General features: G+C 53.8%; 60 protein-coding genes, 1 other RNA gene and 1 pseudogene (2 of these 62 only partly in view). 37 read left to right on the forward strand and 25 right to left on the reverse strand.

Annotation, left to right across the window (positions count from 1 at the left end):
- The 6 genes from U9O48_RS09725 to U9O48_RS09750 all read left to right on the forward strand — a co-directional run.
- Positions 1-194, forward strand: partial view of a polymorphic toxin type 33 domain-containing protein gene (locus U9O48_RS09725; protein WP_285144734.1) — the 3' portion only. Its footprint begins 40 nt before the window's first position; only the last 194 of its 234 coding nucleotides appear in the window; its start codon lies beyond the left edge, outside the window; its stop codon occupies positions 192-194.
- Positions 195-203: 9 nt separating this feature from the next.
- A complete protein-coding gene (locus U9O48_RS09730; RefSeq protein ID WP_285144733.1) occupies positions 204-608 on the forward strand; it encodes a DUF4279 domain-containing protein in 405 nt (134 codons plus the stop codon).
- A gap of 480 nt (positions 609-1,088) precedes the next feature.
- Positions 1,089-1,475 carry a hypothetical protein gene (locus U9O48_RS09735; protein ID WP_285144732.1) on the forward strand — a complete coding sequence of 129 codons (387 nt, stop codon included), beginning with the start codon at positions 1,089-1,091 and terminating at the stop codon, positions 1,473-1,475.
- A 300-nt stretch (positions 1,476-1,775) separates the two neighbouring features.
- Positions 1,776-2,072: a contact-dependent growth inhibition system immunity protein gene (locus U9O48_RS09740; RefSeq protein WP_285144731.1), complete on the forward strand. Its 297-nt coding sequence runs from the start codon at positions 1,776-1,778 to the stop codon at positions 2,070-2,072.
- Positions 2,073-3,159: 1,087 nt separating this feature from the next.
- The gene (locus U9O48_RS09745; RefSeq protein ID WP_285144730.1) at positions 3,160-3,603 is read left to right on the forward strand and encodes a hypothetical protein; all 444 of its coding nucleotides are present in this window, start codon (positions 3,160-3,162) and stop codon (positions 3,601-3,603) included.
- 103 nt (positions 3,604-3,706) lie between these two features.
- Positions 3,707-4,081, forward strand: a complete 375-nt coding sequence (locus tag U9O48_RS09750) for a hypothetical protein (RefSeq protein ID WP_285144729.1) — start codon at positions 3,707-3,709, stop codon at positions 4,079-4,081.
- Positions 4,082-4,249: 168 nt separating this feature from the next.
- On the opposite strand, the gene U9O48_RS23350 is transcribed toward U9O48_RS09750, so the two are convergent.
- The gene (locus U9O48_RS23350) at positions 4,250-4,453 is read right to left on the reverse strand and encodes a SymE family type I addiction module toxin (protein WP_390888433.1); all 204 of its coding nucleotides are present in this window, start codon (positions 4,451-4,453) and stop codon (positions 4,250-4,252) included.
- Between the two features lie 565 nt (positions 4,454-5,018).
- On the opposite strand from U9O48_RS23350, the gene U9O48_RS09760 reads away from it, so the two are divergent.
- The 3 genes from U9O48_RS09760 (at position 5,019) to U9O48_RS09770 (ending at position 7,162) form a co-directional block, all read left to right on the forward strand.
- Positions 5,019-5,225, forward strand: coding sequence for a hypothetical protein (locus tag U9O48_RS09760; protein WP_285144727.1), 207 nt, complete (start codon positions 5,019-5,021; stop codon positions 5,223-5,225).
- A gap of 279 nt (positions 5,226-5,504) precedes the next feature.
- Positions 5,505-6,655, forward strand: a protein-coding gene (locus U9O48_RS09765) for an IS3 family transposase (protein ID WP_285144726.1) whose coding sequence is annotated in 2 segments (ribosomal slippage) — positions 5,505-5,763 and positions 5,763-6,655 — 1,152 coding nt in all. Because the reading frame shifts where the segments join, the coding sequence is not laid out codon by codon here.
- Between the two features lie 129 nt (positions 6,656-6,784).
- Positions 6,785-7,162: a hypothetical protein gene (locus U9O48_RS09770; protein ID WP_285144725.1), complete on the forward strand. Its 378-nt coding sequence runs from the start codon at positions 6,785-6,787 to the stop codon at positions 7,160-7,162.
- Positions 7,163-7,191: 29 nt separating this feature from the next.
- Here U9O48_RS09770 and U9O48_RS09775 read toward each other — a convergent pair whose 3' ends face one another.
- From U9O48_RS09775 to ydiK, 6 genes are all read right to left on the reverse strand, one after another.
- Positions 7,192-7,452, reverse strand: a complete 261-nt coding sequence (locus U9O48_RS09775) for a hypothetical protein (RefSeq protein WP_285144724.1) — start codon at positions 7,450-7,452, stop codon at positions 7,192-7,194.
- Between the two features lie 34 nt (positions 7,453-7,486).
- A complete protein-coding gene (locus tag U9O48_RS09780) occupies positions 7,487-7,975 on the reverse strand; it encodes an Hcp family type VI secretion system effector (protein WP_285144723.1) in 489 nt (162 codons plus the stop codon).
- A 1-nt stretch (position 7,976) separates the two neighbouring features.
- Positions 7,977-8,324 (reverse strand): putative T6SS immunity periplasmic lipoprotein, encoded by a 348-nt coding sequence (locus tag U9O48_RS09785; RefSeq protein WP_285144722.1) that lies wholly within the window; start codon positions 8,322-8,324, stop codon positions 7,977-7,979.
- Positions 8,321-8,875: a type IV secretion protein Rhs gene (locus tag U9O48_RS09790; RefSeq protein ID WP_285144721.1), complete on the reverse strand. Its 555-nt coding sequence runs from the start codon at positions 8,873-8,875 to the stop codon at positions 8,321-8,323. The genes U9O48_RS09785 and U9O48_RS09790 overlap by 4 nt, the downstream gene beginning before the upstream one ends.
- A 350-nt stretch (positions 8,876-9,225) precedes the next feature.
- Positions 9,226-9,333: antisense sRNA RprA (gene rprA / locus U9O48_RS09795), an RNA gene on the reverse strand.
- 176 nt (positions 9,334-9,509) lie between these two features.
- Positions 9,510-10,616 carry an AI-2E family transporter YdiK gene (gene ydiK / locus U9O48_RS09800; protein WP_282491972.1) on the reverse strand — a complete coding sequence of 369 codons (1,107 nt, stop codon included), beginning with the start codon at positions 10,614-10,616 and terminating at the stop codon, positions 9,510-9,512.
- Between the two features lie 202 nt (positions 10,617-10,818).
- On the opposite strand from ydiK, the gene U9O48_RS09805 reads away from it, so the two are divergent.
- The 6 genes from U9O48_RS09805 (at position 10,819) to fdnI (ending at position 19,304) form a co-directional block, all read left to right on the forward strand.
- A complete protein-coding gene (locus U9O48_RS09805) occupies positions 10,819-13,875 on the forward strand; it encodes an FAD-binding and (Fe-S)-binding domain-containing protein (protein ID WP_285150189.1) in 3,057 nt (1,018 codons plus the stop codon).
- On the forward strand, positions 13,872-14,282 hold the full coding sequence (gene menI, locus U9O48_RS09810; RefSeq protein WP_285150190.1) for a 1,4-dihydroxy-2-naphthoyl-CoA hydrolase: 411 nt from the start codon (positions 13,872-13,874) through the stop codon (positions 14,280-14,282). The genes U9O48_RS09805 and menI overlap by 4 nt, the downstream gene beginning before the upstream one ends.
- Positions 14,283-14,376: 94 nt before the next feature.
- A complete protein-coding gene (locus U9O48_RS09815) occupies positions 14,377-14,571 on the forward strand; it encodes a YdiH family protein (protein ID WP_100780454.1) in 195 nt (64 codons plus the stop codon).
- A 157-nt stretch (positions 14,572-14,728) separates the two neighbouring features.
- Positions 14,729-17,779, forward strand: coding sequence for a formate dehydrogenase-N subunit alpha (gene fdnG / locus U9O48_RS09820; protein WP_285150191.1), 3,051 nt, complete (start codon positions 14,729-14,731; stop codon positions 17,777-17,779).
- Between the two features lie 12 nt (positions 17,780-17,791).
- The gene (gene fdxH / locus U9O48_RS09825; protein WP_285144717.1) at positions 17,792-18,679 is read left to right on the forward strand and encodes a formate dehydrogenase subunit beta; all 888 of its coding nucleotides are present in this window, start codon (positions 17,792-17,794) and stop codon (positions 18,677-18,679) included.
- A complete protein-coding gene (fdnI, locus tag U9O48_RS09830) occupies positions 18,672-19,304 on the forward strand; it encodes a formate dehydrogenase-N subunit gamma (RefSeq protein WP_285144716.1) in 633 nt (210 codons plus the stop codon). The genes fdxH and fdnI overlap by 8 nt, the downstream gene beginning before the upstream one ends.
- Positions 19,305-19,395: 91 nt before the next feature.
- On the opposite strand, the gene fdhF is transcribed toward fdnI, so the two are convergent.
- The 4 genes from fdhF to ycgZ form a co-directional block, all read right to left on the reverse strand.
- Positions 19,396-21,546 carry a formate dehydrogenase subunit alpha gene (gene fdhF / locus U9O48_RS09835; RefSeq protein WP_324724206.1) on the reverse strand — a complete coding sequence of 717 codons (2,151 nt, stop codon included), beginning with the start codon at positions 21,544-21,546 and terminating at the stop codon, positions 19,396-19,398.
- Positions 21,547-21,770: 224 nt separating this feature from the next.
- Positions 21,771-22,049, reverse strand: a complete 279-nt coding sequence (locus U9O48_RS09840; RefSeq protein WP_282491965.1) for a biofilm development regulator YmgB/AriR family protein — start codon at positions 22,047-22,049, stop codon at positions 21,771-21,773.
- Between the two features lie 35 nt (positions 22,050-22,084).
- Positions 22,085-22,402 carry a hypothetical protein gene (locus U9O48_RS09845; protein ID WP_285144713.1) on the reverse strand — a complete coding sequence of 106 codons (318 nt, stop codon included), beginning with the start codon at positions 22,400-22,402 and terminating at the stop codon, positions 22,085-22,087.
- Between the two features lie 170 nt (positions 22,403-22,572).
- Entirely contained in the window at positions 22,573-22,812 is a 240-nt protein-coding gene (gene ycgZ / locus U9O48_RS09850) for a regulatory protein YcgZ (RefSeq protein ID WP_282491963.1), read from the reverse strand.
- A 344-nt stretch (positions 22,813-23,156) separates the two neighbouring features.
- Here ycgZ and U9O48_RS09855 point away from each other — a divergent pair, with 344 nt between their 5' ends.
- On the forward strand, positions 23,157-24,377 hold the full coding sequence (locus U9O48_RS09855; RefSeq protein ID WP_324724208.1) for a diguanylate phosphodiesterase: 1,221 nt from the start codon (positions 23,157-23,159) through the stop codon (positions 24,375-24,377).
- A 167-nt stretch (positions 24,378-24,544) separates the two neighbouring features.
- Positions 24,545-25,276: a MerR family transcriptional regulator gene (locus U9O48_RS09860; protein ID WP_285144711.1), complete on the forward strand. Its 732-nt coding sequence runs from the start codon at positions 24,545-24,547 to the stop codon at positions 25,274-25,276.
- A gap of 55 nt (positions 25,277-25,331) precedes the next feature.
- On the opposite strand, the gene U9O48_RS09865 is transcribed toward U9O48_RS09860, so the two are convergent.
- From U9O48_RS09865 to U9O48_RS09875, 3 genes are all read right to left on the reverse strand, one after another.
- Positions 25,332-25,604, reverse strand: a complete 273-nt coding sequence (locus tag U9O48_RS09865) for a DUF883 family protein (protein WP_100780447.1) — start codon at positions 25,602-25,604, stop codon at positions 25,332-25,334.
- 89 nt (positions 25,605-25,693) lie between these two features.
- Entirely contained in the window at positions 25,694-26,194 is a 501-nt protein-coding gene (locus U9O48_RS09870; protein ID WP_324724210.1) for a YbjP/YqhG family protein, read from the reverse strand.
- Positions 26,195-26,563 (reverse strand): NlpC/P60 family protein, encoded by a 369-nt coding sequence (locus U9O48_RS09875; RefSeq protein WP_285150195.1) that lies wholly within the window; start codon positions 26,561-26,563, stop codon positions 26,195-26,197. It lies immediately after the preceding gene.
- A gap of 520 nt (positions 26,564-27,083) precedes the next feature.
- On the opposite strand from U9O48_RS09875, the gene sufA reads away from it, so the two are divergent.
- The 7 genes from sufA (at position 27,084) to ldtE (ending at position 33,715) form a co-directional block, all read left to right on the forward strand.
- Positions 27,084-27,452: a Fe-S cluster assembly scaffold SufA gene (gene sufA, locus U9O48_RS09880; protein ID WP_282491960.1), complete on the forward strand. Its 369-nt coding sequence runs from the start codon at positions 27,084-27,086 to the stop codon at positions 27,450-27,452.
- 8 nt (positions 27,453-27,460) lie between these two features.
- Positions 27,461-28,948: a Fe-S cluster assembly protein SufB gene (sufB, locus tag U9O48_RS09885; protein ID WP_285150196.1), complete on the forward strand. Its 1,488-nt coding sequence runs from the start codon at positions 27,461-27,463 to the stop codon at positions 28,946-28,948.
- A gap of 9 nt (positions 28,949-28,957) precedes the next feature.
- Entirely contained in the window at positions 28,958-29,704 is a 747-nt protein-coding gene (sufC, locus tag U9O48_RS09890; protein WP_282491959.1) for a Fe-S cluster assembly ATPase SufC, read from the forward strand.
- Positions 29,679-30,950, forward strand: coding sequence for a Fe-S cluster assembly protein SufD (sufD, locus tag U9O48_RS09895; RefSeq protein ID WP_285150197.1), 1,272 nt, complete (start codon positions 29,679-29,681; stop codon positions 30,948-30,950). Before sufC ends, sufD begins: the two co-directional genes overlap by 26 nt.
- Positions 30,947-32,167 (forward strand): cysteine desulfurase SufS, encoded by a 1,221-nt coding sequence (gene sufS / locus U9O48_RS09900; protein WP_324724212.1) that lies wholly within the window; start codon positions 30,947-30,949, stop codon positions 32,165-32,167. Before sufD ends, sufS begins: the two co-directional genes overlap by 4 nt.
- Before the next feature lie 14 nt (positions 32,168-32,181).
- Complete coding sequence (sufE, locus tag U9O48_RS09905; protein ID WP_282491956.1) at positions 32,182-32,598, forward strand: cysteine desulfuration protein SufE; 417 nt, start codon at positions 32,182-32,184, stop codon at positions 32,596-32,598.
- A gap of 97 nt (positions 32,599-32,695) precedes the next feature.
- Positions 32,696-33,715, forward strand: a complete 1,020-nt coding sequence (gene ldtE / locus U9O48_RS09910) for a L,D-transpeptidase LdtE (protein ID WP_324724214.1) — start codon at positions 32,696-32,698, stop codon at positions 33,713-33,715.
- 59 nt (positions 33,716-33,774) lie between these two features.
- Here the strand turns inward: ldtE and U9O48_RS09915 are convergent, their stop codons facing one another.
- From U9O48_RS09915 to U9O48_RS09930, 4 genes are all read right to left on the reverse strand, one after another.
- Positions 33,775-34,011 (reverse strand): major outer membrane lipoprotein, encoded by a 237-nt coding sequence (locus tag U9O48_RS09915; protein ID WP_095281761.1) that lies wholly within the window; start codon positions 34,009-34,011, stop codon positions 33,775-33,777.
- A gap of 308 nt (positions 34,012-34,319) precedes the next feature.
- Positions 34,320-35,741, reverse strand: a complete 1,422-nt coding sequence (pykF, locus tag U9O48_RS09920) for a pyruvate kinase PykF (protein WP_154125223.1) — start codon at positions 35,739-35,741, stop codon at positions 34,320-34,322.
- Between the two features lie 377 nt (positions 35,742-36,118).
- Positions 36,119-37,264 carry a trans-sulfuration enzyme family protein gene (locus U9O48_RS09925; RefSeq protein WP_285158483.1) on the reverse strand — a complete coding sequence of 382 codons (1,146 nt, stop codon included), beginning with the start codon at positions 37,262-37,264 and terminating at the stop codon, positions 36,119-36,121.
- A 12-nt stretch (positions 37,265-37,276) separates the two neighbouring features.
- Positions 37,277-38,647, reverse strand: coding sequence for a cystathionine beta-synthase (locus U9O48_RS09930; protein ID WP_285155019.1), 1,371 nt, complete (start codon positions 38,645-38,647; stop codon positions 37,277-37,279).
- Positions 38,648-39,045: 398 nt separating this feature from the next.
- On the opposite strand from U9O48_RS09930, the gene U9O48_RS09935 reads away from it, so the two are divergent.
- From U9O48_RS09935 to fumD, 4 genes are all read left to right on the forward strand, one after another.
- Positions 39,046-40,068, forward strand: coding sequence for a methionine ABC transporter ATP-binding protein (locus tag U9O48_RS09935; RefSeq protein WP_324724216.1), 1,023 nt, complete (start codon positions 39,046-39,048; stop codon positions 40,066-40,068).
- Positions 40,061-40,729 (forward strand): methionine ABC transporter permease, encoded by a 669-nt coding sequence (locus U9O48_RS09940; protein WP_324724217.1) that lies wholly within the window; start codon positions 40,061-40,063, stop codon positions 40,727-40,729. The genes U9O48_RS09935 and U9O48_RS09940 overlap by 8 nt, the downstream gene beginning before the upstream one ends.
- Before the next feature lie 28 nt (positions 40,730-40,757).
- On the forward strand, positions 40,758-41,570 hold the full coding sequence (locus U9O48_RS09945) for a MetQ/NlpA family ABC transporter substrate-binding protein (RefSeq protein WP_006174916.1): 813 nt from the start codon (positions 40,758-40,760) through the stop codon (positions 41,568-41,570).
- A gap of 129 nt (positions 41,571-41,699) precedes the next feature.
- Positions 41,700-41,909 carry a fumarate hydratase FumD gene (fumD, locus tag U9O48_RS09950; RefSeq protein ID WP_045401410.1) on the forward strand — a complete coding sequence of 70 codons (210 nt, stop codon included), beginning with the start codon at positions 41,700-41,702 and terminating at the stop codon, positions 41,907-41,909.
- Here fumD and U9O48_RS09955 read toward each other — a convergent pair.
- The 4 genes from U9O48_RS09955 to U9O48_RS09970 are packed head-to-tail and all read right to left on the reverse strand — an operon-like array spanning position 41,890 to position 44,990.
- Complete coding sequence (locus U9O48_RS09955; protein WP_324724219.1) at positions 41,890-42,576, reverse strand: ABC transporter permease subunit; 687 nt, start codon at positions 42,574-42,576, stop codon at positions 41,890-41,892. The genes fumD and U9O48_RS09955 overlap by 20 nt on opposite strands.
- On the reverse strand, positions 42,573-43,343 hold the full coding sequence (locus U9O48_RS09960; RefSeq protein WP_324724394.1) for an amino acid ABC transporter permease: 771 nt from the start codon (positions 43,341-43,343) through the stop codon (positions 42,573-42,575). Before U9O48_RS09960 ends, U9O48_RS09955 begins: the two co-directional genes overlap by 4 nt.
- Positions 43,343-44,158 carry an amino acid ABC transporter ATP-binding protein gene (locus U9O48_RS09965; RefSeq protein WP_324724221.1) on the reverse strand — a complete coding sequence of 272 codons (816 nt, stop codon included), beginning with the start codon at positions 44,156-44,158 and terminating at the stop codon, positions 43,343-43,345. The genes U9O48_RS09960 and U9O48_RS09965 overlap by 1 nt, the downstream gene beginning before the upstream one ends.
- Before the next feature lies 1 nt (position 44,159).
- Positions 44,160-44,990, reverse strand: a complete 831-nt coding sequence (locus U9O48_RS09970) for an ABC transporter substrate-binding protein (protein WP_285150204.1) — start codon at positions 44,988-44,990, stop codon at positions 44,160-44,162.
- A gap of 244 nt (positions 44,991-45,234) precedes the next feature.
- On the opposite strand from U9O48_RS09970, the gene U9O48_RS09975 reads away from it, so the two are divergent.
- The 4 genes from U9O48_RS09975 (at position 45,235) to U9O48_RS09990 (ending at position 48,030) form a co-directional block, all read left to right on the forward strand.
- A complete protein-coding gene (locus U9O48_RS09975; RefSeq protein WP_165790602.1) occupies positions 45,235-45,402 on the forward strand; it encodes a hypothetical protein in 168 nt (55 codons plus the stop codon).
- Positions 45,403-45,532: 130 nt separating this feature from the next.
- The gene (locus U9O48_RS09980; RefSeq protein WP_324724223.1) at positions 45,533-46,858 is read left to right on the forward strand and encodes a sensor histidine kinase; all 1,326 of its coding nucleotides are present in this window, start codon (positions 45,533-45,535) and stop codon (positions 46,856-46,858) included.
- On the forward strand, positions 46,851-47,462 hold the full coding sequence (locus tag U9O48_RS09985) for a response regulator transcription factor (RefSeq protein ID WP_324724224.1): 612 nt from the start codon (positions 46,851-46,853) through the stop codon (positions 47,460-47,462). The genes U9O48_RS09980 and U9O48_RS09985 overlap by 8 nt, the downstream gene beginning before the upstream one ends.
- 88 nt (positions 47,463-47,550) lie before the next feature.
- Positions 47,551-48,030: a GlcG/HbpS family heme-binding protein gene (locus tag U9O48_RS09990; RefSeq protein ID WP_282491946.1), complete on the forward strand. Its 480-nt coding sequence runs from the start codon at positions 47,551-47,553 to the stop codon at positions 48,028-48,030.
- Between the two features lie 112 nt (positions 48,031-48,142).
- On the opposite strand, the gene U9O48_RS09995 is transcribed toward U9O48_RS09990, so the two are convergent.
- Positions 48,143-48,283, reverse strand: a complete 141-nt coding sequence (locus U9O48_RS09995) for a hypothetical protein (RefSeq protein WP_095281773.1) — start codon at positions 48,281-48,283, stop codon at positions 48,143-48,145.
- 127 nt (positions 48,284-48,410) lie between these two features.
- Here U9O48_RS09995 and U9O48_RS10000 point away from each other — a divergent pair, with 127 nt between their 5' ends.
- Complete coding sequence (locus U9O48_RS10000; protein WP_324724226.1) at positions 48,411-49,193, forward strand: MBL fold metallo-hydrolase; 783 nt, start codon at positions 48,411-48,413, stop codon at positions 49,191-49,193.
- 71 nt (positions 49,194-49,264) lie between these two features.
- Positions 49,265-49,900 (forward strand): carbonic anhydrase, encoded by a 636-nt coding sequence (locus tag U9O48_RS10005; protein WP_324724227.1) that lies wholly within the window; start codon positions 49,265-49,267, stop codon positions 49,898-49,900.
- A 49-nt stretch (positions 49,901-49,949) separates the two neighbouring features.
- Here U9O48_RS10005 and U9O48_RS10010 read toward each other — a convergent pair whose 3' ends face one another.
- Together U9O48_RS10010 and U9O48_RS10015 are read right to left on the reverse strand one after the other, a co-directional pair.
- Complete coding sequence (locus U9O48_RS10010) at positions 49,950-51,560, reverse strand: FAD-NAD(P)-binding protein (protein ID WP_285150208.1); 1,611 nt, start codon at positions 51,558-51,560, stop codon at positions 49,950-49,952.
- Between the two features lie 43 nt (positions 51,561-51,603).
- Positions 51,604-51,810: pseudogene (locus tag U9O48_RS10015) on the reverse strand (helix-turn-helix domain-containing protein); the annotation flags it as partial.
- Between the two features lie 348 nt (positions 51,811-52,158).
- Here U9O48_RS10015 and U9O48_RS10020 point away from each other — a divergent pair.
- The 3 genes from U9O48_RS10020 to U9O48_RS10030 form a co-directional block, all read left to right on the forward strand.
- The gene (locus tag U9O48_RS10020) at positions 52,159-52,290 is read left to right on the forward strand and encodes a hypothetical protein (protein WP_282491924.1); all 132 of its coding nucleotides are present in this window, start codon (positions 52,159-52,161) and stop codon (positions 52,288-52,290) included.
- Positions 52,291-53,048: 758 nt separating this feature from the next.
- Entirely contained in the window at positions 53,049-54,371 is a 1,323-nt protein-coding gene (locus U9O48_RS10025; RefSeq protein ID WP_282491923.1) for a TolC family outer membrane protein, read from the forward strand.
- Positions 54,372-54,490: 119 nt separating this feature from the next.
- On the forward strand, positions 54,491-55,682 hold the beginning of the coding sequence (locus tag U9O48_RS10030; protein ID WP_324724230.1) for an Ig-like domain-containing protein. It continues 18,608 nt past the right edge of the window; the window shows 1,192 of its 19,800 coding nt (coding positions 1-1,192); the start codon lies at positions 54,491-54,493; the stop codon falls past the right edge of the window.

The raw sequence follows: 55,682 nt of genomic DNA on the forward strand, positions 1-55,682 counted from the left end.
CTAATATCAAAATGGCAGATGATAATTTTTTGAAAAATAATGGTGTAGATGCTCATGCTTTGAAAGATGATTTTTTAGGCAATGGTAAAAATTCTAATTATGATATCTATGTAGATAGAGACTCTGGACAACTTTGGATCTTTAAGAAAGGTAGAAAGGGGGATGGTATACCAACAGGTGAGTACATTAAGTAGGGTTTAATTATGAATAAAACAACAGTAATGGCATATTTTTCTATTTATGGTGACTGCTTTGATACTGATTATGTTACGCAAGAAATGTCCCTGACGCCCACAGAAGTAAGGCTGAAAGGGAACATTCCGAATGGAAAAAAAAGGCCAAGTGTTGAGACTAGTTGGAAATTGTCTACGTTTGATGAAGAATCAAATGATGTTAATATACAGTTAGATAAAATAATAAATCTGCTTGAGGGTAAAGAGAGTCAATTAAAATGTATAAAGAATAAATATGAAGTTAGTTTCACTTTTACGTTAGTGATTAAGATAGAGAATGGTGAAAAACAAGGCATGCATTTTAATGCAAAAAAAATAGATTTTATAAATGAAGTTGGCGCCGAAATAGATATTGATTTATATATCTATAGTTAAGATTTATTTAAAGTGACTAAGAAACAACTCCAGCCTTTTTGTTGTGGTTGTTTTTTTGCCACTTGACCAATATTAGCATCACCAGTGGTTTTTCAGGTGTCGAATGGGCATGAGAGAGCAGATCACCTCTTACGGCAGTGCGAGCTCAGGTACACGCAGGTGACTGGGCACCGGAGGATGAGGAAAAGGCACGAGGCGAGCAAAGTCAACTGTTGATGATTTAATGTCTTCATCATCAAAGGGTCAAGAAACAAAGTGACAAATCAAAGCTTTTGAAAGAACAGTCGGGAATAATGCTGCTAACAAAGTGTTTGATTCATTAGCATTTCGAGATATTAAAGAGATTCCAGGTGGTCAGGCGGGAAAATTCCTGATAGTCGAGCTGTTATTGTTCGCTAACTCAGCACTGACGGAAGATCAACATTAGAAATCCCGTCGGGCAATAACAGGAGCAAATTTGAATATAATGAGTGATGGTATATGACTGAGACATTGGTACATATTTCCTACGGCATAAATCATTCCCAGATAAATCAATTAGTTGATTTTAGGTATTTATCTGGAATCCTGGAGCTGTTTTTAGCTTCTGGCAGTGCTGATGAAATGAACGAAATCCGTGTTGTATTTGATTGGGTGCATTCTTTCCGCGTTACTGACGAAGGTGATCTGTTAAAAATGCAAGATGACTTGAATGGTCAGATGGTTACAGGAATCTACAAAGTGGAAGGATCTCACTATTTAGCATGGTTTAACGAACAAAGTGCTAATACCCATGACGGAGATAACATAACTCATTATTTAATAGTGACAGATGATGATGTGATTGATGTTCTGTCTTCCGTTAGTCCAACAATATCATGTTACTGAAAATAATTTGACCTGCGATCCCCCACTTACCGTAATGACAAAGGGCGCGAAGGTATATGGATTTTATCCATCGTCAACTGGTGTTGGGATCTCTGGTGCTGAATCTGGTGTACCGTCTACCTCTGTGTCAGTAAATGGTAAAATCATTTCTAAGCTTGATTGTCAATCCTCTGCTGCTATCGGCATTAGCGTTACTCGCGGCTCAACAAGTGCTGTACTTGCAACATATGCCAGAATCATCATTTGAAGAGATGCTTCAATGCCTGGCGGCTATAAAATTATTACAGGATGCCCAACACAATGAATATTCGCGAAAAATACCCATATCTAACATATTTCTTAAGATGTTATTTTAACCAAGATTTTGAGGTGCTCTTTGGGAATGCAGATGAAACATTGACTGCTTACAAAACTACTGAAACTGTTGAAGAGCAGTTGCAGTTGAAAGTTGAAATAGATTATTTGCTGGATCTTTCTCTATCAGATAATGAATTACAGGACTTGCTGCTTAACGAAATTGATTGTGGCTATTACTACCCTAACGAATGGCCTTCGTCTGAAGAATGGCTGAAACATATAAGTAAGCAAATAAAATGATCAATCCCGGCCATCGCGCCGGGATTTTCTTGTCTGCAGAATAAGCCAAATGTACGCATCCAATATTCTTGTATCGGCTGCACATTTAGATTGGGATTTGTTGTAGTTGCTCTTTAATATTATCTGGAAAATATCATAACGATCTGAAAATAAATGAATTTATTGATGCCCTAATTAGTTATGATAAAGATGGTATGAAAATATCAGAATGGAATGCTGACACTGAAAAGTGTTATTTATTTTTTACAAGAGAATCAAATAAATAGAAGAATCCCAACCCTTATGGCGTAGTCGAGATTCTTTACCCCATTCAACTAACAATCTCGAGCCTAATACTGTTTATGGTGTTTATGATGGAGTCGCTCAGAAAATCGGTGGTTATTGTACGACGAAAAAACCATCAGATTCTGTCCAATCAATTATTGATAGCGCTCTTAACCCTCAATGGGGAAATACAGCGACAAAAGTAATAAAAATTGAGGTGCCTGCAGGGCCTAAATATTATGAAAGCATTTCACCACCTCCAGAGGATTAGTTGGTAGGGGAATTCAAGTTCTCTTCCCGAAAGATGGTAAAATTGAATTTTCTTGGATAAAAAAATGAATGAGTGTGGTTGGGAAGTCATCGACGCATTTTCATCTCCATATGAATATGAACGCTTTGAAATATGGATTGATGATCAAGGTAAAAATGGAAGGGTAATCCAGGTCCCCGTTCAGGAAAAATATGCCGGCTGGGGTTTTGAAGAGAAGTGGTTCATCTGTTTGAAGTCATGTGATACCTGGAGACTGGTTGCCCCTCAAACTCCCTTTCTCCGCTACTGGGGGCCGATATAGGGTTTCAATTTCCTGAAATCGATTCTTGACGGGGCGTAGGTCAATGGCGGATAAAGGCAGCCTCGATACCGGGACGCCGGGCTTTAGCAACCTGCACAACGAAGCCGATCTCAAAACCCAGCACTAGGGCATCAGCCTGAGCGGCAGTGGCAACACGGAAAGTACTACTGCTAGTGGCGGGAACACAACCTCAACACCGAAAGGTGAGCAGAATAAACTGAGTACAATAAAATGATTAAAGGAAAATAGTAATGAATAAGCTACGTATATCTTTAATCGAAGGTTCGTTACTAGATGATTTTCAGCTGATTGATATTTCAGTTATAAGTAATAGGGGAAGGGAGGCTATTTTTCAAGGGGAAATAGATCTGTCTGAACTAATCAGCTGGCTCATAGAAAATGAACATGAAATTAAGTCGATGGATATACCAATCAACAGAAAAGGTAGTGGGTCATTAGCTAGAAAAATACGACATTTTTATGAAAATATGGATAAGACACATGATGTCGTTGTTGATGCAATGTTTGAATATCGTTCTAATCATTGTCTCCGATTTGCAAGTCGTGGCACTAATTTTCCTGAGATCTATATTGGGAAGTCAAAACATAATTATGAAATATCCCTTTCGGATAATGATAGCGAATGGATGTACTTTATTGATATAGAAGATTTTTTTAATCATCTAAATAACTAGATTCGGCCCCTCCTTAAGAGGTTAGGATTATTTCCTCGGTCATTCGGCAAGTTGTCGGAATTTGATGGAGGAAAGATATGCAAAATGCTGTGAAAGGAAAGTAATGACAAGGTTACTAAATGATTATATAGGCGTTTTTACTCAGCGATCAGAGCATATAAAAAATGCAGTAAATCGGTGTGTCGAATATTGGGCCCCTGAACAAGTGCCGCTAATTTTACTGTTATCAACTGTAGGTAAGGCACTTATAAAACAGTTAGATGTACTTAGCGAGAATGAGAAAACTGTACTATTCCAGCATATAGAAGATGGCATGCGATCTGATGAAGATGAGTTAGCCACCGCCGTAGCAACTGGTTTAGTTGAGTCTCTAGTAACTGCATCAGATGGAAATGATGAGCTATGGAGAGCTATCGAGAGGTATCTTGGTAGGGAATCGAATAAACATGCCGTTGCCTGGAAAAATTTCGGACAATAAATCAAGATCCCGGCCAATTCGTCGGGATCTTTTTATCTGTCCTGATTTGCCGTTACATACAGCGCCCGTCCCTGCGCTTATACACCGGCACATCGGCAGTGTCATTCAGCGCTCCCAGAAACGTCTCCAGCCACTGCACCATTTTCTTGCGGTTGACGGAGGCGACGCTTAATCCCTCGGCGCAGCCCAGAGTTCGCGGATGTTCTGGGCGGTGATAACGATGCAGTCTGGCATCACCCGGATCTTAACGGGCATTCCGTCAGTAAACCCCGCCAGAGCCAGCCACTCACCAAGTAAAAACAGCGCGTAATGGACGGCCCGGCGATAGAATTCACGGTGTGTTGCTGGAACGAATCCTGGAGATGCAGTCAACGACGCGAACCAGACAATGGCTTCGGCCTAGGACAAGAAGCTGAAGGAAATAGGCGGATCTTTAGGCGTAGCCACCCAATGCTCCTTCGGTCGTGCATGTACGTCAGAGGACGATGAGAAACAAAACCAGGCGAATATTGGCAAGGATATGTCTGATGCCGATAAAGCTGAGCTGGGTGGTACGGGTTCAGGAACTCCGGGAGGCTGGGGCCGGAAGATGAGGAAAATGCGAGGAATAATGATCCTCATAGTTCTACTAGTGCAAGAGATCTAAATTCCGAGTTGGTCGGTGAGGAAATAGCCAATGGGCACGCATTCGATAAACATGTTATCGAGCAAAGCGAGTTCAAAGAGTTAGGGATCTCAACTAAAGAGCAGTTTGCTGCTCATATAGAAAAAGTAGTAAAAAATCCAACCTCAAGTAAAAACTTCAGTGGCGGTCGTACAGCATATTGGGATGAACCATCAGGCACTGTTGTCATCCGCAATCCTAAATCGGCAGATGGTGGGACTGCGTTCAGGCCCACTAATGGCAGAGCTTACTATGATAATTTAAGGTGATTTTATGGAATTAGTGAATCTGGAAGGGCGTAGTGCTCTCGTGGCATTAAATGAATCTGAATTGTTGATATTAAATTCGGCTCTTAACGAAATCTGTAATGGCATCGATGTTCAGGAATTTGATACCCGAATAGGTTCTTCTAAAGAGACTGTTGCAGAGCTATTAGGGAAAATCGGCAATGTGTTAGACCAAATAGAATCATCTAACTAAATTATGATCCCGGCCAAGTCACCGGGATCTTTTTATCTGTCACGATCCGTCGCTACTTACAGCGCCCGTCCCCGCGCTTATACACTGGCACATCGGCGGTATCGTTCAGCGTCCCCGGAAACGTCTCTAGCCACTGCACCATCTTATTGCGGTTGTCCGGGCGACGCTTAATTCCTCGGTGCAGCCCCACAGTTCGCGGGTGGAGGTTGAGAATAATGATCTTACCCAGTATTAGTGGACACACGACTAAGTGAGTAAACTCTCAACCAGAGGTGACTCATGACAAAACCAGTATCAACCAGCAAAAAGCCCCGTAAGCAACACACACCTGAATTCCGCCAGGAAGCCCTGAAACTCGCGGAACGTATTGGCGTTGCCGCCGCAGCCCGTGAGCTCAGCCTGTATGAATCTCAACTGTATGCCTGGCGTAGCAAACAGAAACAGCAGCTGACTTCCACCGAACGCGAGAGCGAACTTGCCGCAGAAAATGCCCGCCTTAAACGCCAGCTGGCTGAACGTGACGAGGAGCTGGCCATTCTCCAAAAGGCCGCGACATACTTCGCGAAGCGCCTGAAATGAAGTATGTCTTCATCGAAAAGTATCAGGCTGAATTCAGCATTAAAGCCATGTGTCGTGTGCTTCGGGTTGCCCGCAGCGGCTGGTATGCCTGGCGTCTGCGCCGCCATCAGCCCGGTCCGCGCCAGCAGTTCCGGCTCATCTGTGATGCTGCTGTCCGTCAGGCATTCACTGAGGCAAAACAGCGTTATGGTGCGCCTCGTCTCGCTGACGAACTACCGGAGTACAACATCAAAACCATTGCTGCCAGCCTGCGTCGTCAGGGACTGCGGGCGAAAGCCACCCGGAAGTTCAGCCCGGTCAGCTATCGTGCACATGGTCTGCAGGTATCGGAGAATCTGCTGAAGCAGGACTTCAGTGCCGACGGTCCGAACCGGAAGTGGGCAGGTGACATCACGTATCTGCGCACGGACGAAGGCTGGCTCTATCTGGCAGTAGCCATCGACCTGTGGTCACGCGCCGTTATTGGCTGGTCGATGTCGCCACGTATGACGGCGCAACTGGCCTGCGATGCGCTTCAGATGGCGCTGTGGCGGCGTAAACGGCCGCAAAATGTCATCGTTCACACCGACCGTGGCGGCCAGTACTGTTCAGCGGATTATCAGACATTACTGAAACGCCATAATCTACAGGGGAGCATGAGCGCAAAAGGTTGCTGTTATGACAATGCTTGTGTGGAAAACTTCTTTCACTCATTGAAAGTGGAATGTATCCACGGAGAACGTTTTGCCAGCCGGGAAATAATGCGGACGACGGTGTTTAATTATATCGAGTGTGATTACAATCGCTGGCGTCGCCACAGTGCGTGCGGCGGTCTCAGCCCTGAACAATTTGAAAACCAGAATCTCGCTTAGGACTGTGTCCACTTTACGTGGGTAAGATCAAAGGTAAGAAAAGAGATTGAAAAGGAAACGAGGAAACTAGCAGCCATTCAGAAGAAAGAAGATAAAAGGATTGAAAAGAGGAATAAACAGCTTGCTAGATTGAAGAAGGTTGAAGAACGACGATTAGAGAAAGAAAAGATTAAACTAGCTAATGCTCAAAAAAGAGCGATAACAAGAGATGAAAACATTAAAAGAAAAATAGAGGAAGATAAAAATAGAAAGCTTGCATGGGAAATCAAGCTAGCTGAAATTGCTGCTTATGAAGAAGATGCTAAAAGGGAGAAAATTAAAAGCTACACCCCTTTCTATCCTACTGGAGAGAAGAAGATTAAATTCTTAACGTGGGATAAGGTGCATAAATCCTATAGAGTTCAGCGTAAAATAGAACAGAAGCTTTGTAAGTATGGAAAGTTTCGAAACTATGAAGATGCCGTAGCCCGAATAGAAGAATGTGAAACTAACAATTGGTATCAGTGAGAAGAAGCCCCGCTAGGGGCTTTGCTCTATTATAATTTCTTCTGTTTTCTTATCTCTACTAATTCTCTGTGCATTGCTTCCATAAGCCTACGATTTTCTTTCATCCTCTCAAATGGGAAACGGATTATCCTGTATACAATTAAAACGGCTATGATAGCTATTACTAGCAGAACAATGAATAGAATAATACCTCCTATCCACTTTCCTATAGTCCACCACACACTTGCATCTACATCACCACCAAAAACAATCATCACTGCTCTGATAGCAGCATAGAACATTTCAGCCATTTATAATCCCTTACATCCCATCCATTATGAATTGTTATTTCTTCTCTTCCTTCTTCATCCATGAATCCCCGTATTTAATTACCCCTTCTATATAATGCCATTCAATACCCCTAGATCTTAATGAAACAGTTTCAAGCATATTAGGGCTGTTAGAGCCTGGAATGTATGTGTGATTAGCAGAGACGCCCATCACTACAACACTCTCAAGAGTAATTCTATATACTTCACGCTCTATACCAGCTTCATTAATGTCATAATACCTAATCTCTGCTTTCTGTAATCTTCTGCTTTCACAGACACACACAGCTAGATAAGGGCTTGCTTTGTCTATCTGCTTATGAATTACAAAGGGGCTATGCTGTCTTGTTCCTGTCATGCTTCCTGTGTGGCTGTCTACGTTCTGATATACACCATAGCTGCTACTCATTACTTCTATAGCGCCCTCTCTACCTAATGCTTTACACCCTCCATCTACTAACATTCCATTTTCATCGTATAAAAACATATAAGCCGGTAATGACATTTTAATTACTCCCAAAATCTAATAAATGACCATCATTATCAATGATGAAAGAATATTGATAGTTTTCATTATTCAGTGAATAAGTAGCGGAATACAGCACACCCTTTTCTAATTTCACTATGAAGCAGGTGTGAGGATATGAAAGGTTAACATGTTCATCAGCTATTAGCCTCTGATAGGCTTTACCATTGTTTGCAAGTGAGTAGCGTGTTAACACTTCTTCTTTCTTAACAGTGAAGCAGACAGTATCACCATCTATATAGATAGGTTTCCATTCACCAGCCCCTAACTTTTCCCCTCTAGGGCAACCAGCAAGGAGAAGAACAAAGGGAATTAAGATCCTCTTCATTGTGGGAAACTCCCTAACACCCTTTGATATTGGTTCATTAATTCCAATTCAGAAATAGAAGGGTCGTAGTCTCTAAGCTTTATCAGATAGCTATTCCTGAAAAAGCCGTAGGTTTTTAATAGCCAGTAATCACTAACTATACAAGCTTGCTGCTCCATTGAATAATCGCTGAGAGTAGCCTTGTCTAGGCTATAGCTATAATCAGCAGCCCATGAGAAAGCGCCTCTAGTCTTTACCCACATTCCCCTTTGCTTTTGCCATACGTGCATCATTTCGTGAAGAAAGATGTGCTGCTGTCCTATCCTGTCCCTTTTCGGCATTGAAAAATCATCTTCATAGACACCTTCTTGAAACCAGATTTCCCCGTTAGGAGTCATAGCCGTATTGTTATTTTGAAGATTAAAGGGTAGGTAGCTCCCTCTGTGAATCCATACCTGATTGTAATGAATGCTGAAGCCATAGAGAGAACTGGCTAGATTGATTTCACCTAGCTTCATAAGGCGTAGGCCGCCCGTCCCTATGCCTGTATCTTTCACTGTCCAGTCATACATAAACCCTCCTTAGTGAAGGGGCAATGTTAGCATTATCAGCAACAGGATCAATTATTTAGATGATGAATGAATTAGAGGGATTGATAAAGAAAAGCCCCTACAGAGAGGGGCAATTATTACAGAAGAGGAGGAGCGAAAGAGCGCTCTAATTCTGCTGAACGGGAAGTAAAGCAGAGCGCACATTCTACAGGAAAACACGGTCAATACACCTATAAAGAAACAATAATACATACTTCTAATTATGTGAATTATAAGGATATTTTCATCAGAGTATTTTTACGCAAAGACACGATTAATACACAAAGAGTACACTGAGTGCTCACCACATTTTGTAAACCACTGTTTTTAAGCGAAAAAAAAGCCCTTCGTGGGAGAAGGGCAAAGACTACACACAGCAATTCGTTGTTTCACTCAGGGGATTTCCATGCTTATAAATCAATGTGTTGATTCATAACCGTGACTTAATAGTAGGTCATGCGACGTTTTTGCGTCGATCAGATTCGTCTCAATAGTTTAAGAACCATGAAGATTTTGCGAGGTGAATGGCGCAGCGAAGCGGGGTGGGGCTGAGAAAAGTCTTAATACAGATTAGGCGTGCTTAAGTATCAGGCGGGTTACCCCGCCTGTGGTTCAATTACTGCTTATTCTTATCTTCGAGTTCGTGAAGCACCACATCCGGGTCTGTTGCTGGCGGCGGGATCTCATGCACCCACGCGGAGAACAGACGCCAGGTCACGGCGAGTAGCACAGGGCCAATAAACAGCCCGATCATGCCAAAGGCAATCAATCCGCCGATCACGCCGGAGAGAATCAGAATCAGCGGTAAGTCTGCGCCCATGCGGATCAGCATCGGGCGAATCACGTTATCCATGGTGCCCACCACGCAGCTCCACACCAGCAGCACCGTGCCCCAGGTGGTATCGCCGCTCCAGTAGAGCCAGATAATGCAGGGGATTAACACCAGCAACGGCCCGAGTTGCACCAGACAGGTGAGGATCATGATGACGGTGAGAATGGTCGCGTACGGCACGCCGGTAATCGCAAGCCCTAGCCCGCCGAGCACCGCCTGCACCAGCGCGGTCACCACCACACCCAGTGCCACCGCGCGCACGGCTTGTGCCGCCAGCAGCACTGCCGCATCACCGCGACTCCCCGCGAGGCGCGTCGCAAAATGACGCACGCCATGCGCAACTTGTTCACCGCGCCAGTAAAGCAGGGCGCTGAAGAGCAGCATCAGAGTACAGTGCATCATAAAGTGGCCGATATTGGCCGCCTGGGCGATAAACCAGGTGGTCGTCGTGCCGACGTACGGACGCACTTTCGCCATGATTGCGCTGCCGCCCATCTCCAGCAGACTGTGCCAGCCGCTGTAAAGCTTCGCGCCGACCAGCGGAATGCTGTTCAGCCACGCCAGATCCGGCACGGTCATCTCACCGCTGGTGATCCCGCGGATCACCGGTCCGCTGGTGTCGACAAGGCTGTTAATCAGCAGCGCGATGGGAATGATAAAGACCAGGAACAGCAGCAACGTCATGACCAGCACCGCCAGGGTGCGGCGGCCGAACAACAGCTTCTGCAAACGTAAGAGCAGCGGCCAGGTGGCGACAACCACCGTGCCCGCCCATGCAAATCCGAGGATGAACGGACGAACTATCCACAGACACGCAATAATCATGATGGCTAAGAACAGCACCGACAGCAGTATTTGCGCAACGTCCCTGGGCTGACGAGAAGTGACCATAAATGAAATTTACCTTAAATGAAGACCAGACTGTCTGGTCGAAACAGAAAACCGCATCCCTTAATCATTAGTGATTTCAGCGGTTTTTGACAGGCGAATTCTGCCCGTAATTCTGCTGGGCGTATAAGAAAAAAATGTGATACAACAATTCAAAGGCAAGCACAACGCAAACGATAAACAACTCTAATTAGGGTCTTCCGTAATGATCCCATTGATTTCTCAGGCACCCGGCGTCGTTCAGCTGGTGCTGACTTATTTGCAAGCACTGGAGCAGCAGGGTTTTACAGGTGATACCGCCACCAACTATGCCGACAGGCTGACGATGGCGACAGACAACAGTATCTATCAGTTACTTCCCGATGCCGTCGTATTTCCTCGCTCGACCGCCGATGTGGCCCTGCTTTCCCGGCTGGCGGCGCAGGAGCGTTTCGCCTCGCTGGTCTTCACCCCGCGCGGTGGCGGAACCGGCACCAATGGTCAGGCCCTGAATCAGGGCATCATCATTGATATGTCGCGTTACATGAATCGTATCATTGAGATCAACCCGGAAGAGGGCTGGGTACGCGTCGAAGCGGGGGTGATCAAAGATCAGCTCAACCAGTTCCTGAAACCTTACGGCTACTTCTTCGCCCCGGAATTATCCACCAGTAACCGCGCCACCCTGGGCGGGATGATTAACACCGATGCCTCCGGCCAGGGTTCGCTGGTGTACGGCAAAACCTCCGATCACGTGCTCGGCGTGCGTGCGGTACTGCTCGGCGGCGACATTCTCGATACCCAGGCGGTGCCGGTGCAACTGGCCGAAACCCTTGGACAAGATAACACGGCGGTCGGGCGCATCTATCGCAGCGTGCTCGACAGCTGTCGTGACAACCGCCAGCTGATTCTGGATAAATTCCCGAAACTGAACCGCTTCCTGACGGGCTACGATCTGCGCCACGTCTTTAATGACGACCTCAGTGAGTTCGACCTGACCCGCATTCTGACCGGCTCCGAAGGGACGCTGGCCTTTATCACCGAGGCGCGTCTGGATATCACCCGGCTGCCAAAAGTGCGCCGTCTGGTGAACGTCAAATACAACTCCTTCGATGCCGCCCTGCGCAACGCGCCTTTTATGGTCGAGGCGCGCGCCCTGTCGGTGGAAACCGTCGACTCGAAAGTGCTTAATCTGGCGCGAGAAGATATCGTCTGGCACTCAGTCAGCGAGCTGATCACCGACGTGCCGGATAAAGAGATGCTCGGCCTGAACATCGTGGAATTTGCTGGCGATGATGCGGAACTTATCGACTCACAGGTGCAGACGCTCTGCGCCCGTCTCGACGAACTGATCGCGCAGGGCGAGGGCGGCGTGATTGGCTGGCAGCTGTGTAACGATCTCTCAGGCATTGAGCGCATCTACGCGATGCGTAAAAAAGCGGTCGGCCTGCTGGGGAACGCCAAAGGGGCAGCCAAACCGATCCCGTTTGCGGAAGACACCTGCGTGCCGCCGGAACATCTGGCGGATTACATCGTCGAGTTTCGCGCATTACTCGACAGCCACGGCCTGAGCTACGGCATGTTTGGCCACGTCGATGCGGGCGTGCTGCACGTGCGTCCGGCGCTGGATATGTGCGACCCGCAGCAGGAGATGCTGATGAAGCAGATCTCCGACGACGTAGTGGCGCTGACGGCAAAATACGGCGGCCTGCTGTGGGGCGAGCACGGGAAGGGCTTCCGCGCGGAGTACAGCCCGGCGTTCTTCGGCGAGCAGCTGTACGGCGAACTGCGCAAAATCAAAGCCGCGTTTGACCCTAATAACCGTCTTAACCCCGGCAAAATCTGCCCGCCTGCGGGCGTGGACGATCCGATGATGCAGGTCGACGCGATAAAACGCGGCACTTATGACCGACAAATTCCGATTGCCGTGCGCTCATCCTGGCGCGGGGCGATGGAGTGTAACGGCAACGGCCTGTGCTTTAACTTCGACGTGAAAAGCCCGATGTGCCCGTCGATGAAAATCACCAGCAACCGCATCCATTCCCCAAAAGGGCGAGCGACGCTGGTGCGCGAGTGGCTGCGTCTGCTGGCCGATCGCGGCGTCGATCCGCTGAAGCTGGAAAACGATCTGCCGGAAAAACGCGCCAGCCTGCGCACGCTGATCGAACGTTCCAGGAATAGCTGGCATGCCAGTAAAGGCGAGTACGATTTTTCCCACGAAGTGAAAGAGGCGATGTCCGGCTGTCTGGCCTGTAAAGCCTGCTCGACGCAATGCCCGATCAAAATCGACGTGCCAGAGTTCCGCTCGCGCTTCCTGCAGCTGTATCACTCCCGCTATCTACGCCCGGTGCGCGATCACCTGGTGGCGACGGTCGAAAGTTATGCCCCGCTGATGGCGCGTGCGCCGAAGACCTTCAACTTTTTCATTAATCAGCCGCTGGTGCGCAAGCTTTCCGAAAAGCATATCGGGATGGTCGATCTACCGCTGCTCTCCACGCCATCGCTGCAGCGTCAGCTGGTCGGCCACCGGTCGGCCAATATGACCCTGGAACAGCTCGAGGCCCTGAGCGACGAGCAAAAAGCCAAAACCGTGCTGGTGGTGCAGGACCCGTTCACCAGCTATTACGACGCGCAGGTGGTGGCCGATTTTGTCCGTCTGGTGGAGCGCGTCGGCTATCAGCCGGTGGTCCTGCCATTCTCGCCGAACGGCAAGGCGCAGCACATCAAAGGCTTCCTGAATCGCTTTGCGAAAACGGCGCAGAAAACGTCGGACTTTTTGAACCGCATCGCGCAGCTGGGCATGCCGATGGTGGGCGTCGATCCGGCGCTGGTGCTCTGCTATCGCGATGAGTACAAACAGACGCTGGGCGATAAGCGCGGGGATTTCAGCGTGATGCTGGTGCATGAATGGTTGCCTGCCGCGCTGCAAACTGCGGCGGCGAAAGAGGTGAGCGGTGAAGCCTGGTATCTGTTCGGACACTGTACGGAAGTGACGGCGCTGCCGGGCGCACCGGCGCAGTGGGCGTCTATTTTTGCCCGCTTTGGCGCGAAGCTGGAAAACGTCAGCGTCGGCTGCTGCGGGATGGCCGGGACCTACGGTCACGAAGTGAAAAACCACGCTAACTCGCTGGGGATCTACGAATTGTCATGGCATCAGGCGATGCAACGCCTGCCGCGCAACCGCTGTCTGGCAACGGGCTATTCCTGTCGCAGCCAGGTGAAACGCGTGGAAGGCAGCGGCGTTCGCCATCCACTGCAGGCATTACTGGAGATTATGGGATGATCTGGAAACGTACCGCATCGCTTGAGGCGCTCAACGCCATGGGCGAGGGGAATATGGTCGGTTTGCTCGATATTCAGTTTACGCGTATCGGCGAAAATGACCTCGAAGCCACTATGCCGGTGGACAGCCGCACGCATCAGCCGTTTGGCCTGCTGCACGGCGGCGCGTCGGTGGTGCTGGCGGAAACGCTGGGCTCGGTGGCGGGTTATCTCTGTACCGAGGGCGAGCAAAAAGTGGTGGGGCTGGAGGTCAATGCCAACCACATTCGTTCCGTGCGCAGCGGGCGCGTGCGCGGAGTGTGTCGTGCGCTGCACGCAGGCAGTCGCCATCAGGTGTGGCAGATCGACATTTTCGACGAGCAGGAACGACTGTGCTGCTCGTCGCGACTCACCACGGCGGTGGTTTAAATAAAGGTAAACATCTGAGAGGAATTGTCTTTGGTCAAAAATTGGTCAGTCAGACGTGCTATACTGGTCAGGTTTTGTACATAGAGAGGATGTTATGGATACCGAAATGAGCCCCACCCAACTGGCAGTAGAGTTTTTACGTCGCGATAAGAGCAATTTGTCCCCGGCGCAGTACCTGAAAAAGCTGAAACAGCTTGAACTGGAGTTTGCCGACCTGCTCGCGCTCTCTTCCAACGAACTGAAAGAAGAGATCTACTTTGCCTGGCGGTTAGGCGTTCACGTCCATTAATCTCCCGCTTGTTGAAAAGGCCGCTAATGCGGCCTTTTTTGTTTTTGTCCTTTGTGAGTTCATGGTCTTATAACCACAAATGGATAATGGTTTCTGAATTCTAATAACCCTATAATCTCCATCCCTTTTCGAGTCTTAAGTTTAAGCTGGAGGATAAATGGAGCTTAGCCGGAGGCAGTTCTTTAAGATCTGCGCGGGCGGTATGGCAGGAACCACTGTTGCATCTCTCGGATTTTTATCATCATTTTCTGCGCACGCAGAAGCCCGTCAATACAAACTCTTAAAAGCAAAAGAGACGCGTAATAACTGTACGTACTGCTCAGTTGGCTGCGGCATGCTGATGTACAGCCTCGGCGACACCGCCAAAAACGTCACAGAAAGTATCTATCACGTCGAAGGCGATCCGGATCATCCGGTCAGCCGCGGTTCCCTGTGTCCGAAAGGGGCCGGAGTGCTGGATTATATCCACAGCGACAACCGTCTGCTCTATCCCGAATACCGCGCGCCCGGCTCTGACAAGTGGCAGCGCATCTCCTGGGATGACGCCATCGAACGCATCGCCCGGCTGATGAAAGCGGATCGCGACGCCAACTTTATCGAGAAAAACGCCCAGGGTCTGACGGTCAACCGCTGGACCACCACCGGCATGCTCTGCTCTTCGGCGGCCAGCAATGAAACCGGGATTCTCGACGGCAAATTTGCCCGCGCGCTGGGGATGGTGGCCATCGACTGCCAGGCGCGTCTGTGCCATGGCCCGACCGTCGCCGCGCTGGCCCCGACCTTCGGACGCGGGGCAATGACCAACAACTGGGTCGATATTAAAAATGCCAACGTGGTGCTGATCATGGGTGGCAACGCCGCCGAAGCGCACCCGGTCGGCTTCAAATGGGTGATCGAAGCGCAGACCAAAAACGATGCGACCGTAGTTGTGGTGGATCCGCGCTTTAACCGCAGCGCTGCCGTGGCGGATCTGTATGCCCCGATCCGCGCCGGATCTGACACCGCCTTCTTGCTCGGTGCCATCCGCTATCTGATCGAACATGACGCCATCCAGCACGAATACGTGCGCGCCTACACCAACGCCAGCCTGATTATTCGCGACGACTATGCTTTCGATGACGGGCTGTTCAGCGGGTACGACGCCGAAAAACGTCAGTACGACAAATCGAGCTGGTTCTATCAGCTGGACGAGCAGGGGCATGCCCTGCGTGACGATACCCTGAGCCATCCGCGCTGCGTCTGGAACTTACTCAAAGCGCACGTCGATCGCTACACGCCGGAGATGGTCAACCGTCTCTGCGGCACCTCGCTGGAAGATTTCAACCGCATCTGCGAGATCCTCGCCAGCACCAGCGTGCCGAATCGCACGGCGACCATTTTGTACGCTCTCGGCTGGACGCACCACTCGGCCGGGGCGCAGATCATCCGCGCGGCGGGGATGCTGCAACTCCTGCTCGGGAATATCGGGATGGCGGGCGGCGGGGTGAATGCCCTGCGCGGTCACTCCAATATTCAGGGCTATACGGATCTCGGCCTGCTCTCCACCAATCTGCCCGGCTACATGCCGCTGCCGTCGGAAAAACAGCAGGATTATCAGACCTATATCTCGCAAATCACGCCGCCATCCCTGGGCCTCAATGAGGTCAACTACTGGCAAAACACGCCGAAATTCTTTGTCAGCATGATGAAAAGTTTCTGGGGCGATCGCGCCACGGCGGAGAACAACTGGGGCTACGACTGGCTGCCGAAGTGGGATCGTCTGTATGACGTGATGACCCAGGCGAAGCTGATGCTCGACGGCAAAATCAACGGTTACATCGTGCAGGGCTTCAACCCGCTGGCGGCGTTCCCGGACAAGAACAAATCGGCGCGCGCGCTGGCGAAACTCAAGTACATGGTGGTGATCGACCCGCTGGTGACCGAGTCCTCGACCTTCTGGCAGCACCACGGCGAGATGAACGACGTCGATCCGAAAGAGATCCAGACCGAAGTGTTCCGCCTGCCATCGTCCTGCTTTGCAGAAGAGGACGGCTCGATCGCCAACTCGGGCCGCTGGCTGCAGTGGCACTGGGCGGCGGCAGAACCACCGGGCGAGGCGATGCACGACGGCAAAATCCTCGGGCGTCTGTTTACGCGTCTGCGTGAACTTTATCAGCAGGAGGGCGGCGCAAACCCTGAGCCGGTGCTGAACATGTCGTGGAATTACAAAAATCCGCGCGACCCGCACCCGGAGGAGATCGCCCGCGAAGCCAACGGCATGGCGCTCGCCGATCTGTATGACGACAAAGGCCAGCTGGTTGCTAAAAAAGGGCAGCAGCTCAGCAGCTTTGCGCAGCTGCGCGACGACGGCTCGACCAGCAGCTTCTGCTGGGTCTACTGCGGAAGCTGGACCGAGCAGGGCAACCAGATGGCGAATCGCGACAACAGCGATCCTTACGGCCTGGGCTGTACGCCGGGCTGGGCGTGGTCGTGGCCTGCGAACCGTCGCATTCTCTATAACCGCGCGTCGGCGGATGTCGCCGGAAAACCATGGGACCCGGAACGTGCCCTGCTGCACTGGGACGGGAAAAAATGGGCGGGTATGGACGTGGCGGATTACAACGCCTCGGCGCCGGGCACGAACGTTGGGCCGTTTATCATGAACCCGGAAGGGGTGGCGCGTCTGTTCTCCATCGACAAGATGAACGACGGCCCGTTCCCGGAGCATTACGAACCGCTTGAATCACCGATTGGCACTAACCCGCTGCATCCGAATGTGATCTCCAGCCCGGTGGCGCGCGTGTTCAGGGAAGATGTCGCCAATATGGGCAAAGCGGCTGACTTCCCGTATGTCGCCACGACTTACTCGATCACAGAACTGTTCCGCCACTGGACCAAACATGCGCGGCTCAACGCCATCGCCCAGCCGGATCAGTTTATCGAGATGGGGGAAGCGCTGGCGCTGCAGAAGGGCATTGTCGCCGGGGACGTGGTGAAAGTGACCTCGAAACGCGGGTATATCAAAGCCAAAGCGGTGGTCACCAAACGCCTGCAAACCCTGACCATTGATGGGCGTCAGATCGACACCATTGGCATCCCATGCCACTGGGGTTTTGAAGGGGCCACGCGCAAAGGATTCCTTGCCAATACGTTGACGCCGTCCGTTGGTGACGCCAACTCGCAAACGCCGGAATACAAAGCGTTTTTAGTCAATATCGAGAAGGCGTAAGGGAGGCCGCGTATGTCTATGCAATCACAAGATATTATCAAACGTTCGGCCACCAACGTCATGACCCCGCCGCCGCAGGCGCGCGATTTTAAAGCGGAAGTGGCGAAGCTAATCGACGTTTCAACCTGCATCGGCTGCAAAGGCTGTCAGGTGGCGTGCTCGGAGTGGAACGATATTCGCGACGAGGTGGGCGTGTGCGAGGGCGTCTATGACAACCCGATGGATTTGAGTGCCAAATCCTGGACGGTGATGCGCTTTAGCGAAACCACGCAGAACAACAAACTGGAGTGGCTGATCCGCAAGGACGGCTGCATGCACTGCGCGGAGCCGGGCTGCCTGAAGGCCTGTCCGTCCGCCGGGGCAATTATCCAGTACGCCAACGGGATTGTCGATTTTCAGTCTGAGCACTGCATCGGCTGCGGATACTGCATCGCCGGGTGTCCGTTCAATATTCCGCGTCTCAATCCTGACGACAACCGGGTCTACAAATGCACCCTGTGCGTGGATCGGGTGAGCGTCGGCCAGGAGCCTGCCTGCGTCAAAACCTGCCCGACGGGTGCGATTCATTTCGGCACCAAAAAAGAGATGCTGGAGCTGGGCGAATCGCGCGTGATGCAACTGAAAAAACGCGGCTACGCGCAGGCGGGGGTCTATAACCCGCAGGGCGTGGGCGGGACGCACGTGATGTACGTCCTGCATCACGCCGACCAGCCGGCGCTGTACCACAACCTGCCGACGGATCCGAAGATCGATCTGCCGGTGAATCTGTGGAAGGGGATCCTCAAGCCGCTCTCCGCCGCCGGGTTTATCGCCACCTTCGCGGGGCTGATTTACCACTACATCGGCGTGGGGCCAAACAAGGAGACGGACGACGACGAAGAGGAGAATCCGCATGAGTAAGAGCAAAATGATCCTGCGCACGAAGTTTATCGACCGCGCCTGTCACTGGACGGTGGTGATCTGCTTTTTCCTGGTGTCGTTATCCGGTATTGCGCTCTTTTTCCCGACCCTCCAGTGGCTGACGGAGACCTTCGGCACACCGCAGATGGGGCGCATCCTGCACCCGTTTTTCGGGGTGCTGATCTTTTTCGCGCTGATGTTTATGTTTGTCCGTTTTGTGCATCACAATATCCCGGATAAACAGGATCTGCCGTGGATCAAGGGTATTGTGGAGGTGCTGAAAGGCAACGAGCATAAGGTGGCGGACGTCGGGAAATACAACGCCGGGCAGAAGATGATGTTCTGGTCGATCATGAGCCTGATTTTCGTCCTGCTGGCGACGGGAGTGATCATCTGGCGGCCTTACTTTACCCACTACTTCCCGATCTGGCTGGTGCGCTGGAGCCTGCTCATTCACGCCACGGCGGCGATTGTGCTGATCCACGCCATCCTGATTCATATCTATATGGCGTTCTGGGTGAAGGGATCGATAACCGGCATGATCGAAGGGAAGGTGAGCCGTCGCTGGGCGAAGAAACATCACCCGCGCTGGTATCGTGAGGTCGAGGCGAAAGAGGACGAGTAAACGGGGTTGCCGGGTGGCGGCTGCGCCTTACCCGGCCTACGGTTGAGGTGTTTGTAGGCCCGATAAGCGTAGCGCCATCGGGCTTTTTTCGTTACACGTTCACCGCATCAATCAACCGGGTTTTCATCGACTGATACGCCGATGCGGCATAATCTTCCGCCCAGCGCTGATCGTCGATCGCCTCCAGCTGCACCGCGCAATATTTAGTTTCCGGCGTTTTTGACGTCGGGTCGAGATTGTCCTGCGTCAGCTCGTTACAGGCTCCAATCCACCACTGATACGTCATATACACCGCGCCCTCGTTAATGCGCTCGCTGATGTTCGCCCGGGTGATCACCTTCCCGCGACGCGAACGCACCCACACCAGCTGTCCGTCCGATACGCCAAGCGCCGCAGCGTCCGCCGGATTAATCTGCACGCGACCCGGTTCATCCGCCAGGCTTTGCAGCGCGGCGCAGTTACCGGTCATCGAACGACACGAATAGTGGCCGACTTCGCGCACCGTACACAGCACCAGCGGATAGTCCGCGTCCGGCACTTCCGCAGGCGCGCGCCACGGGGCGGCAAACAGCTGGCCTTTGCCATTCGGCGTGTCGAACTGATTATCTTTGTACAGGTAGGGCGTACCGGGATGATCCAGCGTCGGACACGGCCACTGAACGTGACCCATTTCGCCCATTTTTTCGTATGTTACGCCGAAGAACAGCGGGCACAGCTCGCGCATTTCGTCCCAGATTTGCTGATTGGAATCGTAATGCATCGGATAGCCCATCGCGCTGGCGAGCAGGCTGATGATCTCCCAGTCGCGCTTCACGTTCCCGCTGGCCTCGATTGCTTTGCCGAAGCGCTGGAAGCCGCGATCCGCGCAGGTGAACACACCGCCGTGCTCGCCCCAGGAGGTGGCTGGCAGCAACACATCCGCCACTTCGGCGGTTTTGGTCATAAAGATGTCCTGCACCACCACGAAGTCGAGCGCCTCAAAGCCGCGGCGCACCAGGCCCAGATCCGCTTCGGTCTGGAGCGGATCTTCCCCCATGATGTAATAGGCTTTGATTTTGCCTTCCAGCGCCAGGTGCGGCACTTCGGTGATGCGCGTCCCGACCTGGTCGTCCATGTCGTTGACGTCAATACCCCACGCCTTGGCGAACTTTGCGCGCACGGCGGCGTCGGTCACCTCCTGGTAGCCCGGGAACATGTTCGGCAGCACGCCCATATCGCACGCGCCCTGGACGTTATTTTGTCCGCGAACCGGGCCGACGCCGACGGCAGGGCGGCCAAGATTGCCGGTCAGCAGCGCCAGGCTGGAGAGGCCTTTTACCACGTCGACGGCCTGACCAAACTGCGTCACGCCCATACCCCACATCACCGTGGCGGACGGCGCGGCGGCGAAAGTGCGCATCGCCTGACGCACATCGCGCGCCGGAATGCCGGTCAGATGCTCGACGTTTTCTGGCGCATAATCTTTGACGATCTGGCGATAGGTTTCGAGGCCGTCGGTGAAGCGCGCGACGTAGTTTTTGTCGTACAGCTCCTCCTCCAGCAGCACGTAGCCAAAGGCATTGATCAACGCCATGTTGCTGCCGTTGTTGAGCTGCAAATGCTGATCGGCGATGCGGGCGGTTTCGATGCGACGCGGATCGCAAACGATGATCTTCGCGCCGTTCTGCCTGGCCTTGATCACTCGACGGGCGACGATCGGGTGAGAATCCGCGCAGTTGTAGCCAAACACCAGCAGGCATTTTGAGTTCTCGATATCGTTGATCGAGTTACTCATCGCCCCGTTGCCGAGTGTCTCCTGCAAACCGGCCACCGACGGGCCGTGGCAGACGCGGGCGCAGCAGTCCACGTTATTGGTGTTGAGCACGCCGCGGGCGAATTTCTGCATCACGTAGTTGGTTTCGTTACCGGTACCGCGTGACGAGCCGGTGGTCATAATCGAGCGCGGACCATATTGCTCTTTGATGGCTTTCAGCTTGCTGGCGGTGTAGCGGATCGCTTCGTCCCAGGTGACAGGAGTGAATTTGTCGCCTTTATTGTAGCGGATCATCGGTTGGGTGAGGCGAGGGGTGAGCAGACGGGTATCGTTGAGGAAGTCCCAGCCGTAAAAGCCTTTCAGACACAGGGTGCCCTGGTTGGTGACGCCGTCGGCGGCTTCGGCACGAATGATGCGGTTGTTCTCAACCACGAGATTTAATTTACAGCCTGCGCCACAGTAGGGGCAGACGCTTGCGATTTTTTTCATCAATAACAGACCTGTTAAGAGTTGAACGAGCGTCATCTGACAGACCGTTAAAGCAGGTTCTGTGCCAGAATTTTAGTTCGTTGATTTAACAGGGATTACTGATTTTTGAGGACCGGGCTCGACATGACATTCGACATAAGTGTCGACAAAATGAGAAGGCCAGTGAGAAAACCGCAGCAAGGGCGATACTCTCTTCTGGCCTCCTGTAAAGCAAAAATCGCGTCTTAAATATCGTCCATGGTATAGCCGACGACGATTTCGAGGGTTTTGCGGATCACATCGCCCATCACCACGTCGTCGGTGGATTCGAGGGCATTAATCAGCCACAGAATAATGGCTTTATTGGTCAGATGCCCTTCGGAGGCCATGATACAGCTCACCGCAGAAGCAAAAAGGGCAGACTCTTCAGCCAGTCTATCGCCCGCATTACGGAAATACTCAGACAGGGGATTATCACTAAAACCAGCGTACATAGCGGGTTGAACTTGAATATTTTGTCTCATTTATTCTCACCGTAAGGGTTATTGATCGGTTGCTGTTAATGAATGTTTTTTGAACCGCCGGGCTTACCATCGCCAAACAGCGGGAAAACATTATCGTTTTGCTCACTTTTTAGACCGTTCAGATCCCTCTGAGGACGGGCTCTCTTACGTTGGGCAAACGGCGTACCGCTGGCGTTGATTTCGCCGATCACCGCCGCGAGGGCTTCGCGACGGCGAGGGTCGGCCTCACTCGCCTCCATGTCCCGCAATCGCCGCAAAAGCGATTGCTTGCTGACAGGGCCGTGCTCTTTCAAAAGAGATAAAACCGCCTCTCCAATTAATTCATCTATTAGTTGCTCTGTTTCACTTCTCATAACTGCATCTCTGATTGCCGCTGGGTGATGTTACACCGTGCGGCATTAAGTCAGATCCCCTCGCGAGGGGGTCTGCTGAAGATTGCCAGGTCTTTCAGTGCCTGCAACGTTCCTTCGTCAGAATTGCCTTAAAAACCAGGTGATCTGCTCAATGGGTTTGCTATTGGATCTTAGCGATCAAATAGCAAACCAATCAGGGTGTGGTAGTGGCTCTCTTCTTCCGGGCCAGACGCCGTGTCGAGGCGGCTAAGCAGCTTGGTGCACAGGGTCTTGCGATTCAGATTACGGCCATCGCTCAGGATCTCCACCACGATCTGACCGAGGGTTTCCTGCTGCGTCGGTAGCGCGGCTTTCTCAAAGTACTGGACAATCGCATTGGCGCTGTCGGGAATGTAGCTGTTCTGACGCATGTATCACTCCTGTAAAATTAAGTAGTCAGCTAAGTTACAATTTAAGTTATACGTTTTTTAAAAAGTTGTACATTTCTGATGTACAGTTTTTTAGGTTAATTTTGATCAAAAAGTGCTATTCGTTGATAATCAGTAGGTTATTGGCGATGGCAGTTGATATCAGTACAGAATATATTGTACAAGATGTTTCATTCTGAAAATCTGTCCGATCGAAGAGGACGGATAGCCGATAGCGGCTAAACTGATTGTGATGTGAATTATTTGTTAATCAATTAATGTGATATAACAAAGACCTGGGCGTCCTGAGCCCAACGGCAAACACCCCTTTAACTCCCGGAATCACTATGCTCACAACAATTATCTACCGCAGTCATCTCTGCGAAACCGTTCCGGTGAAAGCGCTGGAAGAGATGGTCGCGGCGGCCAATATCAAAAACGGGGAATCCGATGTCACCGGGATTTTACTGTTTAATGGAACCCACTTCTTTCAGCTGCTCGAAGGTCCCGAGGAGAGCGTTTTCCGCATTTACGCCGATATCTGCAAGGACCCACGTCATTACAATCTCGTTGAACTTTTGTGCGATTACGCCCCGTCGCGTCGCTTCGGTAAAGCCGGAATGGAGCTGTTCGATTTAAGAACCTATGAGCGCGAAGAGGTGCTCCAGCAGGTTCTGGATAAAGGGACGACTAAGTACCAGCTGACCTACAACGACCGCGCATTGCAGTTCTTCCGCACCTTTGTCGAAGCCACGGAAAAAGCCAACTATTACGAAATTCCCGCCGGAGATACGTGGGACTTTATCCCGGACGAGGACGATCTCCCCTCCGGGCCGCTGGCGGTGGATGAAACCGCAGACTGCGGTTTTGCGTTTCAGCCGATTGTCGATCCGTTTGCCCGGGAAGTGGTCTCGTTCGAGGCGCTGATCCGCACCCATACCGGCGATTCTCCGCAGGCGTATTTCAAGGCTTATACCGGGAACGATATTTATCAGGCGGACCTCGACAGCAAGAAAGTGGCGTTCGCCATGGCGGGTAAACTGGGCCTGAAAGAGCAGGCGCTGTCCGTCAACCTGCTGCCGATGACGCTGGTGAATGTGCCCGGCGCGGTAGGCTTTTTGTTGAATGAAATCGAAGCCAACGGCCTGGTGCCGGAGCAGATTGTGGTCGAGTTTACCGAGAGCGAGGTGATTTCGCGCTTTGATGAATTTAAAGACGCAGTCAGGCAGCTGAAAAGTGCCGGTATTAGCGTGGCAATCGATCACTTTGGCGCCGGATTCGCCGGACTGTTACTGCTGGCGCAGTTCCAGCCAGACCGAATCAAGATTAATCGCGATCTGGTGGCGGATGTCCATCGCAGCGGACCGCGCCAGGCGATTATTCAGGCCATCATCAAATGCTGTACATCGCTGGAGATCCTGGTCTGCGCCGTGGGTGTCGAAAAAGCGGAAGAGTGGATGTGGCTTGAGTCGGCGGGGATCTCCCAGTTCCAGGGCCATCTGTTTGCCAGCCCACGTTTTGGCGGTATTCCAGCGGTGGCGTGGCCGGAGAAAAAAGCCGGGCTGTAACCCCTTTCACAGTGACATAGGTTGTACAAATCAGACCAGGGACAACAAATCTTGTACAAATTCGGCTTGAACCCTGGTGATTTGTTAGTTATACAATGAGTTTGTACAATCTGCTAAAGTTGAACAGGTTTGGTATGGAAGTATTGCGTTTAAGCATGAGGGAGTTAATGGCCTTATACAGTATCGGCGAAGTCGCCGAACGATGCGGAATCAACCCCGTCACACTGCGCGCCTGGCAGCGACGCTACGGTTTGTTAAAACCGCAGCGCAGTGAAGGGGGCCACCGTCAGTTTGACGAAGAGGATATCCAGCGCATCGAAGAGATCAAACGCCTGATGAAAACCGGCATTTCGGTTGGCAAGGTAAAGGCGTTGCTTGAAGTCGGTAATCCTCTGGTCGACAGCAACTGGGTCTCTTTCCAGGAAGAGATGATGACGGTGCTGCGTTTTGCCAGTCCGGCAAAACTGCGACTTAAAATTGCGGAATTCCGTCGTGACCACGCCGTTGAAGCCCTCATTGACCACATTTTCATCCCCGTTCGTCAACGTTTAAGCCTCGATCACAATACCGCCCGACACATGTCCAGCCTGCTGGACGGCGTGCTGATCGATTTTATTGCCACGCTACTGGTCGAAGCGCGTAAAAAACCGGGCAAAGAGGCGTTGTTGATTGGCTGGGATACGGATGATCGTACGCGTTTATGGCTTGAAGCAGGGCGTTTGTCACAGCAGGGATGGCATGTTGATGTGCTGGCTGAGCCGATTGACTCGCCGAAACCGGAACTGTTCCCCGGTCAAAAACTCTTTGTCTGGACCGGCCATGCGCCGTCAAGACGTCAACAGGAACAGCTAGACCACTGGCGAGAGCAAGGTTTTTCCGTCTCTTTCATCGCAGGCTAACCGTCCTGTCGATAGCATAAAGGCCCTTGCGGGCCTGTCGTATTCGTTCTGCTGCTTATTTCCGGCCTACCAGTAAACCAATGATAAGACCAATCGCACCCGCCGCCATCAATCCGGTCAATGGATTATCACGGACTCTGTCTGAGACCTCTGACGCGACGTCTGATGCCTGTGCTGCGTATTTGCGAGCGGCACCTTTCAACTGATGCTTCGGTGAATCCACCGCATCGCCAAACTGTGACTGAGCCTCGCCCGCAAATTCATCGGCTTTGTTCAGGGCTTTCTTCGCCAGGCGATCGGCTTCATTTTCAAAATCATGTGATGACATAGTTATCTCCTTTAGGTGTCAGACTAAAGTTTAGTCCCTCATTGCACACCCGCTCAGGATTCGGTGTTTTCCTGGAAAAACGGCCTATGTCATTTTTGAATACTCTGTGCGTACGTCCGGGCGGCAGCAATTGCTTTGTCATCAAAGATATTTTGCTCAAATCCGTCTGAGACACTAACGACGCGGTAAATTTTCCAGGTTTGATCCTCCAGGCGCAGGTAGTCACGCAGCTGATACTTTTTGCCATCCTGCATGCCCAGCCAGACATCAATCACTTTTCCGCCTGCGCCATCCCGAGCCTTTCCAACCTCAAGTGCGGGAATCCATTCTTCGGCATAGTCCTGGCTGTAAGTGAAGTAATCAGCCTCAACAATTTCCTGCTCTTCAAGACTTTGAATTGTTTTCAGCCTCGCGAGGGTATCTTTTGCCACATATTGCTTCATTTGTGGTGAGTCGAGGGAATCTGCGTGGCTGTCAGAAACGAAGGCGTTAAGGTAAAAAACATAGAAATCTTTAACGGTGGCTTCCGGTGCCGGGATATGCGATGCACAGCCGGTTAAGAAAAGGGCGAGCAATATAAGGGCGCGCATCTAATTTTTCCTGTAAATGACGTATGCCGGGCGGGCGGTGCGATAACCAGGGCCACTCCACATATCGCGCTGAACAAAATCAGAGTACCAGGTCGTGCCATCAAAAATAGCCATGTGGCCGCTGTGATTCCCACGAGCATACGGCTGAATAACGACAACATCCCCAGCGCGTGGATTTTCTCCCGTACCGATAGCTCTAAAGCCCGATCCTTCGAGTAAGCGCCCATAATCTCTGGCGTCCTTAGTGTGCCCTATATCGATGCCGCCTGCTTTGATAGCCTGGCGTGTGAATTCTGCACACCGATGCTGAGAAGTCGTTCCTGCATGCCAACGGGCGTAGCTTGCCGCTGCGGTTGCGTTCCATCCCATAAAAAACTCCTGTTGAACGATGATGATTTTCGTAATAAATCACCGCACGTGGCGCTTTTCGTGGCATTAGGTGCTATAGGTAAAATAAATAACATGAGTAAAATTATAGAGATAGATTATGTAACGAATTTAAAACGGAAAGGAAAACGTTTCATCTAGAGATTTTAGAGGGCATTAAAAAAGCTACAATAACTGCCATGCGGACATTCTCAGCTTCTGCTTTTCCCTTAATCGTATGATTTAACAACTTTTAAAAATCCAATTAAATAAATAGGTATTCCCGATACATATTTTCCCCTTGCACCATTCTCACGCTTTAACCCCCTCAAATGCGTTATACATCAATAGATTAAACAATTTCGACATAGCTAAGTAACCTGCGTGGCAGGGTCTATGCTTAATAAAAGTAGCCAAAAAGGGCGGTTTAGCCGAAAGCCCCTGCTGTCAGGGGGTTGAAGTGATAATCGTTATCACTAACATGGTGTAATGCCCCTGGTGGCTTAATAGATGAGGTGGACCTATGGAATTGCATTCAGAAACCTTTAATCCCGCTGATTTTGCCTGGCGTGGTTTGACGCTGACGCCCACGGCGGCGGCGCATATTCACGAGCTGGTGGCGAAAAAGCCGGAAATTGTGGGCTTGCGTTTAGGCGTTAAACAGACTGGCTGCGCCGGATTTGGCTACGTGCTGGATACGGTCAGCGTGCCCGAAAAAGATGATCTGGTATTCGAAACCGACGGGGCGAAGCTGTTTGTCGCCCTGCAGGCGATGCCGTTTATCGATGGCACTGAAGTCGACTACGTGCGCGAAGGCTTAAACCAGTTATTCAAATTCAATAACCCGAAAGCGCAGAATGAATGCGGCTGCGGCGAAAGCTTTGGGGTATAGGCGGTACTATGTCTCGTAATACTGAAGCAACTGACGATGTGAATACCTGGAGTGGCGGGCACCTCAACTATAAAGAGGGCTTCTTCACCCAGCTGCAAACGGACGAATTAGCGAAAGGCATCAACGAAGAGGTGGTGCGCGCGATTTCGGCCAAACGTAACGAGCCGGAGTGGATGCTCGAGTTTCGCCTGAGCGCGTTTCGCGCGTGGCTGGAGATGGAAGAGCCCCACTGGCTGAAGGCGCACTACGACAAACTCAACTATCAGGATTACAGCTACTACTCCGCGCCATCCTGCGGCAGCTGTGACGATACCTGCGCCTCACAGCCTGGCGCGGTGCAGCAAACCGGGGGCAACACCTTCCTGAGCAAAGAGGTCGAAGAGGCCTTCGAGCAGCTCGGCGTGCCGGTGCGCGAAGGGCGAGAAGTCGCGGTCGACGCCATCTTTGACTCCGTATCGGTCGCCACCACCTACCGTGGCAAGCTGGCCGAACAGGGGATTATCTTCTGCTCCTTTGGCGAAGCCATTCACGATCACCCGGAGCTGGTGAAGAAATACATCGGTACCGTGGTCCCGAGTAACGACAACTTCTTTGCGGCGCTGAACGCGGCGGTCGCCTCCGACGGGACCTTTATCTACGTGCCGAAAGGCGTGCGTTGCCCGATGGAACTCTCGACCTATTTCCGCATCAATGCCGAAAAAACCGGCCAGTTCGAGCGCACCATTCTGGTCGCCGACGAAGGCAGCTACGTAAGCTACATTGAGGGCTGTTCCGCACCGGTGCGCGACAGCTACCAGCTGCACGCCGCGGTGGTGGAAGTGATCATCCACAAAGACGCGGAAGTGAAATACTCCACGGTGCAGAACTGGTTCCCTGGCGATGGCAACACCGGCGGTATCCTGAACTTCGTCACCAAGCGCGCCCTGTGCGAAGGCGAAAACAGCAAAATGTCCTGGACCCAGTCCGAGACCGGATCCGCGATCACCTGGAAATACCCGAGCTGCATTCTGCGCGGCGACAACTCGATCGGCGAGTTCTACTCCGTGGCGCTGACCAGCGGGTATCAGCAGGCCGATACCGGCACCAAGATGATCCACATCGGCAAAAACACCAAATCGACCATCATCTCGAAAGGCATCTCCGCCGGACACAGCCAGAACAGCTATCGCGGGCTGGTGAAAATCATGCCGACGGCGACCAACGCGCGTAACTTCACCCAGTGTGATTCGATGCTGATCGGTACCGACTGCGGGGCGCACACCTTCCCGTATGTCGAATGCCGCAATAACAGCGCCCAGCTGGAGCACGAGGCGACCACCTCGCGCATCGGGGAAGATCAGCTGTTCTACTGCCTGCAGCGCGGTATCAGCGAAGAAGATGCGATTTCGATGATTGTGAACGGCTTCTGTAAGGACGTGTTCTCTGAGTTGCCGCTGGAATTTGCCGTAGAAGCACAAAAACTGTTGGCCATCAGCCTTGAACACAGTGTCGGTTAAGGAATAAACATGTTAAGCATTAAAGATTTACAGGTCAGTGTGGAAGATAAAGCGATCCTGCGCGGGCTGAATATTGAAGTCCGTCCGGGCGAAGTGCACGCCATTATGGGGCCGAACGGCTCCGGGAAAAGTACGCTCTCCGCGACGCTTGCCGGGCGTGAAGATTACGAAGTGGTCGGCGGTTCCGTCGAGTTTAAAGGCAAAGATCTCCTCGAACTGTCACCGGAAGATCGCGCCGGGGAAGGGATCTTTATGGCCTTCCAGTACCCGGTCGAAATTCCGGGCGTCAGCAACCAGTTCTTCCTGCAAACCTCGCTGAATGCGGTGCGCAAATACCGCGGCGAAGAGGAGCTGGATCGCTTTGATTTCCAGGATCTGATGGAAGAGAAGATCAAGCTGTTGAAAATGCCCGAAGATCTGCTCACCCGTTCCGTTAACGTCGGTTTCTCCGGCGGCGAGAAAAAGCGCAACGATATCCTGCAGATGGCGGTGCTTGAGCCTGAGCTGTGCATCCTGGATGAAACGGACTCCGGTCTGGACATCGATGCGCTGAAAATTGTTGCCGACGGCGTGAACTCCCTGCGCGACGGCAAACGCTCGTTCATTATCGTCACCCACTACCAGCGTATTCTGGACTACATCAAACCGGATTACGTCCACGTCCTGTATCAGGGCCGCATCGTGAAATCCGGTGACTTTACTCTGGTCAAACAACTGGAGGAGCAGGGCTATGGCTGGCTTACCGAACAGCAGTAACGCGCTGCAGCAGTGGCATCGCCTGTTTGAAACCCAGGGCGAAACGCGATCCGAGCAGGCGCAACAACACCTGCAACAGATGCTGCGCCTCGGTCTGCCGACGCGCAAACATGAAAACTGGAAATACACGCCGCTGGACGGCCTGCTCGACAGCCAGTTCGTCACCCGTCTGGCGGAGGTCGCTCCGGCGCAGCGCGATGCCCTGGCGCTGAATGTGGACGCCGTGCGGCTGGTGTTTGTCGATGGGCGCTACCGTCCTGAACTGAGCGACAGCACCGAGGCGAGCGGCTTTGAGGTCGAGATTAATGACCAGCGCCAGTCTCTGCCTGCACCGGTTCAGCCGGAAGTGTTCCTGCATCTGACCGAAAGCCTGGCGTCGGGCGTGACGCACATCCGCGTGAAGCGCAACCAGCGCCCGGCGAAACCGCTGCTGCTTCTGCACATCACCCAGGGGCTGGACGGCGATGAGGTCAACACCGCGCACTATCGTCATCATCTTGAGCTGTCCGAGGGCGCGGAAGCGACGATCATTGAGCACTACGTCAGCCTGAATGAGACCAAACATTTTACCGGCGCGCGCCTGACGATGAACGTGGCGGCTAATGCCCAGCTGCATCATATCAAGCTGGCGTTTGAAAACCCGGCCTGCCATCACTTTGCTCATAACGACATTTTGATCGGCCCGGACGCGGCGGCATACAGCCACAGCTTCCTGCTCGGCGGAGCGGTGCTGCGTCACAACACCAGCACCCAGCTGAACGGCGAAAACACCACGCTTCGGATCAACAGCCTGGCGATGCCGGTTAAGTCAGAAGTGTGCGACACCCGCACCTGGCTTGAGCACAACAAGGGCTACTGCAACAGCCGTCAGATGCACAAGGTTATCGCCAACGACAAAGGTCGCGCGGTATTTAACGGCCTGATTAACGTGGCGCAACACGCCATCAAAACCGACGGGCAGATGACCAACAACAATCTGCTGCTGGGGCGTCTGGCGGAAGTGGACACCAAGCCGCAGCTGGAAATTTACGCCGATGACGTCAAGTGCAGCCACGGCGCGACGGTTGGGCGCATCGACGATGAACAGATGTTCTATCTGCGCTCGCGTGGGATCGACAAAAACGCCGCGCAGAAGATGATCATTTACGCGTTTGCCGCGGAGCTGACGGAAGCTCTGCGCGATGAAACCCTGAAACAGCAGGTGCTGGCACGCATTGGTCAGCGTTTGCCAGGAGGCGAAGCATGAGTTTTCCCGTAGAGAAAGTGCGGGCGGATTTTCCCGTCCTGACCCGTGAAGTGAACGGTCTGCCGCTTGCCTATCTCGACAGCGCGGCCAGCGCGCAGAAGCCGAACCAGGTGATCGACGCCGAGGCGGAGTTCTACCGCCACGGCTATGCGGCGGTGCATCGCGGCATTCACACCCTGAGTGCCGAAGCGACACAGCGCATGGAAAACGTGCGCACGCAGATCGCGGCCTTCCTTAACGCCCGTTCGCCCGAAGAACTGGTCTTTGTACGCGGCACCACCGAGGGTATTAACCTGGTGGCGAACAGCTGGGGCAGCGCGCAGGTCCACGCGGGTGACAACATCATCATCACCCAGATGGAACACCACGCCAACATCGTGCCCTGGCAGATGCTCTGCGAGCGCGTGGGCGCCCAGCTGCGGGTGATCCCGTTGAATCAGGACGGAACGTTGCAACTGGAGCGGCTGGATTCCCTGCTCGACAAGCGCACGCGGCTGGTGGCCATCACTCAGATCTCCAACGTCCTCGGCACGGAAAACCCGGTGGCGGAGATCATCGCCAAAGCGCATCAGACCGGCGCGAAAGTGCTGGTGGACGGTGCCCAGGCGGTGATGCATCACACCATCGACGTTCAGGCCCTGGACTGCGATTTTTACGTCTTCTCCGGTCACAAACTCTATGGCCCGACCGGGATTGGCGTGCTGTATGTGAAAGAGGATATCCTGCAGGCGATGCCGCCGTGGGAAGGGGGCGGGTCGATGATCGCCACCGTCAGCCTGACGCAGGGCACCACCTACGCGAAAGCGCCGTGGCGTTTTGAAGCGGGTACGCCGAATACCGGCGGGATTATCGGGCTGGGCGCAGCGATAGAGTACGTCTCGGCCATCGGTCTCGATGCGATCGCCGAGTATGAAGAGACGCTGATGCGTTACGCCCTGGATCAGCTGGCCAGCGTGCCGGATCTCGCTCTTTACGGCCCAGACTCGCGCAAAGGAGTAATTGCCTTTAATCTGGGTAAGCATCACGCCTACGACGTCGGCAGTTTCCTCGATAACTACGGCGTCGCCGTGCGTACCGGGCATCACTGCGCGATGCCGCTGATGGCGTTTTACCAGGTCCCGGCGATGTGCCGCGCGTCGCTGGTGATGTATAACACGACAGAAGAGATCGACAGGCTGGTGACGGGGCTGAAACGCATCCATCACCTGCTGGGATAAAAGAGAGGCAAGACATGGCCGCGTTGCCGGACAGAGAAAAGCTGTTGCGTAACTTTAGTCGTTGCGCCAACTGGGAAGAGAAATACCTGTATATCATTGAGCTGGGGCAGCGTCTGCCTGCCCTCAGCGACGAAGCGCATAGCCCGGAGAATACGATCCAGGGCTGTCAGAGCCAGGTCTGGATCGTCATGAACCAGCGGGACGACGGGGTGATTGAGCTTGAGGGCGACAGCGATGCGGCTATCGTCAAAGGGCTGGTGGCCGTGGTGTTTATTCTGTACCACCAGATGTCAGCCCAGGACATCGTCGCCTTCGATGTGCGTCCGTGGTTTGAAAAAATGGCGCTGACTCAACACCTAACGCCTTCCCGTTCTCAGGGGCTGGAAGCGATGATCCGCGCAATCCGCTCCAAAGCGTCCAACATTAGCTAAACTAAAAAGACTGCATTCATTCTGTTTCGCGAGGTGGTTCTCACCTCGCTGGTTTTTCGGCTTTCTGGCGTTCTGCCAGTGAATAAGGAATCTCAGTATGAAGCGCGCGTCGATAATTACACTCTTACTCATCAGCACTTTCGGTGGCCTTAATTCTGCCAGCGCGATGGATTATCCGTTGCCGCCAGCGGGCAGCCGCCTTATTGGTCAAAATCAAACCTATGCCATTCAGGAAGGGGACAAAAATCTGCAGGCGATCGCCCGACGATTTAATACGGCGGCGCAGCTGATCCTCGAAACCAATAATACGATTGCCCCGGTCTACCCCGCGCCGGGAACGGTGATTACCATCCCGTCGCAAATGCTGCTCCCGGATACGCCGCGCGAAGGCATTGTGGTGAATCTGGCTGAGCTGCGGCTCTATTATTTCCCGCCGGGCGAAAATATCGTCCAGGTCTATCCGCTGGGAATCGGTCAACTGGGACTGGAAACGCCGGTCAGCACCACCCGCGTGAGCCAGAAAATCCCGAATCCAACCTGGACGCCTACGCCGGGCATCAGAGCGCGTTCGCTGGCAATGGGTATCAAGTTGCCGCCTGTGGTCCCGGCAGGCCCTAATAACCCGCTGGGGCGCTTTGCGCTGCGTCTGGGGATAGGTAACGGGGAGTATCTGATTCATGGCACCAGCGCGCCGGACAGCGTCGGGCTGCGCGTGAGCTCCGGATGTATGCGCATGAATGCGCCGGACATTAAAGCGCTGTTCGAGCAGGCTCGCGTGGGCACGCGCGTGCAGATCATCAACGAGCCGGTGAAGTACTCGGTAGAGCCTGACGGGAAACGCTATGTCGAGGTCCATCGCCCGCTGGCGCAGGTCGAAGGGGAGAATCCGCAAACCACGCCGATTGTTCACAACGCCGGCTTTGCGTCGTTCGCCTCGCTTGACGGGAATGACAAAACGCTGATTGATAAAGCGCTGTCGCGTCGCGCGGGCATTCCTGTTGCAGTCTCAACGGGAAACGTGCCATCGGCGTCGGTGGCTAATCCAGTGCTGTCGGTGCAGAACAATAGCGCGTCAAGCGCAGTCTCAGAAGGCGAGAAAGAAGTGGTGATGCAGTAGGGCGGAAAAAGGGCAAAAAAAATGGCGCACAATGTGCGCCATTTTATTAACAGGTACTATTACTTACGGTATTTAGTAGCCTGGTTGTCCAGACGCTGGTTAGCGCGTGCTGCGTCGTCTTTAGCAGCCTGAACGTCAGAACGGATTGCGTTCACGTCGTTGCTCAGCTGGTCAACTTTAGCGTTCAGAGTCTGAACGTCAGAAGACAGTTGGTCGATTTTAGCATTGCTAGAACAACCAGCCAGCATAGTAGAAGCCAGGATTACCGCGCCCAGTACCAGTTTAGTACGATTCATTATTAATACCCTCTAGATTGAGTTAATCTCCATGTAGCGTTACAAGTATTACACAAAGTTTTTTAGGTTGAGAATATTTTTTTGATGGGAATACACCTATTTTTGATCGTTCGCTCAAAGAAACAACGAATCTGCCCCTTTTGCCGAAAAAGCTATGTTAAAAAAGACATTTTTCATCGGATTCATCTTAGATAATCGTCTCTTAAATAGAAAAACTCGATTTGCATTTTGAATAAATATGGCGACGCCATAAATAAAAAAAGCGCCCAAGGGGCGCTTTTTTACGAAAACAATTCGTTTGGTAATGATTACAGCACGTGAACAGAGGCAGTATTGGTCGTTCCGCTTGGAACCAGAGCACCAGAAACCATCACTACCACGTCGCCTTTACGCGCCAGACCACAATCAACCAACTGCAGAGCCACTTCTTTACCCAGACGGTAGAAATCGTCGGTAGAAGCGATCTCTTTCACCAGGTGTGGGATCACGCCTTTGCTCAGAACCAGCTGACGAGCAGTGGTTTCGTTGGTGGTCAGCGCCAGGATGGTGGCGTTAGGGAAGTATTTACGCACAGCTTTAGCGGATTTACCGCCCTGGGTCGCTACCACGATCAGCGGCGCATCCAGCTTCTCAGCGGTTTCTACAGCACCACGGCACACCGCTTCGGTGATACGCAGTTTACGGCTGTCGTTGCTGTTATCCAGACGGCTGGTCATCACGCGGTCAGTACGCTCGCAGATGGTGGCCATGATGGTCACGGCTTCCAGCGGGTATTTGCCTTTTGCGGATTCGCCAGACAGCATCACTGCATCGGTACCGTCGAGGATGGCGTTCGCCACGTCACCGGCTTCTGCGCGGGTAGGGCGTGGGTTTTTGATCATGGAGTCGAGCATCTGTGTTGCAGTGATAACCACTTTACGTGCACGCACACATTTCTCGATCATCATCTTCTGCGCGAAGATCACTTCTTCAACCGGGATTTCAACGCCCAGGTCGCCACGCGCAACCATGATGCCGTCAGAGGCTTCGAGGATTTCGTCGAAGTTGTTCAGGCCTTCCTGGTTTTCGATTTTGGAGATGATCTGGATCTTCTCGCCGCCGTGGGCTTTCAGATGCTCACGGATTTCGGTCACGTCAGAACGTTTACGGATGAAGGACGCTGCAACGAAATCAACGCCTTGCTCGCAACCGAAGATCAGGTCTTGTTTGTCTTTTTCAGCCAGAGCTGGCAGTGCGATGGAAACGCCCGGCAGGTTAACGCCTTTGTTTTCGCCCAGGTCGCCGTTGTTCAGCACTTTACAAACAACGTTTTTGCCTTCGATAGCGGTGACTTCCATACCGATCAGGCCGTCATCCACCAGAACGGTGTTGCCAACGGACAGGTCAGTGGTGAAGCCTTCGTAAGTCACAGCAACGATGTCGCTGTTACCCACAACGGTTTTGTCAGTGGTGAAAGTGAAGGTCTGACCCGCTTTCAGGGAGACGTCGTTGCCGCCTTCCAGTTTGATGGTGCGGATTTCCGGGCCTTTGGTATCCAGCAGGATCGCTGCTTTTTTACCAGTCTTGCTCATCACGTTGCGCAAGTTCTGAATACGTTGACCGTGTTCAGCATAGTCGCCGTGAGAGAAGTTCAGACGCATCACGTTCATGCCGGCGTCCAGCATTTTGCTCAGCATCTCTTCAGATTCGGTTTTCGGGCCGATGGTACAAACAATTTTCGTCTTTTTCATGACAGTCTTAGTCTTTAAGTTGGGAAGGATATGGAAATCTCGCTCCGGGGGCGCACTGCCGCAGAGTCAAACCTGTGTTGCGAAATTTTAAATGACACGCACTAAGGATAGGTGACATCAAATGAGCGTGCAGAAGAAAGTGTGCCTGAGACCTGGCCCAACGAAGGAGAGGAGAAGTTGTACGTTGTTTTTTGTATTCCAAGCGCTGAAACCATTCACCCAGGGATTAGGCGCGTATTATACGCTGATTTTCAGATAAAAGGAAAATGGAAACGGTGTTTCAAAACCATTCTGTGCAGATTCACAAAGATTGTTATCAAGGCGTTAAGGCTAAACAGCATCTTGTTGCGGCAGACGCGATGTCTGCCGCAATGTGATTAATTTTTCAGCGCTTGTTCAAGGTCAGCGATCAGATCGTTCGCATCTTCAATCCCGACGGACAGGCGAATCAGCTGCGGCACGATGCCGTTGGCTAAACGCTGCTCCAGCGGAATCGACGCGTGGGTCATGCTGTAGGGCTGACTGACCAGGCTTTCAACGCCGCCCAGACTCTCAGCCAGGGTAAACAGTTTCAGCTTGCGGATTATCGCAGTGGCCTGTTGCGCATCACCTTTCACGACCACGGAGATCATCCCGCCCGGGAGCGCCATCTGCTCGCGCGCCAGCTGGTAATGCGGGTGAGATTCCAGCCACGGGAACCACACTTTTTCGACTTGCGGGTGCTGCTCCAGCCATTGCGCAATCGCCAGCGCGTTGGCGCTGTGTTTTTCGACTCGCAGGGCGAGGGTGCGAATGCCGCGCAGCGTCAGGAAACTGCTGAACGGGTCGAGCACACCGCCGACGGCGTTTTGCAGATAGCCCAGCTGCTCGGCCAGTTCGCGGTTATCGCCGACCACCGCCAGACCTGCCACCACGTCAGAATGGCCGTTGAGATATTTGGTCGCAGAGTGGACGACGATATCAAAACCAAACTCCAGCGGACGATGGATCACCGGCGAGGCAAAGGTATTATCCGCCACGCTGATGATGTTGTGGCGGCGCGCAATCTCCGCGATCCCCGCGAGGTCGGCCAGTTTCAGCAGCGGGTTGGTCGGGGTTTCCACCCAGATCATTTTGGTGTCAGGACGAATCGCCGCCTCCAGCGCCGCCAAATCCCCTGGTTTCACCCAGCTCACCTGCAAGCCGGTGCTGCGTTTGCGCACGTTTTCGATCAGGCGATAGGTCCCGCCGTACACATCGTCAATGGCGACGATATGGCTGTCTTTATCCAGTAGCTCCAGCACGGTGGAGATCGCCGCCAGACCGGATGCAAACGCATATCCGCGCGTGCCGCTCTCGAGTTCAGCAATTGCCGTTTCCAGGGCATGGCGCGTCGGGTTGCCGCTGCGGGAATATTCATAGCCCGTATGTTCCCCGGGAGAGGGTTGCGCAAACGTCGAGGTGGCGTAAATCGGCGGCATCACCGCCCCGTGCTGATCGTTAAATTCGCCGCTGTGGACGCTCAGAGTTGCCAGGGTTTTCATCGTTATTGTTCCTTATTGTTGAAGACGGTTGCGCCAGACGGTGAGGACGTCGCTGCGCGTAATCAGGCCGAGAAAGCGATCGCGGTCGTTAATGACCGCCACCAGACCGCGGTCAAAGATCGGTTTCAGTGCGCTCTCAGAGGCGTGTTTGTCGAGCACTTCCACGTGGCGGGTCATTGCCTCGGTCACGGGTAGGGCGAAACGCTCGCCGTCCCCCGCGATATGGCTGACCAGATCCCACTCGTCGACAATGCCCACCACCTGACCATTCTCTAACACCGGCAGCTGGGAGATGTCGTACAGGCGCATGCGCGCCAGTACGGTCGCGAGGGTGTCATCCGGCGCGGCGGTGACGGTGGCGCCTTCGTCGTGCCGCAGGGCGATATAGTCTGAGAGATCGCCAGTTGGCGGGCGGGAGATCAGCCCCTGCTGGCGCATCCAGTCGTCGTTGAACATTTTCGACAGATATTTGTTCCCGCTGTCGCAGGCAAAGGTCACCACCCGTTTGGGCGTGGTTTGCGCCTGACAGTAGCGCAGCGCTGCCGCCAGCAACGTGCCGCTGGAAGAGCCCGCCAGAATGCCTTCGGTTTTCAGCAGATCGCGGGCGGTGGTGAAGGCTTCACGGTCAGTCACGCGATACGCCTGCTGTACCCCCTCGATGTGCGCCAGCGGCGGAATGAAATCCTCGCCGATGCCTTCGACCAGCCACGAACCGGCGTCATGATGACGGCCCGACTCCACCTGATCTGCCAGCACTGACCCCGCCGGGTCGGCCAGCACAAACTCCGTGTGCGGCGAATGCTGCGCAAACCACGCCTGCAGCCCACCGAGCGTACCGCCGGACCCGACGCCGACGACGATAGCGTCGATTTTTCCTTCCAGCTGTTCAAACAGCTCCGGCGCGGTGGAGGTGCTGTGCGCCAGCGGATTAGCCTCGTTATTGAACTGGTCAATATAGAAACTGCCCGGAATCTCCTGCGCCAGACGCTGCGCATAATCCTGGTAATAGGCCGGATGGCCCTTGTTGACGTCAGAGCGGGTGAGCACCACCTGAGCGCCCAGCGCGCGCAGGTGGAAAATCTTCTCGCGGCTCATTTTGTCCGGCACCACCAGCACCAGCGCGTAGCCTTTCTGCGCCGCAATCAGCGCCAGCCCCAGCCCGGTGTTGCCCGCCGTGGCTTCAATGATGGTGCCGCCCGGCGCGAGCAGCCCTTTGCGTTCGGCCTCGTTAACCATCGACAGAGCCACGCGGTCCTTAATGGATCCGCCCGGATTCTGGTTCTCGAGTTTCAAAAACAGCGAACACAGGCCGGTATCCAGCTTGTGCAGCTGGATCAGCGGCGTGCGGCCAATCAGTTCGGTGACAGAGTGATAAATCGCCATGGTCTTTTCCTTAACAGGGACATGGCTGGATGATAGGACCATGAAAATTTCTCAAGAAAGAACCTTTCACTGCCTATTAGAACGGAAAGTAATATAAATGCCTGATTTGGCAGTCAAGATAGCAAGCCGTAAAGTGCTCCAGATGTGAGGATGGCTATATAAGGACAAAATGCGGGAAAAATGACCGTTTTCGAGCCTGAGGCGCTGTCTCATATCCATTCCACAGATAATCATTGCTGAAAATAAGCTATTCGTTCTGCGCCCAGTCGCCACGCCACATATTCCTCAGAGTTATAAGACATGCGATTTTGTTCATTTAAAACCTCATAACCTCTGATTACTATCGTTTGGACATCCATACTGCTAAACCGCTATATGCGTAACGGATAAGAAAAAGAATGATAGTTCTGAGGAATATTTCGAAGGTTTTTGACAACGGAAAAGTGGCGCTTACCGCCGTGGATGACGTCAATTTGACGGTTGAGCAGGGGCAGATTTACGGGATTATCGGCTACAGCGGTGCCGGAAAAAGTACGCTGATCCGTCTGCTGAACGGGCTGGAAAAGCCGACGTCAGGCAGCGTAACCATCAGCGGTCAGGAGATCTCCTCGGCGAAAGGGGAAGAGCTGCGTCAGGCGCGTCTGAAGATCAGCATGGTGTTCCAGCACTTCAACCTGCTGTGGTCGCGCACGGTGACAGAAAACATCGCCTTCTCGATGCAAATCGCGGGCGTTCCCAAAGCCAAAATCAAAACGCGCGTCGCCGAGCTGGTGGATCTGGTGGGGCTGAAAGGCCGCGAAAATGCCTATCCGTCACAGCTCAGCGGCGGGCAGAAACAGCGCGTCGGCATCGCTCGTGCGCTGGCGAATAATCCCGATGTGCTGCTGTGCGACGAAGCCACGTCCGCGCTCGACCCGCAAACGACGGATCAGATCCTCGATCTGCTGCTCGACATTAACCGTCGTTTCAATCTCACCATCGTGCTGATCACCCACGAGATGCACGTGGTGCGCAAAATCTGCGACCGCGTGGCGGTCATGGAAAACGGCAAAGTGGTGGAAGAGGGGGACGTCCTGAGCGTCTTCACCCATCCGCATAAACCGATCACTCAGCAGTTTGTGCGCCAGGTGAGCCAGTACGCCGAAGAAGAAGCCTTTAACCCGGAGCTGGCGAACGAGCTGGAAGGGACGGTGATCCGCCTGACCTTTACCGGACACAGCACCCACAAGCCCGTCGTCGGGGAACTGACCCTGCGCTACGGCCTGCCGTTTAACATTCTGCACGGCAAAATGACGCAGACCGCACACGGCGTATTCGGCCAGCTCTGGCTGCACGTGGTGGCATCCGAAGAACAACTGAACAATATCCTCGCCGACCTGAAGCACAGCGATATTGAAGGCGAGGTGATTAAACATGCTTGAGACTCTTTTTCCGCATCTGAAATGGGACCAGCTGTGGGCCGCCACCCTGGAGACGCTCTACATGACGGCGATTTCCGGCGTCGCGACCTTTGCTCTGGGGATTGTTTTGGGTCTGGCGCTGTTTCTGACCGCGCGCGGCGGGCTGTTCCATAACCGCACGGTCTACAGCGTAATTTCAATCGTGGTGAACGTCTTTCGTTCGATTCCGTTCATCATCCTGATTGTCTTGCTGATCCCGTTCACCAAGACCATCGTCGGGACGATTCTGGGTGCTAACGCCGCGCTCCCGGCGCTGATTGTTGGTGCGGCGCCGTTCTATGCGCGTCTGGTGGAGATCGCCCTGCGCGAAGTGGACAAAGGGGTGATCGAGGCGACGCGTTCGATGGGCGCACGCCTGAGCACCTTAATTTTTCGGGTTTTACTGCCGGAATCCTCACCCGCCCTGGTATCAGGCATCACGGTCACGCTGATTGCCCTGGTGAGCTACAGCGCCATGGCGGGGGTGATTGGGGCAGGAGGTTTGGGAAATCTGGCTTATCTGGAAGGATTCCAGCGCAACCACGGTGATGTCACGCTGGTGGCAACGGTGACCATTTTGATCATCGTTTTCATTATCCAGTTCTGCGGCGACGTCATTACTTCACTGTTAGATAAACGCTAAAAACAATTAATTCACAGGAACACACATCATGAAAAAGACACTGACACTGATTGCCGCCGCAACCCTGAGCGCCCTGAGCTTTGCCTCCTGGGCGGATACGCTGACCGTCGGCGCATCCAACACCCCGCACGCTGAAATTCTGGAGCAGGCGAAACCGATTCTGGCGAAACAGGGTATCGATCTGGAGATCAAACCCTTCCAGGACTACATCCTGCCTAACACCGCGCTGGCGGGCCGTGACATCGACGCGAACTACTTCCAGCACATTCCGTATCTGAACAGCGTGCTGAAAGATCATGCGGGCGACAAAGATTACGATTTCGTCAGTGCCGGGGCGATCCACATCGAGCCGATTGGTATCTACTCCAAAAAATACAAATCCCTGAAAGATCTGCCAGAAGGCGGCAAAATCATCATGCGTGATGCGGTGTCTGAAGAAGGCCGTATTCTCTCTATCTTCGAGAAAGAGGGCGTGATTAAGCTCAAGCCAGGCATCGACAAAGTGACCGCGCGCATCAGCGACATCGTGGAAAACCCGAAAAAGCTGCAGTTCACCCCGAACGTCGAAGCCTCTCTGCTGCCGCAGATGTATAACAACGACGAAGGCGCGGCGGTGGTGATCAACGCCAACTACGCCATCGACGCGGGTCTCGACCCGGTTCATGACCCGATCGCGGTAGAAAGCGGTGAGAACAACCCATACGCGAACATCATTACCGTGCATCGCGGTGACGAGAAGAAGAAAGATATCGTCGCGCTGGTGGACGTGCTGCACTCCAAAGAGATTCAGGACTGGATCCGCACCAAATATAAAGGCGCGGTGATCCCAGTCAATAACTAAGCACGGTCGGTCCCCTCTCCCTGTGGGAGAGGGTTAGGGTGAGGGGAAACCGCGGTTTCCCCTCACCCTTTTTTGTATCCATTCTGTTAATCATTTAAGCTGCTCCTTTACAGCAATGGAGTGATAGCAATGGGCAATGTGACTAAAGACGACGCGCTTTATCAGGAAATGTGCCGGGTAGTCGGGAAGGTCGTTCTTGAGATGCGGGATTTAGGCCAGGAGCCGAAGCATATCGTCATTGCGGGCGTGCTGCGTACCGCGCTGGCGAACCAGCGCGTGAAACGCAGCGAATTGACGACAGAAGCGATGGAAACAGTGGTTAAAGCGCTCGCGGGGTAAAACGCCAGCGTTTCGCGACCTGCTCAAGACCACAGCAGAGCAGGTAATAGACCACGCCGGTAAAGATAAAAATGGCCGCCGGGTAAATCTGCACCCGGTTGTTCACCTGTCCGGCGACGGTCGTCAGCTCCGGCACATTGACAATAAAGGCCAGCGACGTATCTTTCAGCAGGCTGATAAAAATCCCCAGCAGAGACGGCAGAATATTGCGTAATACCTGCGGCAGCAGGATCAGCCACAGCGTCTGCTGCGTGCCAAACCCCTGGGTTTGCGCCGCTTCGTATTGCCCGCCGGGCAACGCCCGAAGCCCGGCCAGCACCGAGTGCATCACCGCCGCCGCGGTAAACCACGCCAGCGCCAGCGTCACGGTCAACGCGCCAGGCAGATCGCCGCCGGTCAGCAGCGGCAGCAAATACCACATCCAGAAAATCACGAAGATCAGCGGAATGCCGCGAATCAGCTCCGCCCACAGGAACAGCATTTTGCGCACGACACCCGGAAAACGCCAGGCCAGCGCGGCGAGGGCAATCCCACCCGGCATCGCCAGCGCGGCGGCGCCCAGCGCCATCAGCAGCGTCAGCAACACGCCGCCAGGTTCCCCCGCCGACATCCGGCCCCACAGCAGATAATCCAGGTTTTCAGTAATCACGTTCAGTCCGGCGATCATGCGCGCTCCCTCCCGGTGCGGATGGCCGTTGGACGCGGGCGGCGTTTCACGGTCGACGGTCCAAGTTTCACCAGCAGCAGCCCGAGCACCACGCCGGTCAGCAGATAAAGCACAGTGCCGACCGTAAAGGCCTCCAGCGCGTGGGCGTTGTAGCTCTCAATCTGCCGCACCTGATAGGTCAGCTCGGCAAAACCGATGCCGCTCGCCAGGGACGAGAGTTTCATTAAGTTCAGATACTGCCCGACGACCGGCTGCCAGGCGTTCGCCAGCCCCTGGGGCAGAAGGATGTAGCGGAACAGCCGCCAGGAAGAAAACCCCTGCGCCAGCGCCGCCTGTCGCTGTCCGGATGACACCGCCTGTAAACCCGAGGCGATCTCTTCGATCAAAAACGCCGACGTAAACACCCCCAGCCCCCAGGCGGAACAGAGAAACTCCGGGGTAAACCACCAGACGTCACCCGGCAGAATCGACCAGCTGTGATCGGCGTTGAGGTAATCGCGAAACGCGCGCGGCAGCCCGTTCCAGGCGGCGAAATACCAGAACAGCAGCTGGACCAGTAACGGCGTATTGCGAAACAGAGAGACCCACACCGCCACGAGGGCGTTGCCCGTTTTTCCGCCTGCCAGGCGCAGGAGCAAAAAAAGAATCGCGAAGACGCTGGCGATGATCATGCCTGCCAGCGTCACCCACAGCGTGGTGAGAAAACCGGATAAAATCCACTGCAAGGGCTGTCCGGAAAGCACCCCTTGCCAGTCGAGGGCGGGCATCACGGTAACTCCTGATGCAGCGGGTTGAGCACCTTTTGCAGGAACTGTCGGGCGCGCGGATGTTCCGGATGGCGGAAGAACTGCTCCGGCGGGGCGGTCTCCAGAATCAGTCCGCCGTCGATAAACACCACCCGGTCGGCGATCTCGCGGGCAAACTGCATCTCGTGGGTCACGACGATCATCGTGATGCCGCTGTGGGCGAGGGCCTTCATCACCTGCAACACCTCGCCAATCATCTCTGGATCGAGAGCCGACGTCGGCTCATCAAACAGGATGATTTGCGGCGAGGACGCCAGCGCCCGGGCAATCGCCACGCGCTGCTGCTGTCCGCCGGACAGCTCAGCCGGGTAATGCTCAGCTTTCTCCACCATCCCGACTTTATCGAGCAGCGTCAGAGCGCGCTCCTGAGCCTGCGGCGCTTTCCAGCCGTGCACATGCTCCAGCGCCAGGCTGATGTTCTGGCTGGCCGTCAGATGGGCGTAAAGATTAAATTGCTGGAACACAAATCCGACCCGGCTGCGCAGCTGGCGCAGGGCCGTGCCGGTCAGTTTGCCGGTGGGTTTGCCGTCGATGAGGATTTCGCCGCCGTTCAGCGACTCCAGCTGGTTAATCAGACGAATCAACGTGGACTTACCGGAACCGGACGGGCCGAGGATCGCCACCACTTCGCCGGGCGCGATGCTGAGGTTAATCCCTTTTAAAACCGGATGATCGCCGTAGCGTTTGACCACCTCACGGAACTCAACGCTTGCCTGGTCCAGATGTGAAAAATCCGCGGCACGGGCCGCGGAGCGTGAAAATAAACCTGAGAGCATATTACTGGGCTTCTATTTTAAAGGCGCGAGGCTGAGGTGACTGGGTTTGCGGGCCGAACCAGACGTCATAGATTTTGGCCGCGTCGCCGGTTTTCTCCAGATTGACCAGCTCGTCGTTAACCACTTTCAGCAGCGCGGTTTCGCCTTTCTTCACCCCCACGCCGATCTCCTCTTTACTCAGCAGATCCGGCAGAATTTTGAAATCGGCTTTATCCGGCGCCTGTGCCAGCAGGCCCGCCAGAATGGTGCTGTCCTGGGTAATCGCCTGCACGTTGCCGTTACGCAGGGCGGTTAACGCCAGAGGAATATCGTCATAAGAGAGCACGCGAGACTGCGGGAAACGCTGATGCAGCGCCTGCTCACCGGTGGTGCCTTTCACCGCCCCGATGCGCGCTTTGCTGTAGGCATCCAGTTTATCCGCCGATTTTGCCGGGACCAGGAACTGCTGACCGGTCACGAAATAGGGTGTGGAGAAATCGATCACCTGCGCACGCTCCGGAGTGATGGTGATGTCGGCGACGATCAGATCGGCCTTGCCCGACTGCAGCAGCGGAATGCGGTTCGCCGGGTTGGTGGCGACCAGCTCCAGCTTCACGCCGAGCTTTTTAGCCAGCGCTTTGGCGAAATCGACGTCATACCCGACGATGTCGTGGGTTTTGGCATCGATCGAGCCGAACGGCGGGTTGGCGTCAAAGGTCGCGACCTTCACCACGCCAGCGGCTTTGATATCCGCCAGCTGATCGGCCTGAGCCTGCGTCGATAAAAAGCCGCCTGCGGTCAGTAAACCCAGTGCCAGCGCCAGTCTGTGATAATGCTTTTTGTGTGTAGCCATAGTTCCCTCAAGTATCCCGTTGTTTTTGTTTTGTTCGAATACGCTCCCATAAGCGTTATGTATCGCCAAATAAGAAAATGTTCTTTGCTATATAAGAAAAGTTATTAGTGAACAGGGTGTTACGGGTAAGTGACGGGAAACGTCGCATTTGCGGATTCTGAAAATGGTCAGCTGATATTGGTATTTCCGTTAAGTCGGGTTTGGGTTTTAACTGAGTTCAGACGCAATCGAGAGGAGTCGGGCCATGCAAAACTGGGTGAATACGTTACGGCGGTTTTTTGTCGCCAAATCAGAGAGTGCGGAGAACAGCGCGCAACGTGTTATTGAATCGGTGCTGCCGATTGCCAGTCTGTATGGCGTCGATGTGGCCAACATCGACCCGGAGTGGTTCCATGACAAAACACCACGCTGAGTTACGGCGTACGCGCCTGACCTACTGGAACGAACTGTGCAGCCGATACCTGAACGTATCGGCATTTTTTTGTTCTTAATCGGTCAACCTGCTAAGGTCTAAGGCAAAAATCACCTCGCCTGAAGACCGAATGACCAGCCAAAAATTGATCCGACGAGCCCTGGTGGTGTGGATAATTCTCTGCCTGCTGAGCAGCGTCCTGCTGTATGCCGAACAGATCCGTCGCCAGTTCTGGGAGCGCGATCGCGAATTCACCGCGCTCTTCTCCGGCATCAGCGCCGTGCTGACGCAAAACGAGTCCGTGCTGCCGCTGCTCAATGGCGATGAAGACCTGACGGCGCTGCGCAAAAAATTCCCCCAGATCCTTGCCCTGGAAAAAACGCACGATCGTGCGCTGGACGCCGCGCGCGTTGAGCCGCTCGGCGACGAACAATACTGGCTCTACAACCCGTGGCGGCAGATTCGGGTACGAGTCGATCTGCGCCCGTTGCTCACGGCGGCGCATGAGTTTTCCCCTCTGCACATCAACCTGTCGGCGACTGCCTCAGAACCCTCGACCGCGTTCTGGCACTGGCAGCGCGATTTTCCCCAGCATACCCAGCCCTTCACGCTGACGGCGGATGCCGAACCGCACTGGCTGCAAATCTCCTGGGCGCTGTTCCCGCTGCTGTTCCTCGGCTGGGCGGGGATTGTCGCTGTGGGCGCGGGCGTGGTCTGGCAACGGTTGCAGCGATTAAACGCCGAGCGGCGCGCCTGGTATTATCAGCACGCGCGCCTCAACACCCTGGGGGAGATCACCGCCGGGATTGTGCACGAGATCAACCAGCCGCTGACGGCGGCCCAGACGTGGATCCAGGGCGCGCAGCGCCAGTTGGGGCAGAATAACCCTGCGGCGGTTTCCCATGCGCTCGATGCGGCGCGGGTTCAGACCCAGCGCATCGGCGAACTGCTGGCGCGCTTTCGCGAACACGTGGTGCAGGAAAAAGTCACCCTGAGCGAGGTCGATCTGGCCGAGTGCTGGCAGCACGTAGGCAATTTGCTGGAGCATGAGCGCAAAAATGAGCACATCACCGTCAGCCATCATTTCCCGCCTGAGGCCGCGCGCGTGCAGGCGGACCGGCTGTGGCTCGAACAGGTGCTGCATAATTTGCTCAGCAACGCGATTCAGGCGCAGCAGGAGAACGCGCGCGGCTGGGTGCACATCACCAGTCAGCGCCAGAACGAGGTGATAGAAATCATCATGACCGACGGCGGGCCGGGGTTCAGCCCCGAGGCGCTGGAGAATGCTTTTATGCCGTTCTACAGCGGCAGAGAAAAGGGGATTGGCCTCGGGATGACGCTCACGGAATCCCTGATGCTGCGCATGAACGGCAGTATCACGCTCGGCAACGCGCCGCAGGGCGGGGCGAAGATTGTGTTGCAACTGGAACCGGGTAAAGGAGCCGCGCATGACTAATGTGGTGTATTTGATTGACGACGACGCCGCCATCCGGGAGTCGATGGCGTTTCTGCTGTCGGGAATGAACTGGGAGGTGCAAACCTTCGCCAGCATCGAGGCGTTTACAGCGCAACATGACGCGGAAAAAGCGCTCACCGGCTGTCTGCTGCTGGACATGCGCATGCCGGGCAAAGGCGGTCTCACCTGGCTGGAGGAGGGCGCGTGGCCCTGGCCGCTGCTGCCGGTGATCATTATGACCGGACACGGCAGCGTCGATGCCTGCCGTCGCGCGTTTCACACCGGCGTGTTTGAGTTTTTCACCAAGCCGCTGGACGCCGATAAACTCATCGAAACCCTCGCCCGCGCGTTCGAAGAGAGCCAGCGCCGCATGGCCAACTGGCAGGAGCTGAAACGGGTGAAAGCGCTGTTTGAACAGCTGACGGCGCGTGAGCACGAAGTGCTCGCCGAACTGATGGAGGGGCGCAGCAATAAAGAGGTGGCGGCGCGGCTGAATCTTTCCCCCAGAACCGTCGAAGCGCACCGCGCGGCGCTGTTTGCCAAGCTCGGGGTGAGCAGCCTGGTGCAGGCGATGCGCGAATACGACAAATTGCAATCCGTATAACTACCAGGTGGCCTGCGTAATCAACCGAATATCGCTCCATCGCGCATCCCGATAGCATCGCCTTGTCTCCCACATTCGAGGAATTGCGATGAAAAAGTTCATGACGGTGGCCGCGCTGGTGGCAGGAATGGTATCGGTATCCGCTCAGGCAGATACTTTGACGCAGAAAAATATCTCTCTGACCGAGGCGAATGCCCTGGCGAGCGCGGCGATTCAGGCCTGTAGCGCCAAAAATTATCAGGTGAGCGTGACGGTGGTGGATCGCGCGGGCGTGGTGAAAGCGGTGCAGCGCACCGATAACGCCGGTCCACACACGGTGAAAGCCAGCGAGATGAAAGCCTTCACGGCGCTCAGCACCAAAAATGCCTCCGGCAAAGTGATGGAAGCCGCGCAAAGCAACGCAGGCGCGCAGAATATGCGTGATGTGCCGGGGTTCTTATTGCTGGCGGGTGGTTTGCCGGTGAAAGAGGGCGACGAAGTGATCGGTGCGATCGGTATCGGCGGTGCGCCGGGCGGTCAGTTGGATGAGGCGTGCGCGCAGCAGGCGTTGGATGGGTTGAAGAAGTAGTTCGGTGCGGGGTTATCGCCCGGTGGCGCTGCGCTTACCGGGCCTACAAAACCATCAATGGCATCGGTTTTTGTAGGCCGGGTAAGGCGAAGCCGCCACCCGGCAAAAGACCTCAAATCTTACACGCATCACCGCAATCATCGTCGGCAACAACCGCCTGCGCTTTCTTGTCTGCATCTTCCAGACGTTCCGCGTTGCGCTCTTGCGCTTCTTCCAGACCGTTAAACACCAGATTATCGAGATCAATTTCCATCATGCACCTGCTTGGTTCAGTTTTTGCTGTTGGCAGATTATAGGATAAAAAAGTCAGGGAAAGTACCTCACCGCACGTAACGCCAATCCCTGCCATACTCTTTCTCTGACGGATAAGAGGAGGGAAAATGATCACACTCTGCAAAACCTGCGGGACATCCTATGACACCACGCCCGCACGCTGCGCGATTTGCGACGATGAGCGCCAGTATGTGCCCGTCGGCGGGCAACAGTGGGTGAGTTACGACACCGTGACGCAAAGCCATACCAACAAATGGCAGCAGCTTGAGCCGGGCCTGCTAAGCCTCAAAACCGTCCCCAAATTTGCCATCAACCAGCGCGCGATCCTGCTGCAAACGCCGCACGGCAACGTGCTGTGGGACTGCATCGCCACGCTCGACCCGGCCACGCTAACGCTGATTAAGGCGCTGGGCGGACTCCAGGCCATCGCGATTTCCCATCCGCATTACTACACCACCATGCAGGACTGGGCGGCGGCGTTTGACGCTCCGGTCTATCTCCACGCCAGCGACCGGGAGTGGGTGATGCGTGACAGCCCGGCGCTCCACTTCTGGCAGGGCGATTCGCTGGATATTTTGCCCGGCGTCCGGCTACTGCGTCTGGGCGGGCACTTTGCTGGCGGCACGGTACTGCACTGGAATAACGACACCGGCGTCCTGCTCGCCGGGGATATTTTGCAGGTCACACCCGGCGCGGACCGCGTCTCCTTTATGTGGAGTTACCCGAACATGCTCCCGCTGCCCGGGTCGGCGGTGGAGGGGATCACCGATCGCCTGAAAGCGGTACCCTTCGAGCGGCTGTACGGCGCGTTCGAGGGACAAAATATCACTGAGAATGCTCATGAAATCGTCATGCAATCAGGGGAGAAATATATTTCTTGTATGAAATAAAGCGCGGTGGGTAAACTCAGGAAGCGTGATCGCTTCATGCCTAAACTAAAACAGATAAAAGAGACATTGCTATGCAACATATCATTGAAGGTTTTCTCAGCTTTCAAAAAGAGATTTTCCCGCAACGTAAAGAACTCTTCCGCAGTTTAGCGTCCAGCCAGAATCCCAAAGCGCTTTTCATCTCCTGCTCAGACAGCCGACTGGTCCCTGAACTGGTGACGCAGCAGGAGCCGGGACAGCTCTTTGTCATTCGTAATGCTGGCAACATCGTGCCGCCATTTGGTCCTGAACCGGGCGGTGTCTCTGCGACAATTGAGTACGCGGTTGTGGCGCTGGGCGTGACCGACATTGTGATCTGCGGCCACTCCAACTGCGGTGCGATGAAGGCGATTGCCGACAATGCCAATCTCGATCCGATGCCTGCGGTCTCCCACTGGCTGCGCTACTCCGATGCCGCCAAAGCGGTGGTGGAGAACAAAACCTGGGCAACGCCGACCGACAAAGTGAACGCGATGGTGCAGGAAAACGTCTTCGCCCAGCTGAGCAACATCAAAACCCATCCATCGGTGGCAGTGGGTCTGCGCAATAACGCCATCCGCCTGCACGGCTGGGTGTACGACATCGAAAGCGGCGCGATTCTGGCGCTGGATAAAGAGAGCAAAACCTTTATCTCCCTGTCTGATAATCCGCAGATTTACTTCGAGTAAACTGTTTTCAGGGCGGGAATTCACCCGCCCTGAATCGCCCCACCAGACCTTACCATTCGATCGGCGGCAACCAACGACGCGCCCGTGACGCACGTTGCGTTATCGCTTTCGCCATCGCCTCGCCAATCTCCGCGCACACCGTCAGCCCCTGAACAAAAGGCTGATCGTGCATCAGATACGGCAACGCCCCAAAGGCAATGCGCCCACGCACGCTGTCGGGCGCGAGCAGGGTGTAATCCTCGCCGACGTCCGGGATTTCATCGCCATTTTCCTGCAGCTGCTGGCGCAGGGTCGGGAACGGCAGGTCTTTCGTTTTCAGCGGCTTCTGCCCGCGGGCATCGATAAACAGATCGAATTCCACTTTTTTACCGTCGAAGACAATCTCCGTACGGTCGTCCTGCACATCCATTTCATACTCTGCGCCCAGCGCCACCACGCTGATAACTCCCGCTTCGCGCAGCGCCAGCAGACGGCGAATCGACTGGGACGGGATGGCGGCGTAGTTGTCGATGAAAATACGCGACAGCCCGGCGTCAAAGCGTTTGCGGTCCTGTCTGGTCAGATGCGGGACGATCTCCTGCACCATTTCATGCAGGCGCAAAATGGTGTAGCGCCAGGGCACCGTACGTTTGTCGCGTTTGTTGCGCTCGACTTCATCGAGATTCGACTGCGCCCAGCTGAAGGGATCGTGCTTGTGGCGCTCGGCGAAGTAGGCGTCGTGGAAGCTGTCGGCGTTAAGCGTCGGCAAATTGATGGAGGCGCTCCACTGCGGGTCGGCGAGCTCGATTTCTTCAACCATCAGGCTAAACACGCGATCCAGCAGGCCGTCCGATCCGGCGGCGATTTCCGCCTCGATCGCCTGTTCGCTCACGAGCGTTAACGGTTCGTAGGGCAGCGGGCAGTAAAAATCTGCTTCCGGCAGAATGCCCGAACGGGACATCAGAACGATGTTGAGCGCTTCGCTGCCTTTATCTAGCCTGAATTCTACCGGCTGATTTTCCGGCTCGATAAAGTCGCCGTGCTGGATGGCGACGGCCATCGCTGCGTCCAGTCCGCTAAGAGACGTACCCATAATGCCGACGCGACAGGCGTTGATTTTGGCTTCCATCAGTCCGGACCAGGGGCTCGGGAAGTACGAGCGGGTCGATTCGTCATCGTCCGGCCAGACATGCCCGGTGGCGAGTACCGCGAGATCGTAAGTCGTGGGTTCTGCCTGGCTATCCGCCCAGATGTTGACGCCCTCAGGCGTGGCTTCGAGATCCGTGACCTGGCACGATTCGTGGACCTTAATCGCAAAGCCGTTTTCTCGGGCCTGACGCACCAGCTGCACAAACTGGTCGCGGTAGTACTCGCCCAAAAGAATGCGCGGCAGGAACTGGCGGTCATGAAGCGTGGATTTCTCCACGCCGTAGCGGGCCAGATGCGCGCTGCTTTGGGTACGCAGCCAGTCGAGGTAGGTCGAAAAAAGCGGCGGAATTTCGATACTGGCAATGTTCGCCAGCATCATCCGCGAGTTGTCTTCATCGCTGTAGGGCATGCCAACACCGGCTTCGTCGCCTTGCTCGTAGAGCGTCACTGCGAGGGGTGTCTGGTTTTTCAGCAGGGAGAAGAGGGTGTAAATGCCGGTGGGTCCGGCACCGATAATCGCAATCTGTTTCATCCACATTCACCTGTTATTATTTTTTCTTCCAGAAAACAGTGGGCTAATACTTCGCCGGGAGTTTATTGATTTTCACCAGTCGGCCTTCGTCCATTTCGACGTATCCACCGGTTTTCAGCTCGGCCAGTATTTTCAGTATCCCGCTGCGGGATAAATGGGTTTTGGTCCGGATATATTTCTCCACCGTGGTACTGGCGCGAAACGCTTCGCTTTCGGTCATCAATTCCATCAGCCGGTAGCGAATAATCTCATCTTAAAGAGTATACACGCTGTCAATATAACGGGCGTGACAGCGCCCCGGAATCTTCTCATCGTGGTAAGCATAAAAATAATTTCACTTAAAACACTTAATATCTTAATGAGATAGCTTAATTCTGCCTGTCGCCTCGCTCGAATTATCAGCAATCCCCTCGTATAGTTAGTGAGCAGCAAAATGCTGCTTACCCTACCGGAGTTCCAAATGAAATCCACCATCTTAAATGTGAATAAAGAGCAGCCTAAGCAGCCGCAACAACCACAAAAACAGCCAAACGATCACGGCAAACAACAACCGAGCAAAAGTAAATAGCTTGAGTTCATCGTATTTGACGGAGGCTTTATGGCTGAACGTCCTGATTTAATTGATCCGGTCCCTGTAGATGACCCGATTCCTGGTGACGATATCCCTGAAACACCTGATGTGAATGATCCCTTGCTACCTGAAGATCCGGATGTTGTAAAACCGCTCTGACCACATCAGCAATCAAACCGCCTACGGGCGGTTTTTTTACGCCTGAAGATGAGTTGCGGTGTGCTGACGGCCGGGAGTCATCTCACTGTTGTTATGCGTGCTTTTCAGTAAAGGTGAGAAAGTATTTAAAAAACATAAACAGTTGGCTTGAAACTCAATGGCTTTGTTATCACTCTGTTTTATTTATTACATATACGATAAACCACCATTATTAACATTAATGATGGTGTTAAATGCTACTTTGAAGGTAAAGGCAGCACGCCATACTATCCGCTCGGTCATTACCCGTTGATTATTCATGAAGCAATCAGCTTAATCATAAAACTGACGATTCTTTGAAAATCTTTGTGTCAGATGAATGGCGGAATTAACTCAAAAATGTACAGGTGGGCCGGGAGGATATTTCCTTTGATAACAGCGCTTTATTATTTGAGTAAAAAACACACTTTTTACATTATGCCGAGTAAAGGGAAACATTTTTCTTGTTATTAACACGTCGTTAACATTGGAGGTGTAGTTCCACTTAAGGCATTTTGTTATGCTCCAGGTTAAATAGTACTAATGAATAAGCTCATTCTTAATTGAAATTAATCCAAAGGAAGCGGGTCTTTAATACAAGGCTGACTCTGATGTTGGGTGATAATTTCGGGATGGGATCATATGTACTTTATGCGAGTCTCTTCTACTCCCTTCGAGGTAGATAAAAGAGGTGGTCATTAAAAAACATCCTTGTGGGGGTGAAAGAGAAGGACGAAATTATGAGAAAGATACTTTTCCTCGGTTCGACACTGATATTCGCTTCAATATTAATTCCGCGAGCACTGGCCTTAAACACGCCAGTGGGAACTGCCCTTGTCCCTTCAACTTCATTAAAAGAAAGTATTCTTTTTGCGTTTGATCGCGATCCCTCAATTAGCCAGCAGGCGGCACAGATGGGGATTGGACAGGCGCAAATTGATGAAGCGCGCAGTGGATGGATGCCACAAGTTGCCCTGAATGGCAGCACGGGTCATAGTCAAACCACTGACTCCAGCGGATCGCTGAAGAATTCCGCGTCCTGGGGATTAACCCTGACGCAGCTCGTTTATGACTTCGGTAAAACGAACAGCTCGATCAACCAGACTTCATCTCAGCGCGACAGCTACCGTTATCAGCTGATGGACACGCTGTCTGACGTCGCGGAAAAAACCGCCCTGAGCTACGTTGAGGTCAAGCGTTACATGGACCTGACACAGGCGGCAGAAGAGAATGTTAAGGCGCTCAAAAATGTGCAACGCCTGGCGCAGCTGCGTTCGAATGCCGGTTTAAGCTCCAACTCGGATGAGCTCCAGACCGAGACGCGCATCGCCGGTATGCAGGCAACGGTCCAGCAATACAACGCGGCGCTTCAGAGTGCGCGGGCCAGGCTTGCGGTCCTGACGGGCGTGAACGCGACGCAGCTTTCTTCCCTGCCGCAGAGCCTGGAAAACAAGCAGGATTCGCTGGATACCATTGATTACTCGATGATTCCAAAAGTACTGGCCGCCAGCACCATGGAAACCTCCGCGCAATATGGCGTCGACCGGGCCAAATCTCAGTACTGGCCGACGGTGAGCGTCCAGGGCGGGCGAACGCGCTATGAGTCGAACAACCGTTCTTATTGGGACGATCAAATTCGACTGAACGTTGAGGCCCCTCTGTATCAGGGCGGCGCCGTCTCTGCCCGCGTGCGTCAGGCGCAGGGTGCCCGCGCAATGGCCACCTCCCAGGTGGAACAGGCGCGCTTTGATGTGCTGCAAAAAGCCTCCGTGGCCCAGGCGGACTGGACCGGTGCGCGCGGCAGAATGGAAGCCGGAAAAGTGCAGCTGCAAAATGCCTTACGCACTCGCGATATTTATAAAAATGAATACACCTTAAGCAAAAGAAGTATCAACGATTTGCTCAGCGTCGAGCAGGACGTCTGGCAGGCAACCCTGTCAAAAATAACCGCGGAATATGATGGCTGGAGTTCTGCCATTAATTATTCTTCCGCCACCAATAATTTAATGTCGCTAGTGGGGATTGATAATAACGCCGGCGTCAAAATACCCGATTTAAGTTAATACCTCGCGGTTTAACCGCAGCAATAAGTTTGGAAGTCATGGGGCTAATTCCCAGGGTTTTTTACATCCCTGCATCAGGATTACCCACAGCATTAAGTACGCCTGCAATGGAGAATAATATGAATAAAACTAAAGTTGTTGATGTCATCGTTCGCAAGACGTCAGAGAAAACGGTATTGATGGGTGAAGGTAACCTGTCCGTATCGGTCTCTGCGCCGAGCGTGATTGAAATCCACGGTTCTGCCCAGGATGTGGCGCGTTATATTCGCCAGGGGAAAGATCTGCTGATTTATATGAAAGATGGCAGTGTGATTCGGTGCAATAACTATTTCGTCGAAGATCCTGACACGCAAAAGCAGTCTGAACTGGTGTTTAACGATCAGCAGGAGCTGACGCATATCGCCTTTGCCGATACGGCAGAGGGGGCGGGTCTGGCGGCCACGGAGTTGACCGCTCAGGCCACGCCGATTTCCAGCATCGAACCCTTCATGGCGCAGGACAACATTTTAAGCGATGCCCCGTGGGGCTGGATCGCAGGTGCGGCGCTGGGCGGCGGCGCCATCGGCGCGCTGCTGGCGCACGGGGATGACGGCGGAACCCGAACAAAAGTTATCGACAATACCAAAGAGGTCGAGAGCGCGACGCCGACCTTCATGGTCACGGACAAAGCGGGTGACAAGCAGGGTCTGCTGAGTGCAAAAGAGATCACGGATGACAACACCCCAACCTTTACCGGCTCCGGACAGCCGGGCGCGACCATTCAGGTCAAGGACAGCAGCGGCAGCACCATCGCCAGCACCATGGTTGGCGCGAATGGCAACTGGACCGTACAGCTGCCAACCCAGACTGACGGCGAACACACCTGGTCGGTCGTGCAAATCGACGGCAGCAAAACCACCGCGGCGGGCAGCATCACGCTGAACGTCGCCACGGCGGAAACCAGCGTTACGCTTGCGACGACGGCGGGTGATAATGTCATTAATGCCAGCGAGCAGTCGGCAGGGTTTACCCTCTCCGGCACCAGCAAAAACCTGGCTGAGGACACGGCGCTGACCGTCACGCTGAACGGGAAAACCTACACCACCAGCGTGAAGGCGAACGGCACCTGGAGCCTTGAGGTCCCGGCCACCGACGCCCAGGCGCTGGGGGAGGGGAACTGGACCGTCGCCGTGAGCGGGAAAGATGCGGCAGGTAACACCGTGACCGGCAGCCAGTCGCTGATTGTCGACACCCAGGCACCGGCCCTCACCGTGAACACGCTGGCGCAGGACAATATCATTAACGCCGCCGAACACGGCCAGGCGTTGATCC

The sequence above is a fragment of the Lelliottia sp. JS-SCA-14 genome (assembly GCF_035593345.1).
GTDB classification, from domain to species: Bacteria; Pseudomonadota; Gammaproteobacteria; order Enterobacterales; family Enterobacteriaceae; genus Enterobacter; species Enterobacter wanjuensis.

Excerpts from the sequence above, each read along its gene's own strand:
- U9O48_RS09730 (WP_285144733.1), top strand. The coding sequence starts at position 204 with ATGAATAAAACAACAGTAATGGCATATTTTTCTATTTATGGTGACTGC.
- U9O48_RS09790 (WP_285144721.1), bottom strand. The coding sequence starts at position 8,875 with ATGTATGACTGGACAGTGAAAGATACAGGCATAGGGACGGGCGGCCTA.
- U9O48_RS09960 (WP_324724394.1), bottom strand. The coding sequence starts at position 43,343 with ATGCCCGCCCTCGACTGGCAAGGGGTGCTTTCCGGACAGCCCTTGCAG.
- U9O48_RS09925 (WP_285158483.1), bottom strand. The coding sequence starts at position 37,264 with ATGAAAACCCTGGCAACTCTGAGCGTCCACAGCGGCGAATTTAACGAT.
- U9O48_RS09780 (WP_285144723.1), bottom strand. The coding sequence starts at position 7,975 with ATGTCATTACCGGCTTATATGTTTTTATACGATGAAAATGGAATGTTA.
- U9O48_RS09875 (WP_285150195.1), bottom strand. The coding sequence starts at position 26,563 with ATGGGATGGAACGCAACCGCAGCGGCAAGCTACGCCCGTTGGCATGCA.
- U9O48_RS09935 (WP_324724216.1), top strand. The coding sequence starts at position 39,046 with ATGATAGTTCTGAGGAATATTTCGAAGGTTTTTGACAACGGAAAAGTG.
- fdnG (WP_285150191.1), top strand. The coding sequence starts at position 14,729 with ATGGAGCTTAGCCGGAGGCAGTTCTTTAAGATCTGCGCGGGCGGTATG.
- U9O48_RS09870 (WP_324724210.1), bottom strand. The coding sequence starts at position 26,194 with ATGCGCGCCCTTATATTGCTCGCCCTTTTCTTAACCGGCTGTGCATCG.
- U9O48_RS09865 (WP_100780447.1), bottom strand. The coding sequence starts at position 25,604 with ATGTCATCACATGATTTTGAAAATGAAGCCGATCGCCTGGCGAAGAAA.
- fdxH (WP_285144717.1), top strand. The coding sequence starts at position 17,792 with ATGTCTATGCAATCACAAGATATTATCAAACGTTCGGCCACCAACGTC.
- fdhF (WP_324724206.1), bottom strand. The coding sequence starts at position 21,546 with ATGAAAAAAATCGCAAGCGTCTGCCCCTACTGTGGCGCAGGCTGTAAA.
- U9O48_RS10020 (WP_282491924.1), top strand. The coding sequence starts at position 52,159 with ATGGCTGAACGTCCTGATTTAATTGATCCGGTCCCTGTAGATGACCCG.
- ldtE (WP_324724214.1), top strand. The coding sequence starts at position 32,696 with ATGAAGCGCGCGTCGATAATTACACTCTTACTCATCAGCACTTTCGGT.
- sufE (WP_282491956.1), top strand. The coding sequence starts at position 32,182 with ATGGCCGCGTTGCCGGACAGAGAAAAGCTGTTGCGTAACTTTAGTCGT.
- menI (WP_285150190.1), top strand. The coding sequence starts at position 13,872 with ATGATCTGGAAACGTACCGCATCGCTTGAGGCGCTCAACGCCATGGGC.
- U9O48_RS09840 (WP_282491965.1), bottom strand. The coding sequence starts at position 22,049 with ATGAGACAAAATATTCAAGTTCAACCCGCTATGTACGCTGGTTTTAGT.
- U9O48_RS09975 (WP_165790602.1), top strand. The coding sequence starts at position 45,235 with ATGCAAAACTGGGTGAATACGTTACGGCGGTTTTTTGTCGCCAAATCA.
- U9O48_RS09980 (WP_324724223.1), top strand. The coding sequence starts at position 45,533 with ATGACCAGCCAAAAATTGATCCGACGAGCCCTGGTGGTGTGGATAATT.
- U9O48_RS09805 (WP_285150189.1), top strand. The coding sequence starts at position 10,819 with ATGATCCCATTGATTTCTCAGGCACCCGGCGTCGTTCAGCTGGTGCTG.
- sufA (WP_282491960.1), top strand. The coding sequence starts at position 27,084 with ATGGAATTGCATTCAGAAACCTTTAATCCCGCTGATTTTGCCTGGCGT.
- U9O48_RS09750 (WP_285144729.1), top strand. The coding sequence starts at position 3,707 with ATGACAAGGTTACTAAATGATTATATAGGCGTTTTTACTCAGCGATCA.
- U9O48_RS10000 (WP_324724226.1), top strand. The coding sequence starts at position 48,411 with ATGATCACACTCTGCAAAACCTGCGGGACATCCTATGACACCACGCCC.
- U9O48_RS09740 (WP_285144731.1), top strand. The coding sequence starts at position 1,776 with ATGAATATTCGCGAAAAATACCCATATCTAACATATTTCTTAAGATGT.
- fdnI (WP_285144716.1), top strand. The coding sequence starts at position 18,672 with ATGAGTAAGAGCAAAATGATCCTGCGCACGAAGTTTATCGACCGCGCC.
- U9O48_RS09785 (WP_285144722.1), bottom strand. The coding sequence starts at position 8,324 with ATGAAGAGGATCTTAATTCCCTTTGTTCTTCTCCTTGCTGGTTGCCCT.
- U9O48_RS10010 (WP_285150208.1), bottom strand. The coding sequence starts at position 51,560 with ATGAAACAGATTGCGATTATCGGTGCCGGACCCACCGGCATTTACACC.
- pykF (WP_154125223.1), bottom strand. The coding sequence starts at position 35,741 with ATGAAAAAGACGAAAATTGTTTGTACCATCGGCCCGAAAACCGAATCT.
- U9O48_RS09965 (WP_324724221.1), bottom strand. The coding sequence starts at position 44,158 with ATGCTCTCAGGTTTATTTTCACGCTCCGCGGCCCGTGCCGCGGATTTT.
- U9O48_RS09930 (WP_285155019.1), bottom strand. The coding sequence starts at position 38,647 with ATGGCGATTTATCACTCTGTCACCGAACTGATTGGCCGCACGCCGCTG.
- U9O48_RS09970 (WP_285150204.1), bottom strand. The coding sequence starts at position 44,990 with ATGGCTACACACAAAAAGCATTATCACAGACTGGCGCTGGCACTGGGT.
- ydiK (WP_282491972.1), bottom strand. The coding sequence starts at position 10,616 with ATGGTCACTTCTCGTCAGCCCAGGGACGTTGCGCAAATACTGCTGTCG.
- U9O48_RS09955 (WP_324724219.1), bottom strand. The coding sequence starts at position 42,576 with ATGATCGCCGGACTGAACGTGATTACTGAAAACCTGGATTATCTGCTG.
- U9O48_RS09775 (WP_285144724.1), bottom strand. The coding sequence starts at position 7,452 with ATGGCTGAAATGTTCTATGCTGCTATCAGAGCAGTGATGATTGTTTTT.
- U9O48_RS09855 (WP_324724208.1), top strand. The coding sequence starts at position 23,157 with ATGCTCACAACAATTATCTACCGCAGTCATCTCTGCGAAACCGTTCCG.
- U9O48_RS09815 (WP_100780454.1), top strand. The coding sequence starts at position 14,377 with ATGGATACCGAAATGAGCCCCACCCAACTGGCAGTAGAGTTTTTACGT.
- U9O48_RS10025 (WP_282491923.1), top strand. The coding sequence starts at position 53,049 with ATGAGAAAGATACTTTTCCTCGGTTCGACACTGATATTCGCTTCAATA.
- U9O48_RS09735 (WP_285144732.1), top strand. The coding sequence starts at position 1,089 with ATGACTGAGACATTGGTACATATTTCCTACGGCATAAATCATTCCCAG.
- sufS (WP_324724212.1), top strand. The coding sequence starts at position 30,947 with ATGAGTTTTCCCGTAGAGAAAGTGCGGGCGGATTTTCCCGTCCTGACC.
- sufD (WP_285150197.1), top strand. The coding sequence starts at position 29,679 with ATGGCTGGCTTACCGAACAGCAGTAACGCGCTGCAGCAGTGGCATCGC.
- U9O48_RS09990 (WP_282491946.1), top strand. The coding sequence starts at position 47,551 with ATGAAAAAGTTCATGACGGTGGCCGCGCTGGTGGCAGGAATGGTATCG.
- sufB (WP_285150196.1), top strand. The coding sequence starts at position 27,461 with ATGTCTCGTAATACTGAAGCAACTGACGATGTGAATACCTGGAGTGGC.
- U9O48_RS09945 (WP_006174916.1), top strand. The coding sequence starts at position 40,758 with ATGAAAAAGACACTGACACTGATTGCCGCCGCAACCCTGAGCGCCCTG.
- ycgZ (WP_282491963.1), bottom strand. The coding sequence starts at position 22,812 with ATGCGTCAGAACAGCTACATTCCCGACAGCGCCAATGCGATTGTCCAG.
- U9O48_RS09940 (WP_324724217.1), top strand. The coding sequence starts at position 40,061 with ATGCTTGAGACTCTTTTTCCGCATCTGAAATGGGACCAGCTGTGGGCC.
- U9O48_RS10005 (WP_324724227.1), top strand. The coding sequence starts at position 49,265 with ATGCAACATATCATTGAAGGTTTTCTCAGCTTTCAAAAAGAGATTTTC.
- U9O48_RS09845 (WP_285144713.1), bottom strand. The coding sequence starts at position 22,402 with ATGAGAAGTGAAACAGAGCAACTAATAGATGAATTAATTGGAGAGGCG.
- U9O48_RS09745 (WP_285144730.1), top strand. The coding sequence starts at position 3,160 with ATGAATAAGCTACGTATATCTTTAATCGAAGGTTCGTTACTAGATGAT.
- U9O48_RS09860 (WP_285144711.1), top strand. The coding sequence starts at position 24,545 with ATGGCCTTATACAGTATCGGCGAAGTCGCCGAACGATGCGGAATCAAC.
- U9O48_RS09995 (WP_095281773.1), bottom strand. The coding sequence starts at position 48,283 with ATGGAAATTGATCTCGATAATCTGGTGTTTAACGGTCTGGAAGAAGCG.
- sufC (WP_282491959.1), top strand. The coding sequence starts at position 28,958 with ATGTTAAGCATTAAAGATTTACAGGTCAGTGTGGAAGATAAAGCGATC.
- U9O48_RS09985 (WP_324724224.1), top strand. The coding sequence starts at position 46,851 with ATGACTAATGTGGTGTATTTGATTGACGACGACGCCGCCATCCGGGAG.
- U9O48_RS09760 (WP_285144727.1), top strand. The coding sequence starts at position 5,019 with ATGGAATTAGTGAATCTGGAAGGGCGTAGTGCTCTCGTGGCATTAAAT.
- fumD (WP_045401410.1), top strand. The coding sequence starts at position 41,700 with ATGGGCAATGTGACTAAAGACGACGCGCTTTATCAGGAAATGTGCCGG.
- U9O48_RS09915 (WP_095281761.1), bottom strand. The coding sequence starts at position 34,011 with ATGAATCGTACTAAACTGGTACTGGGCGCGGTAATCCTGGCTTCTACT.